The following is a 57,671-nucleotide window of genomic DNA, read 5'->3' as shown; positions in this document are numbered from 1 at the left end:
CTACGACGCAGCCAAGACTGCACAAGTCCTCGACCGCGACCAGCTCGAACAGATCCGCCCCTTCCTCGAGTCCATCGAGCCCATGCCCGCCGTCTTCGACCAGCACTACGTCAAGCGCCTCACCGGCAAAAAAATCAAAACCGGCAAGAACAAGTGCGACCTCGCCAACCAGATCCGCAACGACATCGCGGAGTTCAAAACCAAGACCGATCGCCAGATCATGATCTGGTGCGGATCCACCGAGATCTTCCTCGAGCAGACCGCCGTCCACCAGACCCTCGAAGCCTTCGAGAAGGGCCTCGTCGACAACGACCCCAACATCTCTCCGTCGATGCTCTACGCCTGGGCCGCGCTCAAAGAAGGCATCCCCTTCGCCAACGGCGCACCCAACCTCACCGTCGACATCCCCGCCCTCAACGAGCTCTCCCGCAAGATGAACGCACCCATCTGCGGCAAGGACTTCAAGACCGGACAGACCTTCATCAAGACCGTCCTCGCACCCGCCTTCAAGACCCGCATGCTCGGCGTCTCCGGCTGGTACTCCACCAATATCCTCGGCAACCGCGACGGCGAGGTCCTCGACGACCCCGAGTCCTTCAAGACCAAGGAAGAGTCCAAACTCGGCGTCCTCGACGTCATCTTCCAGCCCGAGCTCTATCCCGACCTTTACAAGGACCTCTACCACAAGGTCCGCATCAACTACTATCCGCCCCGCGGCGACAACAAAGAGGGCTGGGACAACATCGACATCTTCGGCTGGCTCGGCTATCCCATGCAGCTCAAGGTAGACTTCCTCTGCCGCGACTCCATCCTCGCCGCCCCACTCGCCCTCGACCTGATCCTCTTCATGGACCTCGCGGCCCGCACGCCATCACTCCGCGGCCTCGGTATCCAGGAGTGGCTCAGCTTCTACTTCAAAGCTCCCGACAGCGCCCCCGGCGTCTATCCCGAGCACGACCTCTTCATACAATCCATGAAGTTAAAAAACACCCTCCGCCACATCATGGGCGAAGACCTCATCACCCACCTCGGCCTCGACTACTACGGCGAATAGCCAAACCCGATCCAAAACCACCGAACAAAAAAAAGCAGCCGCGACGGACAAATCGTCACGGCTGCTTCTTCCGCTGCTGCTAGCTCTATCGTCTTTGACGTCGTTATTTTCCCTTCAAACAAAGTAGAACGGCGAAGCCCAGTATGTGGATGGCGAAGCCAGTATGTGGAACGCCGAAGCCACGTATGTGGAATGGGGAAGCCCAGTATTTGCCGTCATCCTGAGCGCAGCGAAGGATCCCGACGAATCCTGATCATCCCTAACCGTTCATCCCTCTTAACCCACCTTCTCCATGCTTTGCCGTTGCCGTGTTTTGGACACGCGGAAACCCACTCAATCCAAGCGTAGTCCATTTGTGTTCAGTAACACCGCTACTCCGCCACTTCCATCATCTTCGCCCAAAGCGCCTTCGTCCCCGCATCCGTCTTCGCGCTCACCGGCAAAATCTCCTCCACCTCATGCACTTTTTTCAGCGCTGCCACCGACTTCGCCAACTGGTTATTCGATAGCTTGTCCGCTTTCGTCCCCACCACCAGATAAGGCCGCTGCGTCTGCTTGAAATATGTAATCAACTGAGTATCATTCTCCTGCGGCGGAATATTCGTATCCACCAGGCAGATGCAAAGCGCCAGCGTCTCCCGCTCCGCAAGATAAGGCTCAATAAACGAGGGCCACTCCGCCGAGATCGACTTCGAGATCTTCGCATACCCATACCCGGGTAGGTCCGCAAAAATCAAAGTAGGCCGCACCTTCATCTTCTCTCCCGAACCCTCATGCAGCGCAAAGAAATTGATCGCCCGCGTCCGCCCCGGAGTCGACGACACCTTCGCCTCGCGCGAACCAAGCAGGGAATTGATGAGCGAAGACTTGCCCACATTCGAGCGCCCCAGGAACGCCACCTCCGGCGCGCCATAGGTCTTCGCTTCAGAAGGGAAGTGCGCGACATCGGTCGCAGATAACAGAAAGACAGGATTCAGCCGCATCTCTCAAGTCTACCGTCATCCGGCCGCGCTCTCTCCAAATCGCAACCGGACACAAAAAAGCACCTGCTCCAATCAATAGAGCAGGTGCTTTTTGGAATGAGAAAGCTTCAAACGTTATTCCCTGGGTTCTCTGGAACGAGCCGTGACCGTCACCGGAGCGGTCAAGTGAAAGCTCACCGTGGATTCGGAAGGAATTACAACGTCCTTGTTTCCCGTAAACGCCGCTCCGGCAGTTCCAGCGCCGGCGCCCAGCAGGCCGCCGATCAGAGCGCCTTTGCCGCCCCCGGCCAGCCCACCGATCAAAGCGCCACCGCCGGCACCGCCGCCAATGAAGCCCGCGGACCGCTTACCCTTGCCCGCTTGCTCCTTCTCATAGGTGCTCGTACTCACCGTAGTACCTCCGATCTCGGTCACGGCGATGCCAAGTGCACCTGACCCCTTGAACCGTCCGCGGCCCTTCGCAGCCACTACCGTACCCACCACATGCGCCCCACGCGGGAAGATCGTGCCTCCGCCCGAGCTCTTAACCGGCGCCGCCAACACCCCGGTAAATCCATCCCCAACATTGTTCTTGCTGGCACTAAGCTGTTCGGTCACTGTAACCGTCACGGTAGTGCCGGCCGGAGCGGTCAATCGGACGGGAGGTGGCGGAGGAGGTGGCGGCAGCGGAGCCGCCGCAACGGCTGGCTCCGAGGCTGGAGGTGGAGGTGGTGGCACCGCTGGCATCCCTGTCGTAGGCGATACCGCAGGCGTAACCGGCGCGGTTGCCGCGCTCGACGAAGTCGGAGTCGCAGGCGTCCCATCGGGGTTCTGGCTTTGCGTCGGCGCCGGCGTCGGAGCGGGCGCTGAGCTTTTGCATCCGCCCAAGAGTAGAGTCGCCGAAAGGGCTAAGCTTGCTGCAAGATACATCGATTTCACACGCATGGTCTTCTCCGGTCGCGAAGGATCTGATTGGCGAAGCAGTCTACTCGGATAGATTAGCTCTCTTTCACGAAAGTTGTCTGTAATTTACCCGAGCTGCAGAGAGTAAAACCGATCCTTTTTTGAAGATCTGACCGAGACTGACGACACCAATCAAAATCACGCTGATCGAAATCCACGGACAATTCGACAACAAGCCCTCTACAGTTTCCTTCAAATCTAATCTCGAACTTTATCAGGCCGAAGACTCTGCCCCCACAATCCTCAATCAACGGCCAGCGGACGAAACTGCAAAGAGTTGCATATTGCCGGGAGTCCTTCGTTTTTGCTATAGCTGTCCCGGTCACCGCTTTAACACACGCCACACGAATGACCCAAAAGTGTCACGAGTTATTTAGCAACAGAATGGCCAACCTCGGGTATGCTCCATCATGAGATGTTGAAAAGGTTTCAGTTGTCTTGTAACTGTCCTCCCCCTCAGGGGCCCTCCGACCCGAAGAGGCTCCGTTATCGAAGGAAGTTCCAGTTGCTTCATAGAACTCTTGCATTGACTAGCAATACGATATCTTTTTCCCCAGCCTGTTTCACTCTTGATTCGACGTCGTCCCGCTGGTCAGCACAACCATTACTTTGAACAGCAAACCGCACTACCACCTTTCGGAGGGAACACCCATGATTGGCAATTCTTTCGCCCGGCTGACGGGCTCAAAGCGAAATCTGCTCGCGCTTATGGCATCGAGCGCGGTCTTCACCGCAGGCTGCTCGAATATGGCCTCGACTGCGCCTTCCATCGTTAGCCCCGCCAGCTCCCCCGCTGCTCTCGGTGGGAAGATTCATGGAGGAAATCAGCCGGTCGTGGGGGCTACGGTCAAGCTGTATTACGCTGGTCAGAAATCGGGCTTCCCTCCCACCCTTGGCGCCACCACCACGACAGACGCCGCCGGGTCCTTCGGCTTCACGAAAGACACAACCAACGGCAATCCCGCGGATAACGGTTCCACCAGCACGTTCTCCTGCCCAACGAGCGTAGGAATCTCACCCCTCGTCTACGTCATCTCCACGGGCGGAAACACGCAAAACAACGGTGACTCCAGCCAGAACAATGCAGCAGCCGAATTTATCTCTGTCTTCGGTCCTTGCAATACGCTTACCGGATCCACCTTCATCGACATGACCGAAGTGACGACCGTAGCCACAATGGCCGCCTATCAGGGATTCTTCGATCCCACCACAGAGAGCATCGCCGCCGACGGTACAACCCAACAGACCGCCATCATCACGGCCATCCCCAATACGATCGCTCTTCTTGCCAATCTAGCCACAGGTGCCTCCGTGACTTCAACCACGCTGAGCGCATCCGCCACAGGCAACATCAATCCGGCTGTCACGGTCACCGCGACTCCGGAGCCTGGCAAAGTCAACCTGCTCGCAAATATTCTCTCCGCCTGCATCAACACCGCATCCGCCTCTTCGGCAGCCTGCACTTCGCTCTTTGGGGCTGCGACTCCACCGAACTCCGCCTACACCTCTAACTTCGCACATGGCACTCTCCCCACTGCGACTACCACTCTCCAGGCGATCTACTATCTTTTGTCCAACCCGACCAGTACCAGTGGCGGCACCTCCAACATCCCCACTCTCTTCGGTCTCGCGGGTGGAGTCAGCGGCCCCTATCAACCGGCGCTCGCTACCCAGCCCACGGACTGGACCATCGCTATCAGCTTCTCCAGCACCAGCACCTGCGGAACCGCTTCCACCCCGGGTGGCTTCATCAGCGGGCCGATCGACATCAACATCGACGCCGCTGACAACGTTTGGATCGCCAACTCACAAGCTGCATCCGGTAACCTCTCCCAGATCTCGAGCGCCGGCATCCCCACCACCTGCGTCTTCCTCGGCAGCGGCGGCTCTCTGGGCGGTGCAGTCCTCGATTCGGCAGGTAACACCTGGTTCGGCTCCGGCACCAGCCTCTACCGGTACAACAATGGCACCACTCTTGCCTTCCCGACCACGGTATCGCCCATCGGTGTAACTGCGGATGGCCTCGGAAACGTCTACTTCACCGCAGTCTCCGGCTCCGTCGGTTCTCTCTACAGAATCCCCGGCGCAGCAGCGGCCGCCTCTGCCGTTGCCCCGGTCCAGATCTCAAACGGTGTCGGTACCAACCCGGTTCGCCTCATGCCGGATTTGCAGCGGACAGCTGGCGTCACAGTACAGGGCAACATCTTCGTCTCGACGGGAACAACCTCTGTCGCTGAGGTCTCGCCAAGCGCTGCAGTCGGAAACCTGAATGGATTTGTCACCAGCCCCATCTCCACCTCCGGCAACTCCTACGGTCTCTCTCTCGGACCTCAAAACAACCTCTTCGTCTCGGCCATCGACAGTGGTGCCATCACCGGGCTAACCGCATCTAGCGGCTACACCGCGCCTATCAATGGTGGATTCCCCTTCAACACTCCGGGAACCATCGGCATCGCCACCCCGACCTCCATCGCAGTCGATGGTCGTCTCAACGTCTGGATCCCCAACAATGCAAACGGTACCGGCACCGGTAGCGTAAGCGAACTCGGAAGCCAGAACACCGCAACTGGGCTCTCACCCTCCACCGGCTACCAGAAGGCCTCGACCTTCCTGACCTCCGGCCGTGCCCTCGCGGTCGACCAGGCAGGCAACGTCTGGGTCGCAGGCGATGGTACGAACTTCATTACCGAGATCGTTGGTGGTGGCGTCCCCGTCTTCCAGCCCTACGCGCTCGGTTTGAAGAACGGCCGCTTCCAGGCTATCCCCTAACCTAACGCCGAACCAAACAGTAGAAGACCCCGGAGGCACTCTTCCGGGGTCTTCTCCATTCAGGACCGGCCTTCGTCTACGATCCTGCACCTCCCGCATTCATAGCTCCACTTCTTCCGGTAAAGTAGGTCTAGTTGCAACCAAACCACCACCAACATCCTCTCCGCAGAGTTCCTTTGACCAGTCTTTATGGGTAAGCAGAGCATCCCTCACCCTCTTCGCGCCGAACCCGTACCACTCAGGATCGCACTCGTTCTCCTGCTCTCCCTCCTGTCCCTTTCGAGCCTCCCAGCCCAGACCACCTCCGTCTCAGCGCTGACCATCCCCCTCGTCCTCCCTTCCGCCATCGTCTTCGATTCAGTCGGCAACCTCTACTTCGCCGAGACCGGAAACTACGTCATCCGCAAGGTCGACACGGTCGGCAACATCACGACCATCGCGGGCACCGGCACGCAAGGCTTCTCTGGCGATACGGGCCCCGCCACCACCGCAACCCTCGACTCTCCCCAAGGCCTCGCCCTCGACACCGCAAACGACCTCTACATAGCGGACACACACAACCACCGCATCCGCAAACTCAACCTCACCACCGGCATCATCACAACCATCGCCGGCACCACCTCTGGCTTCTCAGGAGACGGCGCCCCCGCACTCTCCTCCCAACTCAACCTCCCCACCGCTCTCGCGACCGACGCCTCCGGCAATCTCTACCTCGCCGACACCGGCAATCACCGCATCCGCAGGATCACCTCCGCCACCGGCCTCATCACCACCATCGCGGGCACTGGCACGCAAGGCTACTCCGGCGACGGCGTCCTCGCCATCTCAGCCGCCATCGACTCGCCCACAGGCATCGCCGTCGACACCTCCAACAACCTCTACCTCGCCGATACTCACAACCATCGCATCCGCAAGATCACCTCCAGCACCGGCATCATCACAACCATCGCCGGCACCGGACTGCCAGGCTTCTCCGGCGACACCACCCCCGCCACTGCCGCGACCCTCGCGCTCCCACACGGCCTCACCGCCGACGCCTCGGGCAACCTCTATCTCGCCGACACCGCGAACCACCGGATCCGTCGCATCGACGCCGTCACCGGCCTCATCACCACCGTCGTCGGCGACGGCACTCAGGCCTTCGCCGGCGACAACGGTCCCCCAACCGCCGCATCCCTGGACAGTCCCACCGCAACATCGCTCTCTCCCGCCAATAACCTCACCCTCTCCGACACCGGCAACCAGCGCATTCGTCAGGTCGAGACCCAACCCGCCTCAAGCAGCACCATCACCACCATCGCAGGCCTTGGTTCCACCGCCCCCGGAGCGCTCACCCTCACAGCTCCCTCCGTCATCCCCTACGGCACCGGCCAACTCACAGCCTCGCTCGCCACCAGCCCCGCCACCGGCAGCATCACCTTTCTCGAAACCACCAGCGCCACGACGAAGACCCTCGGTACCGCCGCTCTCGTCTCCAACACCGCAACTCTCCCAACCACAAGCTTGCCCGCCGGCGCCTACACTCTCACTGCAACCTACTCCGGCGACCATACCCATCCCTCCGCACAGAGCCCCGCATTCGCCCTCACCATCGCCCCGCAGCAACTCACCGCAATCATCACCCCCATCTCCCTCACCTACGGCCAACCGATCCCGAGCATCAGCGGCACTCTAACCGGAGTCCTTCCTCAAGACGCCGCAGCTCTCACCGTCACCTTCACCACCGCTTCCGCCGGATCGCCCGTCGGCACCTATCCCATCACGCCCGTTCTCACCGGCTCAGCAGCAGGGAACTACACCGTCGCCGCTCCCTCCGCATCCCTCACCATCACCCCCGCCCACACCCTCATCACGCTCAGCGACCTTGTAGCCACCGGCACCACCGGATCGACGGTCACCCTCACGGTGCACGTTGCCAGCAGCACCACCGGCACTCCACTCGGTTCGGTCACCCTGCTCGATGGCAACAGCCCCCTCTTCACCACGCCGCTCTCCTCTTCTGGAGACGCCGTCTTCCTCACCACCACCCTAGCCCAGGGCGCTCACACCTTTATCGCTGTCTATGACGGCAGCTCAAACTTCACCCCCAGCGAATCTGCACCCCAACTGATCACAGTAGGAACAGCTCCCCCATCTCCCGACTTCGCCCTCTCCGCCACCGGCAGCACCGCGCAAACCATCCTCTCCGGCGCCAGCGCCAGCTTTACCTTCGCCGTTCAGACCCAGAACAATCTATCCAGCCCCATCACACTCGCCGCCACCGGCCTGCCGAATCTCGCCACCGCCTCCTTCAACCCCGCCACCCTGCCTCCCGGCGCCACGCCCAACGCCTTCACCATGACGATCGCAACGCCGAAGACCTCCGCGACGAACGGCCCCTCACCCCGCCGCCTCTACCAACCATTCCTCGCAGGAGTATCTCTCCTCTGTCCCATCGCCGGCCTCGCCCTTCGCAGGCGCAAATACACCGCCGCCACAAAACTCGTCCTCTTCATCATCGCCAGCGTCACCCTGTCGCTCGCCACCGGCTGCGGAGACCGCATCAAAACCGACCCACTCCTGACCACTCCCGCCAAAAGCTACACCATCACGGTCACCGGCACAGCTACCTCCCCAACCGGGAGCTCCCTGCAACACTCCGCGACCGTAACCCTCGTTCTCGATCCCGCCAGCTAGAGCAAATCTCCCGTTGCTATAGAGGGTGTTCTGCTGCTCATTTGTTGTCATTCCGCAGCGAAGCGGAGGAATCTGCGGTTGTAGATGCCGTTGCCGTTGCAGTTGTCGTTGCTTGCCCTTTTGTTGTCATTCCGCAGCGAAGCGGAGGAATCTGCTTTTGCCCTTTTTTCGGCAGCTTTATACCAACCGAAATTCGCTCTAAAGCCAGCGCCTCAGCAACTATCCAGGCCCCAGCAGCCGCAGAATAAAAAACACCACCACCCCAACAAAGAAGACCAGCGCCATCCGCAAACCCGGCTCCCGGTTCACTTCCGGCACCAGATCGGTAGCCGCAACGTAGATCGTCACTCCGGCCGACAGCGGCAGCCCCACCCGCACCCAGTCAGGCTCGAGATTAATCACGAGCACGCCCAGCACAGTCATCGCCCCCAGAAATAGAGCCGAGTTCAACGCCGCCGCCGGCCCTCGACCACCGGCCAGCATCACGCTCGCCATCGTAAAACCCTCGGGAATCTTATGCAGGAACACCGCGAAGAACAGAATCCACCCCAGCCAATGCGACAGCACAAACCCCGACCCAATCGCCACTCCATCAAAAAAAGTGTGCGTCGCCAATCCCAGCAGAACCGAGTAGCTCGTCTTCGCAGAAAGAAACTCGTGGTGGTGCGTCTCCTCCCCAAAGTGAAAGTGAGGCACCAGCGAATGTTCCAGCAGATGCACCCCGCAGTACCCCGCCAGAATCAACAGCGGAGCGAACCGCGCATTCACCCGCAGCCCCTCCGGGATCATCTCCAGCACCGCCGCCGCCAGCATAAAACCCGCACCCAGCGCGACAAAGTAGCGCAAAGCCCGCGCCGAAGGCGACTGCCGAACCAACAAAAATCCACCCAGATAATCTGCCAGTCCCGCCACCAGCCCCAGTGTCAGGCTCAACCACAGCGCCGACACCGCTAACTCCTCCGGCCGACGCTCAGCGCATCGCCACCCATCCCAATAAATAACGCGCCCGCGTCAAGCCGCAGCAAACCAATCTCACAGATCTCCATGTTCTTACGATTCTACCGTCTCCTACTGCGACTCACGAGACAGCACAAACACCACACCCAACCCGCAAAAAAAGACGAACCCCTCCAGCCTCTCCGACAACACATGCAGCCGCTCAAAGTCCACGCGCCCCACGTTCCCCGCCGGAGCCGTCTCCACCGCCCCACCCGCCAGCGCCCTGTCCACCTCCATCGCCGGCAGTATCTTGAACTGCGAATAAAATGTTCCCGCCATCATCAGCCCGGTAAGAATCATCTCGATGGCAAACTCCATCCTCGCCGTCACCCCGGCCCGCAGCCACAAAAGCCCCGTCGCCACATAAAAGATCGCGCCGCCCACCAGCCCGATCCAGTGCAGCACCCGCAGCGTTCCGCCCACCACCATTCCCGCTTCGTGCGCACTCGGCAGACTATGAAAAGCCACCGGTGCCACCACAAACGCGAAAAATCCAAGCCCACCAACCCACGCCACCATCGCAAACAACCGCAGAGCCCGCAGCAAAATCTGCATCCTAAATGTGGTCCCTTCCAATCAGCCGTTGAATCCGTTCCTTCATAGGAGGATGCGTAGAGAAAAGATTTCCAATCCCGCCGCTCCCCAGCAGAGGAGCAACAATAAACAGATGCGCATTCGACGGCGAAGCCTGCATCGGAATCCTCTTCGAATAGTCCTCCAGCTTCTGCAGCGCCCGCGCCAGAGCATACGGATTCCCCGTCGTCGCCGCCCCCGTAGCATCAGCCTCAAACTCCCGCGTCCGCGAGATCCAGAGCTGAATCAGCGAAGCCGCAATCGGTGCAACGATAATCATCAACAAAGCCTGCAACCCGCCACCGCCGCGTCTGTCTCTCCCACCACCACCGCCAAACAACGAGGCGTAGTATCCCATCCGCGCGACCATCGTGATCGCTCCCGCCAGCGTCGCGGCAATCGAGCTGGTCAGAATATCCCGGTTCCTAACATGCCCCAGCTCATGCGCCAGTACACCTTCCAGCTCCTCGTCATCGAGCAGCTGCAAGATCCCATGCGTAACCGCCACCGAAGCATGTTGCGGATTCCGCCCCGTAGCAAAAGCATTTGGAGACTCCGTCGGCAGCACATAAATCTTCGGCATTGGCAGCCCCTGCTTCGCCGTCAGCCTCTCCACCGCCGCATACGCTCGCGGCAACTGCTCCCGCGTCACCGACTGCGCGTTGTACATCTTCAACGCTATCTTGTCCGAGAAGAAGTACGTCCCAAAGTTGAAGGCAACCGACAGGACGAACGCAAGCACCATTCCATTTCGCCCGCCAACGCGATCCCCAATCAAAATCAAAAACACCGTCAGCAATACCAGAAGCAACGTCGACTTGAACGTGTTCATCGCCAGCACCTCAAACCACGGGTCCCGCCACATTAGACGTATCTAAACCCCGATCGCCTCCCGGGCCGCCGCGAGCCAGTGCCCGTCGCAACACCACCTCAAGCGCAGCCTTCTGCTCAACATACTCGCTCTCAGTCAATCTGCCCTGCAGCCTATCAGTCTCAAGCGCAAACAGCTCTTCCTTCATCGCTGCCAGCAGGGAACCAGGAGCCGCTGGCCCCGCGCCGACCGGACTCGCCGCAGCCGCCGGCCCGTTCTTCAACATCACCCCCGCACCCACCGCCAGCACCAGCCCAAGCCCACCCAGAATCCACCACTTGTACTTCGCCCACGGATCGTTCGTTCCCTCAGGATCAAGCGGAGTCCCCAGCCCACCACCCGGCCTCGTATCGCTGGCCGCCGCACTTGTCGCACCGCCCGCACCAGGCTGCGCTGTAGCACCCGCCTCCGCGCCACCCTCTCCAGCCGTCGCAGCGGCGCTCGTATCTCGCGGCATCTGCCCGGTACCCGACACAGTAAAATCCAGCGTCTGTGAAGGAGCCACACTTCGCGCCACATAAGTCTGCGCCGTCGTCTCTTCGGTCACCGGCGTATACGGTGCAGAAGGCCCCGGCTTGAACGTCATGCTCTTCGGCATCATCACGGCGATCGTGTCCGTCGGCATCATCACCCGCGGAGAAAACTTCAGGCTCCCGCTGTACGGCAGCTTGTACGTGATCTGAAACCGCGTCTCTCCCGGACGAATCGGAAAGATGAACGCATAGTGATTCGGCTCGCCCAGCGGCACCGGCGAGGCCTGCACCGGCATCCCACCGGGAGACAGCGCCGCCGACCCCTCCACCACCGCACCCTCCGGCAGATAAAACTCAAACGGCCTGTCGCTGAACTGCGTCAACGGCGGACTCGACTCATTCTTCACAAAAAAATTCTCAACCACATGCAGCGACTTCCCGCTCTCATCCGTCTGCAGCCGCATCACGTCCGCCTCGCTGCTCACACCCTTCACCTTCGCCGCAGCGTTATAAACATCCACCTCAACCGACTGCGTCCCCGGCGGCGCCGGCCGAAAATAATTCGCCTTATCATGCGTCACCCGCACCAGGTGAATCGCCTGACCCTCGTTCGCCGGCACATCCAGCGTGAAGCGTCCCTTCGCGTCCGTCTTGGTCCGCGTCGCCTCCTGCATACCCTGCTGCAGACGAATCAACACCACGTCATCGCCAGCCGCAGGCTTGTTCGTCGTCTTATTTGTAACCGTGCCGGTGATCGAATCGGCAACTGCAACGCTGGAAAACGCCGCCACCATCACAGCAGCAGCCACAACAACACGTCGAAGGGAAGAAGAAAAAAATCTCACCATTCAAGTTTACGTCAAACCAACCCCATTCCTACGCAGTTGCAACCGTAGCTGCCACCATTGCAACCGTAGCTGCCACCATTGGAACCGTAGCCGCCGCCGCAATCGCCGTCGTTAGTCCTTGCCGTCATCCTGAGCGCAGCGAAGGATCCCGACAAACTCCACCTACCCATACCGCCCGAACCCACCCACCCAAATCACCACACCACACGAATCGCGCCCGTCAGGCCGTACCCGCCACCCTTGCCACCACCGTTCCTGGTTTTGCCGTCATCCTGAGCGCAGCGAAGGGTCCCGACAAACTCCGCCCACTCACACCGCTCGAACCTTTTCCACCCACACCGCACGAATCCCGTGCCCCAAACCATCGAAGCCGCCACCAACCAGCCTAAGCCCGACTCCGCCGCCCAAAATCCCCACGAGCCTCCAGCGCATCCATCTCCGCAATCACCCGCGCCGCCTCATCCTCAAGCCCCGCCCGCTGCTCCGCATAGTCCTGCTCCGGATACTTTCCAGCCAGATACTCGAAGTTCAGATCCCGCAGGTTCTCGTAAATAACATCCTTCCGCTCCCGCAGATAGTCCACCCGCGTCTTGTCCGCCTGCACAAAAGGATTCCGCTCCGGCCAGAAGATAAACCCAAACAACGCCAGCGTCAGCACCACACCCGCAATCATGCCCATCTCAGTACTCCGTCTCGCGCCGAATCCGCTCGCGCACAGCATCGCCACCCATCACAGTCCCCGCCGCACTCACAGCCCGACGCTGCGCCGACCGCGCCGACCGCGCCGACCACATCTTCACCAGAAATCCCGTCCCAATCGTCGCAAGCAGAAACACCGCCATCGGCGCAATCCAGGCGACGTTATCAAATCCCCCGCGAATCGGAGCCGCCAGCACTGTCGCCCCATACTTAGTCTCGAACCAGTTGAAGATCGAGGTATCGGTCCCCCCACCATCGATCCCCGAATGCAACTCGCTAATCATCACCGGAGAAACCGGGCAACCCACGTGATTGCACTCCAGCAGCACCTGCCCGCATCCGCAAGTGCAGATCATCTCGTGCCCCATCTTCTGGAACCGCGAATCAGGCGTAGCCCCCAGCATCACCACCGCCAGCAAACAAACCAGCCCAGCACCAGCAAAGCGTCGAAAGCGACCAACGGGAGCCGCACCCAAAGGGGTAAACAAGTCACGAAGTGGCCGCCCCACGCGCAGTGGGCCCGTCCGGCAGGACAGCCTTTGCCTCAATCCCTCAAACATGATGAACCTCAGCCTCAATAACCGGCGTCTCTGCCGCAACCCGCGCGGCAGTCCGAGCAAGGTTAGGCACCAGCGCCAAAAACGTCCCCCCCACCACAATCAAAACCCCAATCCATATCCAGTTCATCAGCGGATTCAAAAACACCTTGATGATCGGACGATCGGTATCAGGATTCTTCCCCTCATAGATCACATACAGATCGCTGGCCAGCGTAGAGTGCAGCGCCACCATCGTCGACGAAGTCTGACTCGCAATGTAGAACCGCTTCTCCGGAGCAAGCTGCGTAATCTTCTTACTCCCGCGGAAGACATCCATCAACGCATACTCCGTGTCGTAGTTGCGGTTGCTGTCCTGCGTATAGCTCTTACACACCAGCCGGTACGGTCCCAACTTCAACGTATCGCCAAAGCCCATCTCCTGCTCATGCGACTGGTTGAACGCTCCGCCGGCAATTCCGATGAACATCACCACGATGCCGAAGTGAACAACATACCCGCCATACCGCCGCGTATTCCTTCGCACCAGCAACACAGTAGAAGCCAGCAGATTCTTACCCGTCTGCGTCGCCACTACATTCGCTCCACGCAGAAACTCCGCCCCAATCGCCGTGATCACCCCAGCCGCCAGCGTAAACGTCACCAGCGAAAACAGCGTAGCCTGCCAATCATCGCCAGCCTGCCACGGCCTCACGCCCACGCCAAGCAAAACCACCAACGCCACACCCATCGCGATCGAAGGCAAAATAAAATTCCGTCGAATCGACCGCAGCGAAGTAGAACGCCACGCCAGCAGCGGCCCAATCCCCGTCAGAAACAGCAGAAACAATCCAATCGGCAGATTCACGCGGTTATAAAACGGCGCACCCATCGTGACCTTCGTGCCCTGCACATACTCGCTCAGCACAGGAAACAGCGTCCCCCACAGCACCGTAAAACAAGCCGCCAACAGAATCAGATTGTTGAACAGGAAACTCGACTCGCGGCTCACCAGCGACTCCAGCCTGTTCTCGCTCTTCAAATGATCCCGCTGCTTGAAGAACGTAAACAAACAAACCGCAAACACAATCAGGATGAACCCATAGAACCAATCCCCAATCGAACTCTGCGCAAACGCATGCACCGAGCTCACAATCCCCGACCGCGTCAGCAGCGTCCCCAGAATCGTCAGCATGAACGTCGAGAAGATCAGCCACACATTCCAGCTCTTCATCATCCCGCGCTTCTCCTGCATCATCACCGAGTGCAGAAACGCCGTCCCCGTCAGCCACGGCATCAGGCTCGCGTTCTCCACCGGATCCCAGCCCCAATACCCACCCCACCCCAGCACGCTATAGGCCCAGTGTGCGCCCAGAAAGATCCCGCACGTCAAAAACAACCACGTCACCATCGTCCAGCGCCGCGTAATGTGAATCCACTTCTCCCCCGGATACCGCATCATCAGCGCACCCAGCGCAAACGCAAACGGCACCGAGAACCCCACATACCCGAGGTAAAGCATCGGAGGATGAATCACCATCTCCGGATACTGCAGCAGCGGATTCAACCCAAACCCATCCGTAGCAACCGGCCCCGGCTGAATCGCAAACGGGGGAGCCGCAAAGTTCAGCAGCAGCAGAAAGAAGACCTGAATCCCAGCCAGAATCGTCGAAGCAAACGCCGACAGCCGCACATCCACCTTGTGCCGTATCCGCAGAACAAATCCATACGCACTCAGCAGCCACGCCCACAGCAGCAGCGACCCCTCCTGCCCCGACCACAGCGCAGAGAACTTATAAGCCGCATTCAAATCCCGATTGGTATGGTGCAGAATGTACGAAACCGAGTAGTCGTTCGTAAACGAAGCCCACACCAGCGCAAACGCCGCGCAACTCAGAGCCACAAAACTCGAGATCCCCGCCCGCCGCGCCGTCTCCCCCAGCCGCCCCGCACCGCCATCGACGCCCGCCGCCATCCCGCGCGTACGCCACAAAGCAATCCCACCCATCACCAGTGTGTAGGCGCTCAGTGCCAGAGCCAGCAGAAGCGTAAAACTACCAAACTCCGGCATAGGATGTAGTCGCATGGATTCCTCTGCCTTATTCTCTCAAGCGCAGAGCGTATCAGCAATAAAGCATCGTTTACCGGACAGAGCTATTGCGGCAGCAGGTCGGAGTCGCGCTTCCCATCCCGGACCAGGCCGTGAACTGTCGCCAACAGATGATCCGGCAGCAGCGGCTTCATCCGAAAGGTCACGTTCAAACCCTCATACTGCTCCTCCGCCTCTTCCAGCCCGCTGATCACCAGCACCGGCACCGAGGGGTTCGTCTGGCGCAGAGCCCGCACAAAATCCGCCCCGTTCATTCCCGGCATTACGTGGTCGGTAATCACCAACCGTATCTCTGCAGGGAACTCGCCACCCTGAATCTGCTCCAGTGCCCGTGAAGGGCTCAGCGCCGCAATCACAAAGTACCCGGCCCGTTTCAAAATCGTCTGTCGAGTTGCGGCCTGTACAGCATTGTCGTCAATAAGAAGAAGGGTGGCCGGCATTCGAGAGATCGCTTGTTCCAAAGGAGAATTCACCAATAAATCCAATTCAGAACCTCTTCCAGAAATCTGTGTTAGCGGTGCTGCGAGAGTGATCAGACCAATTCCACAAGCCGTGGGATGCACTATCTCGGTCAAACGTTGGTACTTGATCTCCATCTTTAGGAAAAAAATAGCGAACCGTGCGACATTTTGGCCCTGCACTACGACTTAATGTCCCAAAACCCTCAACATCCTACAAAATTTGGAAGACAACACCAAAACAATTTACAGTTGGCCCCAGTACCATAGAACTACCGAACCGAAAACTGCACCGAACGCCAGCCGCACCTCAAGGGTTACCGTGAATCTCTCTATCATCGACTGGCTCATCATGCTGGTCTACTTCGTCTTCGTTCTGGGCATCGGCTTCGCCCTCAAGCGATACATGCGCACCTCGAACGACTTCTTCCTCGCCGGCCGCTCCATCCCTGCCTGGGTCTGCGGCCTCGCCTTCATCTCCGCCAACCTCGGCGCCCAGGAGGTCATCGGCATGGGCGCCTCAGGCGCCAAGTACGGCATCATCACCAGCCACTTCTACTGGATCGGCGCCATCCCGGCCATGGTCTTCGTCGGCATCTTCATGATGCCCTTCTACTACGGGTCTAAAGCGAGATCGGTGCCCGAATACCTCCGCATGCGTTTCGACGAGAAGACCCGCGCCGTCAACGCTTTCTCCTTCGCCATCATGACCGTGCTCTCCTCCGGCATCTCCATGTACGCCATGGCGCTTTTGATCCAGACCCTCGGCCTCCTCCACGGCGTCATCCCCGACGCCTACGTCTTTCACGTCTCAGTCTTCCTATCGGCAATTATCGTGCTGGGCTATATCTTTCTTGGCGGACTCACCAGCGCCATCTACAACGAAGTTCTCCAGTTCTTCCTCATCGTCGCCGGCTTCGCCCCTCTGGTCTGGATCGGCCTCCGCAACGTAGGCGGCTGGCAGGGAATCAAGCACACCCTTCCTGCCACCATGACCCACTCCTGGCGCGGCATGGCCCACGCCTCCACCAACACCCTCGGCGTCGAGTGGGTCGGTCTCGCCATGGGACTCGGCTTCGTCCTCTCCTTCGGCTACTGGTGCACCGACTTCCTGGTCATCCAGCGCGCCATGGCAGCCGACTCCGAGGTCTCCGCCCGCCGCGTCCCCCTCATCGCCGCCATCCCCAAGATGTTCTTCCCTTTCCTGGTCATCCTCCCCGGCCTCATCGCCGTCACGGTCACCAGCCACATGGCTGGAGCTGGAACTCCGGCATCCATCCAACGCTTGGGTGCCCCATCCTTGGCAGCCCCGTCGCCAAGTGTGGGATCCACAAATATCCCCCTCGACGAAGCCCATCCCCACGGCATCATCCCCCAAAAGACCGACCCCGTCAGCGGCCAGCCCGTCCTCGACAGCCACGGCAACCCCGTCTATAACTACGACCTCGCCATCCCCGTCATGCTCCTCCACTTCTTCCCAACCGGAATCCTCGGGCTCGGCCTCACCGCCCTCCTCGCCAGCTTTATGTCCGGCATGGCCGGCAACGTCACCGCGTTCAATACCGTCTGGACCTACGACATCTACCAGGCCTACATCAACAAAAAGGGAACCGACGCCCACTACCTCTGGATGGGTCGCATGGCCACCATAGGAGGCGTCGCCCTCTCCGTCGGCGCGGCCTACCTCGTCACCAACTTCAACAACATCATGGACGCGCTCCAGCTCGTCTTCTCCATCGTCAACGCGCCCCTCTTCGCCACCTTCCTCCTCGGCATGTTCTGGAAGCGGACCACAGGCCACGGCGCATTTACAGGTTTGCTAGCCGGCACCGGCGCCGCCCTCGTCCACCACGGCCTCACCCTCCCCGCAGACGCGGCCCCCGGCATCCACGGCGGCTGGATCGCCATCCTCCACCACTACCCCAGCGACATGGCGCAGAACTTCTGGACCGCCATCTTCGCCTTCACCGTCAACCTGCTCGTCACCAGCGCCGTCTCACTCGCCACCGCCCCACGCCCCGAGTCCGAGCTCGTAGGCCTGGTCTACTCCCTCACCCCCAAGCCCATCGACACCCACCTCAGCTGGTACCAGAAGCCCGCTACCCTCGGCATCGTCGTCCTGGCCATGCTCATCGTCCTCAACCTCGTCTTCGCCTAACCCGGCATCTGCTGTTGCTTGTTCTTTTGTTTGTCATCCCGTAGGGATCTGCTGGTGTTTTTTCTGCTGTCTCTCGCCTCATTTCGGCCCTAAGCCGCGGAGGATTTTGTCTTAGCTTGCTTTTCTTGTTGTCATCCCCGCAGGGGATCTGCGTTTGCACTTCCCAACCATCCACACCTCAAAGGAGCAACATGGGACCAGACAACCGCGATCGCTCAGGCATCGTACTCACGAACAGTCGTCATCCTGACCCTGAGCGAAGTCGAACGGCGAACGATGCCTCGAAGGATACGTGTAAGATAGGCGCGCACCGAAAGTCGCTCGCTGGACTTGATGCTTCAACCGCAGGAGTCCTCACCATCAACCACTCGGGAGATGGGAGACGGTGACGGCTCCTTGCGGTTCAGGATGCTGATCTACCTCTGGACCGCGTGCTGATAGGAAGGTTTCTGAAAACGAAAGAAGCGACAATCGCAACGATCGCATCGGAACGGAAACAGAAAGATCAGGCTGAGGATTTTATCGAGTGGATGACGATGGGACCGTCTCACTTCACCTTGACTCACACATTCAGGACATTTCGGCATCATGTTTTTGCTCCGGGGAGGCGCAAAGAATAGTCCCACACCGCCGGTTGTAACGGAGCACCACCTTTGTGGGATTTACGCCAGAGCCGCGCCCTCCTCGATGCATAATGAAACCATCAACAAAAAGGACACATCTTGGGACTAGACATCCGCATCCCCCTCGGCCTCATCTTCCTCCTCATCGGAGGCCTCATGAGCGTCTACGGCCTCATCACCCGCCACAGCGCCGACATCTACGAAAAGTCCATGGGCATCAACCTCAACCTCACCTGGGGCATCCTTATGTTCCTCTTCGGCCTCATCATGTACCTCGTAGGCCGCCGCCAAAAATGGCAGGACGACCCCGTCAACCCCCGCCCCTGGGAAAAATCCGCCGGTCCCCGCCACTGATCCATGCACATCGAATAGGACATCACCGAGGCTGACTTCGTCGCCGCGAGATAATTCTCAACCCACTATCCGGCTTCATAGAAAAAATCTATACCCGTATGCCTGCCCGGACACGCTACCCTTGAATCCATGGGTCAGACCTCCACCATAGCCACCCCACTCTCCGCACCCTCCTCCTCGCAGACCCTGCTGCGCGTCCTCACCGCCGCCAGCTTCTGCCATCTCCTCAACGACATGGTGCAGTCCCTGCTGCCCTCCATCTACCCCATCCTCAAGAGCTCCTTCCATCTCAACTTCACCCAGATCGGCATCCTCACCCTCACCTTCCAGATCACCGCCTCCCTCCTTCAGCCCATCATCGGCCATCTGGGAGACCGCACTCCCCGCCCCTTCGCTCTGCCCATCGGCATGACCTTCACCCTCGCCGGCCTGCTCCTCCTCGCCGTGGCACCCACCTTCGGATGGCTCATCTTTGCGGCCTCCTTTGTCGGCATCGGCTCCGCCATCTTCCACCCCGAGTCCTCCCGCATCGCCCGCATGGCATCCGGCGGACGCCACGGCTTCGCGCAGTCCTTCTTCCAGGTCGGCGGAAACGCCGGCTCCGCCATCGGCCCACTCCTCGCAGCCTTCATCGTCCTGCCTCGCGGACAGATCGGCATGGCCTGGTTCGCCATCCCCGCCCTCCTCGCCATCTGCATCCTCATCTGGGTTGGCCGCTGGTATCGCACCACTCACACCAACGCCCCCGCCAACCAGCGCCAAGAAGCCACGCCCCACACCCATCTCTCCCGCGGCAAAGTCATCGGAGCCATCGCAGTCCTCATCGCACTCATCTTTTCGAAGTACTTCTACCTCGCCAGCCTCACCAGCTACTACACCTTCTACCTCATCAGCCGCTTCCAGGTCTCCGTCCGCACCTCGCAGGAGCTGCTCTTCCTCTTCCTCGCCGCAGTCGCCGCCGGAACCCTCATCGGCGGACCCGTAGGCGACCGCTACGGCCGCAAGTACGTCATCTGGGTCAGCATTCTCGGCGTCCTGCCCTTCACCCTCATCCTGCCCCACGCCAATCTGCTCTGGACCGCCATCCTTAGCGTCATCATCGGCTTCGTCCTTGCCTCTGCCTTCTCCGCCATCCTCGTCTACGCGCAGGAGCTCGTCCCCGGCCGTGTCGGCATGATCTCCGGCCTCTTCTTCGGCTTCGCCTTCGGCATGGGAGGCATCGGCGCCGCCGTCCTCGGCAAAGTAGCCGACGCCACCAGCATCATCCATGTCTACCAGCTCTGCGCCTACCTGCCCGCCATCGGCCTCCTCACGTGGCTCCTCCCCAATCTGGAGCCAGCCAGAAAGCGCTAAGAAAGGACACATCTCCCTCACAAATAACCCTCCCTAAACCATCCACACCTCGCCCCTTGCGATAATCAATCCATGAAGCGCCGCGAGATCAAGCAGTACGAGTTCGTTCGCAAGATCGGCACAGGCGGTAGCGGCGTCGTGTTTCTGGCCACGGACACGCTTCTCCAGCGCCCCGTCGTCCTCAAACTCCTCAAGCGCGGCAACCTCACCATCGAGCAGATGCGCGCCACCCAGCTCCGCGAAGCCCGCCTCGCCTCTGCGATCGACCACCCCAACGTCTGCGCCATCTACGACGTCGGCGAAGCCCCCGCCGAAGGCGGAGACGGCGAAGAAGCCTACATCGTCATGCAGTATATCCCCGGCAAGTCCCTCGACAAGCTCATCGCCGAAGGCCCCGCCAGCCTCCAGCTCGTCCTCTCCGCCGGCATCCAAATCTCCGACGGCCTCTCCGCCGCCCACAACCTCGGCATCTTCCATCGCGACCTCAAGCCCGCCAACGTCATGCTCACCGACGGCGGTCTCATCAAGATCCTCGACTTCGGCCTCGCCCGCCGCCTCCGCCCCGACCAGACCGAGTTCGACCCCGGCGGCCCCGTCAACAAGCGCACCCCGATCGCCGGAGCCACCTACACCGCCCGCGGCGGCACCATCGCCTACATGGCCCCCGAGCAGTTCGTCACCGGCCAGTCCAGCGTCCAGTCCGATATCTTCGCCCTCGGCCTCATCCTCTACGAGCTCGCCACCGGCCGCCACCCCTTCCACCGTCCCGACGCCGCAGAATTCCAGTCCATCCGCGCCATCCAGTTCGCCGATCCACCCTCCATCCGCGACATCGCCCCCGACCTCCCCATCGAACTCGAGTCCGTCATCCTACGCTGCCTCGAAAAACAGCCCTCCGCCCGCTTCGGCTCCGCAGCCGAGGTCCGCGACGCGCTCAAGACCATCATGCGCGCCATGCAGCTCGACTCCGTCCTCCTCCCCGGCGACAACATCCGCCCCTCCCACCAGACCCGTCTCCCCCTCGACACACCCGAAGAAGAAAAGCGCACCACCGGCATCCTCTCCATGCTCGCCGAGCGCTTCCGCGAGTCCGGCACCTCCTCCACCAGCAATCAAAACAGCATCGTCGTCCTCCCCTTCGTCAACTTCGGCGCCGCCGACGTCGCCCCCCTCTACGGCTATGCCCTCGCCGACGCAATAGCCACCCGTCTCACCCGCATGTCCACCCTCGTCGTTCGCCCGTCGAGCTCCTTCATGAACATTCCCACCCAACAGCTGGACCCTCTGAGCATCGGCAAAAAACTCCTCGTCAACTTCGTCCTCGCCGGCAACTTCCTCCGCTCCGACAAAGGCTTCGACCTCAACTGGCAGCTCCTCGACGTCCCCAACCAGAGCGTCCGCGCCGGCGGCTCCATCAACGTAGCCTCCTTCGATCTCGTCTCCGTCCAATCAGAGATATGCAACGAGGTCTTCGGCACCCTCCAGGGCTTCGGCGATCTCGCCCCACACGAAACCAGCCGCGTTGCCTCACTCTCCGCGCCCTCGCTCAACCAGGCCCTCTCCGAGCAGTACCTCCAGGCCCGCGCCGTCCTCTCCTCCTTCATGACCCGCACCGGCAGCCGCGACGACCTCAACCGCGCCTGCGAGCTCTTCACCGACGTCGTCAAGCAGGACGAAAAATACGCCCCCGGCTGGTCCGGCCTCGGCATCACGCATCTCCAGTACGCCCGTCACGGCCTCGGCGGCCAGATGCACGTCCTCGAAGCCCGCCGCGCCTTCGACAAAGCCCTTCAGCTCGACCCTGGCTCCGTCGAAGCCAACCTCTACCGCGTCTACATGCTCCTCTCTCGCGGAGAAAAAGAGTCTGCCCGCCACGGCATCGAAAACCTCCTCCAGACTGCAGGCAACGACTGGAACGTCCGCCTCGTCGCCGGCCAGACCCTCCGCATCGACGGCATGTACGACGAGGCCCTCGAGCAGTTCAACGCCTCTCTCCGCATGAACCCTTCAAACGCCGCCATGGTCTACAACCACCGCGCCCGCGTCTACCAATATCAAAACCAGATGGAGCTAGCCGCCGACGAGATCGAAAAGGGCCTCACCCTCGAACCCCGCCAGCCGCTCCTCAGAATCTCCCTCGGCTACCAGCAGATGCGCACCGGTGATCTCCCCAAAGCCATCGAAACCCTCGAGAACGTCATTCGCGACGAGTCCTCCCTCCGCATCGTCTTCCCAACCATCGCCCTCTGCTACGTCCAGCTCGGCGAACGCGAAAAAGCCGCTACCTTCATCGTCGACGAAACCCTCTCCGCCGCCGAAGCCGACAGCGAGATGGCCTACCGCCTCGCCACCTACTTCGCCCTCGAAGGCGACGAGTCCGAGGCCCTCCACTGGCTCCGCCGCGCCATCTACCTGGGCAACGAGAACTACCCCTGGTTCAGCATCAACCCAGCCTGGCGCAAACTAAAAGGCCACGCCGACTTCGAACGTATCCTAGAAGACTTAAAAAAATCCTACCGCCGCAACCAGAAAAACTGGAAGCGCCTTCTGGCCCAGGTCCGCAACTAGCAAACGTGCAGCAAGCGCGGATCAAAGGCGCCGAAGGCGCGTCAGCCTCGATGGCAGATCGCGCCGTGCGCGCAGCACGCCGTTGCATCTGCATCTTTCCGCCGCGAACGGAAAGATGCTCGAAGCGGGTCTCTGCAAAAAACAAACTCGTTACTCTTTTGTCGGTACTGGAGCGGCCGCCTTTGCACTTGGAGCCGCAGTGGCAACCGAAGCGGCTTTGGGTACGGTCACACCCAGATAGCCATCGACCGTCGCTACCGAGATCCCGAGGTTGGAAGCAATTTGAGAGAGCGCCTGTCCCTGCTGCTTCAGCTGGTGAACCTGTGCAGCCTGCGATAGTTTCACCGTGTCGCCGGTTGCCGAAACGGGTTTATGAACGACCTCAGTCGGAGTCGATTCAGCGGGGGAGGGAGGAGCAACGGTCGATTGAGATGACAACGAGCCGGAGATAGAAACAGCCATGGGAGATCCTTTCTTACACAAACGTAAGATCGGCAGGCCTACTGAAGAACATCTCCGTGTCGCAGAACGGCACAAAATCCCGGGATTCGGCGGCATCTGACACCCTTGCACACGCGCCGGTACCATCGCTACGAAGCGGCCTACTGCGAACTACTGCGTAGCTCCCACCCCACCAACCGCACTCGTGTTCAAGCTACTAAGCGGCGACCCACTCAGCGGAGTCAAAACCATCGGCGTAGTCAAGCTAAACACCAGCAGCTCATCCTTCGGCAGCGTAGCCTGACGATCCTGCTTCAACCACATCACCGTGCTGACCCCTGCGCCAATACCCGCACCCACCACAGCGCCCACGCCGCCGCCGATCATCGCTCCCGTCACCGCACCCGCGCCAGTCACGCCGCCCACGATCGCCAATGTCTCCTTGGGATGGTCCTTCCGCTTCAACGTGCCTTCGTTGTTCACATTGAACTCGCCCTTCCCCGTATCGATCAACTGAGCATGAACAATATAGTGCGTTCCATCCGGCAGCGTAACGTCATTGGTCTCCAGGTGCATCAGAGCTGCACCTGAAATCCGCCGTCCGCCGCGAACCTCCGTCACTCGCCCCTCAAGAATCGAACCAACGGGAATGATCACTCGCCCATTCCTCTCGATTGCCTCCGTGACTGTCGCAGAAAATCTCGTCCCCGCGACCGTCTTGTCTGTAGCCAGCGTCTCGCCAATCCGTACTTTCAGCAAAGTCCCTTCGCGCAACGTGCCTTCACGCTCCGGCACACTCGTCACAATCATCGCATCAGGATCGTCCGCCGCAGTCTCATTCACCACAGCACTCGAACCGCCAACCGTTGCGCCCTTGTAAGGAACATACGGCCCATACTCCACCGCCGGCGACGAAGGAGCAACCTCCGGCACATCTGCACTCGGCTTCGCAATCGGCGTCTGCGGAGTCGTCTCCTCTGTGCTCGTGATCACAGCGGAGTCAGGATGAGAGACTCCCGTCATCGCACTCTGAGAAAACGCGGGAGCAGCAGCAAGAACGAGAGCGGCGGTAGTGATGTGCATCTTCATAGCGATACCTCGGTGAAAATTTCGGTGAAACCTCTTGGCCCACTCAGAGCACTGAATTCTTCCAGTACTCTTATCACTCCAAAGAATAAAACTCTCCTCGCCCCAATGGAACAAATTCCTTACCCCGGAACCGACCCTGCTAATAAGCCCTTCAACGCCTTTTTTCACAGACACAAAATCGCGTCATCCCGACCGAAGGCGACGCACTTGTCGCCGCAGTGGAGGGACCCCCGCATTTCGCCTCTGCTGTTGCCTTTGCGGTTGCTTCTACTTGCAATCACACATTGTCCGCCAATTCATCCCCGTTCCAACAACCCTCCCATCCCTTTGCTAGAATCCGACAGGTGAGCCCATCGGACGCAAAGCTGGTCGAATCCATCACCCTTGCCGGCGGCAACACCCTCCCGGTCGACCGCCGCCCAAAGCTCAACGAACGCTTGAACCATCGCATCGTAGCCCAACATTCCGCAGCACCAAGCCAATCAAATTTCAGGAGCAACATGACCGAGATCGTCTCTATCCACGCACGCGAAATTCTGGACTCCCGCGGTAATCCCACCGTCGAGGCCGACGTCCTCCTCGATAGCGGAGCCAAAGGCCGCGCCGCCGTTCCCAGCGGAGCCTCCACCGGCGAGCACGAAGCCGTAGAACTTCGCGACGGAGACAAAGAGCACTATCTCGGCAAAGGCGTTCTTCAGGCCGTAGAAAACGTCGAGACCATCCTCGGGCCCGAGCTCACCGGCATGGACGCCAGCAACCAACGCCTCATCGACGCGACCATGATCAACATCGACGGCACCGAGAACAAATCCAAACTCGGAGCCAACGCCATCCTCGCAGTCTCCATGGCGGTCGCCCGCGCAAGCGCCGAAGCCCTCAAGCTCCCCCTCTACCGCTACCTCGGCGGCGTCAACGCCTGCCTCCTCCCCACGCCCATGATGAACATCCTCAACGGCGGCTCGCACGCCGACTCCAACGTCGACTTCCAGGAGTTCATGGTCATGCCCGTCGGCGCAGAAACTTTCTCCGACGCCCTCCGCTGGGGCACCGAAGTCTTCCATACCCTCAAAGGCGTTCTCAAGAAAAAGGGCTACAACACTGCAGTAGGCGACGAAGGCGGCTTCGCTCCGTCACTCAAATCCAACGACGAAGCCCTCGACCTCATCCTCGAAGCCATCCAACTCGCCGGCTACACCGCAGGCGAAGACATCTCCATCGCGCTCGACCCCGCCTCCAGCGAGTTCTACGACAAAGCATCCGGCAAATACATCTTCAAAAAATCCGACAAGCGCGAGCTCTCCTCCGAAGAGATGACCGCCTTCTGGGAAAACTGGGTCAACAAATATCCGATTATCTCCATCGAAGACGGCCTCGCCGAAGACGACTGGGCAGGCTGGGCTCACCTCACCAAAGTCCTCGGCGACAAAGTCCAACTCGTAGGCGACGACCTCTTCGTCACCAACACCCAGCGCCTCCAGCAGGGAATCGAGCAAAAAGTAGCCAACTCCATCCTCATCAAGGTCAACCAGATCGGCACCGTCTCCGAAACCCTCGAAGCCATCGAGCTGGCCCGTCGCTTCGGTTACACCAGCATCATCTCCCACCGCAGCGGCGAAACCGAAGACACCTTCATCGCCGACCTCGCCGTAGGCACCGGTGCCGGCCAGATCAAAACCGGCTCTGCCTCCCGCACCGACCGCATTGCCAAGTACAATCAGCTCCTCCGCATCGAAGAAGAGCTAGGCCAATCCGCCGAATTCCTCGGCATCGAATCCGTCAACTTCGGCGAATAGGTACTCCGAGGGTTCCTCTAGTGCTTCAGGTATGAGGTTTGCCTCAGCACTTAAGGATGTTCTTTTCTCATCACCCCAAAACCACGTCATCCCGACCGAAGCCGCTCACAGTTTCATCGTGAGCGGCGCAGCGGAGGGACCCCCGCATTTTGCCCGCAGCGCCAACACCCTTCCCACACCTTTACCATCAAACCGCAACCGTCTCACTCTGCGCCAACTCAAACGTAATGTTCACTGACCTCCCACCAACCGGCCGCGTCCGATGACGAACCCCGCGAGGAATCGTCACTAACTGTCCCGGACCAAGCTCGACCGATCCGCTCTCAAATTCAATGGCAAGTCGTCCTTCAACCACCAGAAACGTCTCATCCGAGTTCGGATGGAAATGCCAGTAGTAAGGTTCAACCATCGTGGCAATCCGAACGACATGGTCATTGATCTTAGCAATCGGATGATTGTCGTATCCGACCTGCAACGAAGACTCCGCCGTCAGCGTGATGACCTCTGGAAGCTGCCCATTCATCGTCAACCCTCGCGTTTCAATTGATCCCGCAACTCTCAGCATGCAACTCTTTATAGAGATCATCTCAAAGCGATCCGCACAAGCGAGAGCTCCATCCTAGGCGAAGAACGCGAAGCCCATCATCTCTAGTTTGCAAACCGTTGAACACCCATTCATAATGGCCAGCGATAGAAAAGCCAGCCTAACCGGGATGGAGAACGAATGTCAGGGACCCGCACGCGCAACATCATCTTAGCGACCTCAGCAATCATCCTTTTAGCCCCTCATCTCCCAGCCCAGACCGACGCCTTCGTCCAACGCACCGGAACCAAACTCACTCTTTCCGGCGCACCCTTCCGCTACTCCGGCCCAAACATCGAGTGGCTAGGCCTCGAAGGCTACGGCCCCCACGATCCCATGGGTCCCCGCCTCCCCAGCCACTTCGAGATCGACGACGCCTTTGATACCGCCGCCGAGATGGGCGCCAAAGTCGTCCGAGCCCAAACCATGGGCGACACCGTCGGCTGCCCCCTCTGCATCGAGCCCACCGAAGGCAACATCAACGAAGCCGCCTTCGCATCCTCCGACTACGCCGTCGCCACCGCCCGCAAACACGGCATGAAGCTCATCATCCCCCTCGTCGGCGACTGCGCCACCTGCGCCGGCGGAGGCATCGGCCAATACCTCGCCTGGCACCGCAAGCCAAACCCACAAGACTTCTTCACCGACCCCGCCCTCATCGCCGCCTACGAAAAACACATCGACGCCGTCCTCAATCACCTCAACCCCATCACCGGCCTCCGCTACAAAGACGACCCCACCATCATGGCCTGGGAGAACTGCAACATGTGCGGCATCCTCACCATGCTCTCCCATCCCACACCCGAATCCCTCGCCCAAATCTCCACCTGGTCCGAGACCATCGGCGCCCACATCAAGCAGACCGACCCCCACCACCTCTACCTCGACACCACCGGCCTCTTCCGCTACTACGCCAAAATCATCGACAACCCCAGCACCGACCTCGTCACCTTCGAGTTCTACCCCCACTGGGACGCCCTCCTCGGCCCAGGCGCACCCGCTACCACCGCCGCCACCTTCAGCCACGACGCCGCCACCGTCACCAGCCACGGCAAGGCCTTCATCGTCAATGAATTCGGTTGGGACCGCACCGACTGGAAGACCCCCGCCGACCTCGAACAAGTCCTCCACACCCTCGCCACCGATCCCAACATCTCCGGCGACGGCTTCTGGGCGCTCCAGGCCCATCTCGACAACTTCGGCTTCCAACCCATCCCCGCCGACAGCACCAACCCCATCTTCGCCGAGCACGGAGAATCCGGCCAATGGTGGGCGCTTTACTACCCCGGCGTCAAAACCCTCGTCAACACCGCAGATGACATGGCCGCCCGAGCCCAGCAACTCCGCGCCCACGCCTACGCCATGTCCGGCACCGCTGTCCCCAAGCACGCGATCCCACCGCGCCCCGTCATCACCTCCACTGTCATCGTCGGCCTCATCGCTTGGCGCGGCTCTGCAGGTGCCGTGCGCTACTCCGTCGAACGCAACGACGCAGGCTCAAAAGAATGGAAGTCCATCTGCGACCGCTGCGCCACCGACGCCGATGACCCCTGGGTTGACCCCCACGGCACCCTTGGCGGCATTCAATATCGCGTCATAGCCTGGAACGCAGACGGCATCCCCAGCGAACCCTCCGACCCAAGATAAGTGGAAATAAAGCCGAGCAACGCGAGGCCCGACGCCTTTCACCAGGCAACACAAGGTACACAAGTCACGAAGTGACCGCCCCGCGCGCAGCGGGCCCGTCCGGCAGGACACAAGCAGCAGGACACCTGCATCCAACCACCATGCGCTTAACCCGACAGGATCGTCTCTTCGTCCTAACCGGAGCCGGCATCTCCGCCGAGAGTGGCCTCGCCACCTTCCGCGGCTCCGGCGGCCTTTGGAACGGTTACCGCGTCGAACAAGTCGCCACCCCCGAAGCCTGGGCCGCCGACCCAGCACTCGTCTGGCACTTCTACTCCCAGCGCCGCCGCAACGCCTCCTCCGCCCAACCCAACGCCGGGCATCTCGCACTCGCTCAAATCGAACAACAACTAGGCGACCGCTTCTACCTCTGCACCCAAAACGTCGACGAGCTCCACGAGCGGGCCGGCTCCCAGCGCATCCACCACATGCATGGCAACCTCTTCCAATCCCGCTGCACCCAATGCAATCAACCCTTCCCGGACACCGGCCTCTACGAAACCGCCGAAACTCTCCCCATGTGCACGAACTGCAACGCCCCAGTCCGCCCTCACATCGTCTGGTTCGGAGAGATCCCACTCGACATGGACACCATCTACGACAAACTCAACCAAGCCACCGTCTTTCTAGTCGTCGGCACCTCCGGCTCCGTCTATCCCGCCGCCGGCCTGGTCAATATCGCCAACCAGCAGCGTACCCGCACCATCTACATCGGCCCCGAAGAGCCGCTCAACCACGAAGCCTTCAACGAGATCCTCCTGGGCACCGCCACCCAACTCCTCCCCACATTAGTGCCTTAGAAAAAAAGGCGCCGCAGGCGCGTCAGCCTCGATGGCAGATCGCGCCGTGCGCGCAGCACGCCGTTGCTTGTTCTCCTCCCCGTCCCTCCCCACAAGCTGTCATCCTGAGCAATCTCCAAAAACCTGTCAAGCCCCCAAGCGCACAAAACCCTCGTCAACAGCGAAGATTCGCGTGGCGTATCCACCCCACCCAATCCGCTAAAATAGAAGAAGCAACAAAAAAGAACCCGGCGCAAGCCGGGTCTTCCAATTTAAACCCGAATTAACCAGACCCATAGGTTCGGACCAGTGCAGGTCCAGACCTATGCCGTTTCATTCGAAGACTTTGCACACATTTCACCCAGTGGGGGAGGGAACACAATGCAGCAAACAGTCACCAGCACCAACAACGTCAAACCGAAGCGCTACCAATGCCGTCACATCTTCACCGACGGCCATCGCTGCGGCAGCCCATGCCTTCGCGGCGAAGAGCTCTGCTACTACCACCACACCACCCGCATACCCACCACCGGAGCCCGCCGTCGCCGCTCCCGCCGCACCGCCTTCGATCTGCCCCTGCCAGAGGATCGCTCCGCCATCCAATCCTCCATCGGCCAGGTCCTCCAGCGCATCGCCTCCAACGACATCGACTCACGCCGCGCCGGACTCCTCCTCTACGGCCTCCAGATCGCAAGCCTCAATCTGCCCCGCGATCCCGCCCGCCAAACCACGCCCCCGGCAGACACCGTCGAAGAGATCCTCCACGACCCGGCCTTAGGTCTCCTCGCTCCACGCTCCGAGGTCGGACAGGCCAACTCTCGCCCCAGCCCCGTCGCCGAGCTCCTCGATCGACTCGGCCTCCTCGAAGACGAAGAAGCCATAGAAGAAACCACCACAGACACCTCAGAGCAGCACCACAACGACGCAACACCCGCTCAGCACTCTATTCTCCCGGCAGTCCACGCCGCCGTCGGCCCTCCTGCGTGCTCGTCGCAATCGGTTCCATCGAACCCCTGCAATCTAACCAGCCCTGCCATGCCTCACCAGAGCAAGCGCGGTCAGATCCTCGTCCTCCGTCGCATGTCCAAATGGAAGATTCAGCCTGCGATACCAGGGAACTTGCTTGAACTCCTCAGCTGCCTTCAAGGCAGCCCGGCAAAGCTCCGTCGCCGAATGCGTCGCCGTCTCCTCCAGAAGAGGAATCAAACGCTCCACGCCGAAGTGTGTCCGCCCATGCCGCGTCTCCATCACGCCCTTGGTCACCAGCAGCAGCTTCGCCCGCGGCTCAAACGCCTGCATCGAAGGCTCATGGGTCAGGTGCGTAAACAAACCCAGCGGCGCAGCTTCGCTAGGCAGAATCCGCGCACCCTCCGAGTCGTGAAACACAGCCGTCATACCTCCCGCATTAATGTAAGCGAGAACTCCCAGCGAAACGTCATAGCAACCCAGAAAGGTCGGCGAAAAGCGAACCCCCTTCGCAGCCCGGATCAACTCGTGATTCACCGCCTGCGCCAGCCGCGCCGTGGCGTCCATCACATTCGTGCCCGCCGGCCCCAGCAACTCCGTAGCACTCCCGCGGAAGATATCCTGAACCGCGGCCGCAATCGGCTGCGTCGCCTTCTTGGTCCCGGCAATATCCGTCATCAGGAAGATCACGTGCGAGCCGAGGTCGACCGCATCGAAGAAGTCCCCACCCGTTCGGACGGAGTGATACTCAGCATGCAGATCGACACCCTGCATCTGCCGCAGGTCCATCGGTCGAGGACTTCGGCCCATCGCAGGCGAATCCGTGTGAGACGACATCATGGCATGACCCACCTGATTGGAATCTTTTCGCGATTGTAACCCCGCTCGTTACCCACTGGCCCATCGAATGACAGTCCTTTTTATCAGCCGAAAGTTTCACTCAAAATCTCGCTCCACTCCAAAGCCGCCCAGAAATTCACCGCTCCCCCGTTGTTGATATCCTCACCATAAGCCTGCACCACAACCAGACAGCAGCGAGAAACGAAGCCATCATGCCCAAAGCACCAGTAGTCCTCACCATCCTCGACGGATGGGGTTCCCGCGCCGAAACCCACGGCAACGCCATCGCCCAGGCCCGCAAACCCACCTACGACGCGCTCCTCCGCGACTTCCCCAACACCCTCCTCCGCGCCAGCGAACACTTCGTCGGACTCCCCGACGGCCAGATGGGCAACAGCGAAGTAGGCCACCTCAACCTCGGCGCCGGCCGCATCGTCCGCATGGACATGACCCGCATCGACACCGCCATCCTCGACGGCTCCCTCTACACCGACCCCACGCTGGTCCGCGCCTACGAACTAGCCGGGCAGAAGGGAAGAGCACTCCACCTCATCGGCCTACTCTCCGACGGCGGCGTCCACTCTCACCAGCGCCACCTCGACGCCCTTATCCGCATGGCCGCCCAACACAAGCTCACCCGCGTCTACATCCACGCCTTCATGGACGGCCGCGACACCATGCCCACCAGCGGCCTCGGCTACCTCGAGGAGCTTCTCCGCAAGTTCAACGAGTACAACGTCGGCCTCCTGGCCTCGGTGAGCGGCCGCTACTACGCCATGGACCGCGACCTCCGCTGGGAGAAAGAAAAACAAGCTTTCGACGCCCTGGTCACCGGCCATCCCGAAGGCGGCCGCTACAACGGCCCCACCGCACGTATCCGCGAACTCTACAACAACGGCATCACCGACGAGTTCATTCCACCCTTTACCTGCATGAACCCGACCGACGACACCCCCGTCGGCCTCATTCGCGACGAAGACGTCATCGTCAACTTCAACTATCGCGCCGACCGCGTCCGCCAGATCACCCGCGTCCTCACCAGAAAGTCCGGTCTAACGGCAGACCCCATCGGAAGCCAGGGTCACCAACTCCCCAAAGCCGCCGAACTCGACGCCGAGATCCCCCTCGACCTCATCCCCTCCAACCTTCACTACGTCTGCATGACTCAGTACGACAAAAACTTCAAACTCCCCATCATCATCCCCGCCGAGTCGATGGACAACCTCCTCGCCAACCTTATGTCCCAGGCCAACCTCCGCAACCTCCGCGTCGCCGAGACGGAAAAGTACGCCCACGTCACCTACTTCTTCAACGGCGGCATCGAAAAACCCTTCCCCGGCGAAGACCGCGCACTGGTCCCCTCACAAAAAGTAGCCACCTACGACCTCGCCCCCGAGATGTCCGCCGCGGGCATCGCCGACGCCGTCATCAAAGCCGTCAACGACACTGCCTTCGACGTCATCATCGTCAACTTCGCCAACGCCGACATGGTCGGCCACTCCGGCATGATGGAACCCACCATCCGCGCCGTCGAGACCGTAGACACTCAACTAGGCCGTATCTATAGCGCAGTAAAGCAGAGAGGTGGCGCGTTACTCGTCACCGCCGACCACGGCAACGCCGAGATGCTCATCGACCCCGCCACCGGAGGCCCCCACACCGCACACACCACCAACCCCGTACCCTTCCTCTACATCACCGACGCCGGCAACACCCCCATCCTCCGCGAAGGCGGCAGCCTCCGCGACATCTCCCCCACCATCCTGTCCTTGCTAAACGTAGACCAACCCAACCAAATGACCGGCGGCAACCTCCGCGCGCAACCCAAAGCCGAATAAGAATTTTTCATCCGACCAAAGGAAGGACCCACACACACCTGACCCATCAAGACCGGTACACACGTCACGAAGTGACCGCCTCCCGCGCAGGGAGCCCGTCCGGCAGGACACATCTTTCGCCACAATGACAGACACGCGAAGCGCCGAGCAGTACTTAAGCGATATTCGTAACCGTCCCATCCACCTTCTTCGTAAACGAATGAATCACCCGCCCCTTCTCATCGAGATGCCGTAGCGTAAGCGTCTCCGGCGTCACCTCCAGATCGCTGAACCCATAAACCCGCTGCGCATAGGGCCCACGCTGAGCCTCATCAATAACGAGCGGATAAAGATCCGCCCCACCGCCACCCGACAAGACAAACGAAGTAGGATGTCCCTCAAACTCCAGGTGCTGCATATCGTGGTCATGCCCCGCCAGGTACATATGAGCCTTATGCTTCCGCAGCAGAGGCTCCCAGTCCCGCACCAGCACCTTATGATCCCCATGCGGCCCATTCGAAAAGATCGGATGATGCCCCATTACGACCAGAAACGGAGTACTCCGAGGCTTCTCCAACTCCGCCTCCAGCCAAACCAACTGCTCCGCCTGCTGCTCCGGAGTCAGCGTGAAGTCCGCACCCTTCTTCGGCCTTCCATCTGCGTGAGGCATATTGCTATCGAGTGCAATCACCGTCATCAACGGCTTCTTCACCGGGAACTCGAAGCTATACCAGAGCGAAGGCATCGTCCACCGCGTCCCGCCCGCCTTCGCGTACTCTAGCTCCGCCACAACCTTGCTCATCGGCATCGTCTGGTAGTCATGGTTGCCAGGAATCGCATAGGCCGGACAATCGAACACGCTCGACGGATACATCTCTTCGAACTGTGTCTTCCACCGCACATCTTTCGCCCCGCCCGGCAGCGGCCCATACCAGTTATCACCCAGCATCAGGAGCCCCTCGGTCTTGAACCTCTGCTCGCGCACATACGCCTGCATCGACTTCGCCACACGGCTCTGCGCCTCAAAGTCCTCATACCCCCAATCCCCCACCATCAACAACCGTGACCCACCACCCGGCCCACCATGCTTCGCAGCACCCAGCGCCGGCAAACCACCAAGTCCGGCCAACGCACTGAACGCAAAACTCTGCCGCAGAAACCGCCTACGCGAATACGTCTCATCAAACCCCATACGTCTCCTCGAAATTGCAACTCTTGCAACGATAAGACGAATCAGCGGCAAGGAAAGCTGCTACACCCGGGTTAAAACTCGCGCCGCCCTTCCATCGCCCGTGTCATCGTCACCTCATCGGCATATTCGATATCGCTTCCCGCTGGCACTCCCGTCGCAATCCTCGTCACCTTCACATCACCCTTCGTTTTCCTAAGTTCAAGCGCCAAATACCCTGCCGTCGCCTCTCCCTCCGTCGTCGGCGAAGTCGCCAGAATCACCTCATCAATATCCGACAAACGAGTCAGCAGATTCGTAATCCGCAACTGCTCCGGACCCACTCCACCGATCGGAGAGAGCGTCCCGTGCAGCACGTGATATACGCCGTTATAACTCCGCGTCTTCTCAATCGTCGCAATATTGGTCGGCTCTTCCACCACGCAAACCAACCGCTGATTTCGCACTGGGCTCATGCAATACCCACAAGGATCGATGTCCGTAATGTTGTTGCAGGTCGAGCAGAGCCGCAGGTGCAGCTTCAACTCTCGTATTGCTACTGACAACGCCTCGGCATCGTCGGCCGACGACCGCAGCACATGAAACGCCAGCCGCTGCGCACTCTTGGAACCAATCCCTGGCAGCTTTCTTAGCTCTTCAATCAGCCGCGACATCGGCTCCGCAAAACGACTCGGTGTGGCATGGAAAGAACCAGTCACTTAGCCCAACCCCGGCAGATCCGGCAAGCCCAACCCACCCATCATTCCGGCCACGCTCGACTTCATCGCTTCATCTGCCCTCCGCCCTGCTTCGTTCACTGCTGCTGCAATCAAATCTTCAAGCAACTCAAGATCGCTCGCCGAACTGCCCATCGCCGTTGGCTCAATCTTTACCCGCAGAATCTCTTTTTTACCGTTCATCCGCACCGTCACCACCCCGCCGCCGCTCGAAGCCTCCACCACCGTTGCAGCGAGCTTCTTCTCCATCTGCTCCTGCATCAGCTTCGCCTGCCCCATCATCTCTTTCATCTTCCCCAGATCAGAAAAGTCCATCTTCACCCCCTTTGGTGCTGTAATGACTGGCTAGTCGTTATCGCGCAGATCGATCACATTCCGAACTTCGGCATTGAACAACGTCTGCGCCCTTTGCACAATTGGATGCTCCAACGCCTTCGCCTGGACGCTTCCGCTCTTCGCTGCTCTCGGCTTTTTTGCGTTAGCGGCATTCTTGACGCCCGGCAGAAACATCAGTTTCAACGCCCCAACCCCCGCATCCCGCAACGCAGCTCTTATCAGTTTCTCCGCCTCCGCATTAATCACCATCGAAAGCATCGTCTTCGAGAGCTCCGTCTGCACCCGGATCTCGCCCTCTGTCACTGTCCACTCTGCATCCGCCAGAGCATCAGCCGGCGTCGCCAGATTCTTCGCCGCTAACAAAGCATCTACGGCCACCCTCTGCAGTTCCTCCGCGGAATGTAACGAAGTCAGTTGCATACCAGTGCTGCTCGCACTCTCAACGGGATCTGCCCTCTCAACCGACATTTCAGTCGGCTTCTCCATCAACGGCGAAGGCACGTCTGCTGTCTCCGCACGATCCTCAGTCTCCACGAGTGCGGCTCCTATCGCATCGCCGTCAGTCAGCACCGTCTCCGCAGGTGTCGTTACCTGAGCCAGCGTGGGCACCGGCACAGGCGTAGGCGCCGCCATCGGCACAACAGGAGCAGTAACAGGTACAACAGCGACCGGCGAGGCCACTACGGCCCGCTCGTCAAACCGGTTCCTGTTCTGGTCCCTTTCAAAGGGAGAAAAAGCTGGTCTCGCGCTCGCCACCGTTGCGCTCGTCTCTAACACACGCGCCGTCGCCGCTCCGCTTACCGGATTCCTTGGGGGCGTCCCAGCGGGTGTGCTCACTGGCCTCGCCGTCGCTACTCCAGGCCCTGGCCGTGAACCGCCGCCAACAGGGAACTGGCTCAACACCTCTTCAATCGGCAGCAACCGCCGCAGATGCACAAGCTTCAGCAATCCCAGCTCGAAGTGGAACCGCTGCTCCTGCCGATATCCCAGCTCATCAAACGTCCTCAGCATCACCTGCAGAAAGCGCGTCAACTCCTCTTCGCTGAACAACGCCGCCGACCGCCCCGCGCGCCGCTGTTCATCGGCCGAGATCTGCAGCAACTCCCCTGCCACCCCATCCGCCCCAGCCCCATCTACACCGATGCCCGCAATCTTCGCAATTACCGTATTCCGCAGATACCTTACAAACTGACGCGCCAGCTGCGCCGGGGAGTTTCCCGCATCCAGCAGTTGATTCGCAACCGTAATCACCTCGGCGCTGCGATTCCCATCCACCGCCTCAAGGATCCGCTCAAACACTGCATTCGGAACCGTCCCCATCAGCTCCCGAATCTGCCCTGCATCCAACCGCGCTCGACCATCCTCCACCGGAGCGCTCGCAATCGCCTGGTCCATAATCGACAGCGCATCGCGCATCGACCCATCGCCCGCCTCGGCAAGCAGACTCAGCGCAGCCTCATCCGCATCCACGCCCTCCCGCTCCGCAATACCGCGCAGCTCGCCCAGAATGTCCACCAGCTTCACCGCATGAAAGCTGAAGTGTTGACAACGCGATCGCACCGTCTGCGGAATATCCTCCGGCTGCGTCGTCGCCATCATGAAGACAATATGATCCGGCGGTTCCTCCAACGTCTTCAACAATGCATTGAAGGCAGCATCGGTAATCTGGTGAGCCTCATCCAGGATGTAGATCTTGTACTTATCTCGCGCCGGACGATACCGCGCCGCATCCCGCAGCTCGCGAATCTCATCGATCCCGCGATTGGTCGCCGCATCGATCTCGATCACATCAACCGCATTCCCCGCCTTAATCTCCGTGCAGCTGTCGCAAACCTCGCAAGGCTCTGCCGTGGGCCGCATCGGCGACCCAATCGCATTCCGGCAGTTCAGCGCCATGGCCAGAATGCGCGCAATCGTCGTCTTTCCAATGCCGCGATGCCCACTGAAAATATATCCATGCGCGATACGGCCTTGCGTCAGCGCATTCATCAGCGTCACGGTCACGTGGTCCTGCCCTGCAACATCTGCGAAACGCTGGGGCCGGTATTTCCTAGCAAGTACCTGATATGCCATATAGAAAAGGTAGGGAAGTCACAATCGTCGCGACAGGTCCGCAGACTCTATTGTATCGCCCATCGCCAAGCCAGTTATCCTCGGAGACGAATGGCGCCGAAGGCGCGTCAGCCTCGATGGCAGATCGCGCCGTGCGCGCAGCACGCTTTAGCTTTTGCAGTTCAAAACTAGCGCCCAGCCTTAGCCAAAGCCCGAGCCTTCCGCGCCCGCCGCTTTACCTCAGCCTCGCTGAACATCGTACCCCGGCACTTCTTCGCGCCACAGTAGCAGTTCTGCTCATCATCGTCGCTGTCATACAGGTTGTACTCATAAGTCAGCTCCTCCCCAGCGGCGATATCCCGAATCGCAACAACAAACACTCGGCCATCGACATTCTCCGACTCGCAGTTTGGATCGCAGGAGTGGTTGATAAACATGGCAGTTCCAAACCCGTCGATTACCAACCCATTCTCCCCACAACTGAAAAGGTAAGTAATATCGCGGTCCTGGTACCTATCGTCCGCCTCATCCTTGGTAAACCGCGGCCCGTCATACTCGCAGACTCTCTTACCTTTTTTTATCGCCCGAGTGGTATAGCAGCCCGCCGCATGAATCGACGAAGAACGGATAATCAGCCCATCAACCATAGTCAAAGAAGTTCCATCAAATAAAATAGTGGCAGGGAAACAGCCAAGGTGAGCTGACTATAACAAACCGCCTCGCAACACCGTCAAAGTATCGAACGAGAACTCTGAACCCTTATGGCAGTCGGCTCTAAAATTCGCGCATTGCTAGCTGCGTTCCTGGTCTCCGCAGCCTGCCACGCACAGACCGCACCTGCGCAAAATCCACCCGCGCCATGCCCGGCTCCCGGCCAGAACACATCTCAGCCGGCCGCGCCATGCCCCCCGCCTCCACAGACAAAGAAGCCTTCAGCCGCTGAGCAGTTTCCGTTCCCCGGCACTCCGGCAAAGCCCGCAACTCCTCCGCCCGACGCCCCCAGCTCCACCACGGCACCCTCCTCCGCTGCAGAGGAGCATCCATTTCCCACAACCCCAGCTTCCAGGCTCCCAGGCGACGACTCCAGCAGCAGTTCCAGCTCCGGCAGCGCAGACTCCGACGCTGTTCCAGACACAGACATGCCCAAGCCGGGCACCGAAGGCAGTTCCGTGCATCGCAAGCTCCCCAAGGTCAAGCGCGTTCAGACCGATGACGAACGAGTGGATGAAGATCTGAAGGTCGCGAAGTTCTACATGCGCGACGATAATCTTCCGGGCGCCTATCTTCGCGCCCAGGATGCCGTCAAAACTCAGCCCGATTATTCCGCCGCTCACTACGCCCTCGCTGAGATCGCACAAAAGATGAAAAAGAAAGACGAGGCGATCGCCGAGTTCCAGACATACCTAAAATTGGACCCCGATGGCGAAAAAGCTAAAGAGGCTCACAAGGCGTTGGATCAACTAAAGTAGTCTTCCATCCGTAGAGCCTTGCCCGTTCGCACCCGGCAGAGAACACTAGCCGCCGCGCCTGCAACCGGTGTAACGTGATCCTGCCTTATGAACTCCACCCTCCACCGCCTTCAGCGCGAGATCGCCTTCTCCCTCAACGGACTCGACGCCGCCCAGACACAGCTCCGACCACCCTCGCGCCCACAGAAGTGGACCATCCAGCAAATTATGGAGCATCTCCTGCTCAGCTACTCCGGCACCGAGCTGGCTCTGAATGCCCGACTCACCAAGCGAGCTCCCACCCGCGCAAAACCCAGCATCCCGCAGCACCTGGGCCAGTACACCCTCATCCGTCTCGGCTACTTCCCACACGGACGCAAATCCCCGCCTATGGTTACGCCGGCTCCAACCGAGCACCCACTCTGTGGCGAAGAGCTCACCACCGCCGCAGCCGAACACCTGGCTCACCTCGATCTGCTCTGCGCCGAAGCGGAAGAACTGTTCGGGACCAAATGCAAATTCGCGAGCCACGCGATCCTCGGCCCGCTCGACGTAAATCAGTGGCGAAAATTCCAGCTCATTCACGGCGAGCATCACCTCAAGCAGATTCTCGCCATCCGTAAAGCCCACAGCCTGATGCCCGTCGAGCGAGCGGCCAACTGAGCGCCTGAAACGCTCCTTTGGAAGACCCCGATCGAACCGGCGGCCTACTCTTCGAACCCGCCTACCGCAGCCTCAGCCGTCTCTTCCTCCAGATCGTCCTCGACACGCAGATACCGCCGCATATACCGAAGCGGCTCCTCGGCCGCAGCCATCTCCTTCAGGTGATACAGCCAGGCATCTTCACGCGCGCTCCGTCGGGTATATCCTTTGCGCTGCACAGTCCCGATCGACCCATCCTTCATCTTGCGGGTAAACGACTGCATCGGAACCTGAAAGGTCATCAACTCCCCGGGCTTCCAAAAAGTCGACGCGAACTCATGCGAGAACAGTAGCGCATAGTAACGACGTTCGGCCGCCAGCATCTCCACCGCATGACGGGCGCTCTGCCACGGCAGCCCAAGCTTCCCCACATACCATCTACGAAACTCGAACCCGTTGGTTCGCGCCTGCCCGATCAGTAACTGAAGCAACTCAACCCGTGTCATAAAGTCCGTTTCACTTTTAAAGAAAGATACCGCAGCATCCGGTCAGTTCCGTGCCCAAAGGGTACAGTCTGCAGTGACGTGCGTCCAATTCCGTGTACGCTACCAGAGAAGTATTTTCTACATCTCATTCTGTACAGGAAGTATCGACTCCCATCAGCGCTTCGAACCCCCAGGCCCGGAGAAGAGCCATAAAACTCAGCGTAAAAATACTCAGCCTCGTTCTTGCCCTTACGTTGGCAGTTCCGGCCTACTCGCAGTCCTATAACGCCGCTTTACACACTGACCCCGTCAACCTCACCCCCGAGGTCCGCGACGCCTTCGAACACTTCTACGACCTCGACTATGAGGGCGCTCTCACCCGCTTCGAGGCCGTCCAACGAACCAACCCGCAAAGTGTCATCGCCATAGGCAACGTTCTCCTCACCATCGTCTTCCGCGAACTCTACCGCCAGGACCTTCTCGATACCACCTACTACGCCCACGACTCCTTTCTTACCTCCAAACGCAACGTCCCCGTCCCACAACCCATTCGCGACCGCATCGAGTCCCTCACCAACTCCGCCGTCGCCCTCGCCGACCGTCAGATCAAAGCCAATCCCAACGACGCAAACGCCTATTTCGCCCGAGGCTACGCCCGAGGCATGCACGCCGCCTTCATCACCCTCTGCGATCACAGCTACGTGGCCGCAGCCCGCCAGGGGCTAGCCTCACGCAACGACAGCGAAGCCACTCTCAAGATCGACCCCAACTACGCCGACGCCAAGATGGCCATGGGCATCCAGCAGTTCGCCGTCGCCAGCCTCCCGCGCCTCGTACGCATGCTCGTAGGAATCGCCGGTGTTGGCGGCAACAAAGAAAAAGGCCTCGAACTTCTCCGCGAGTCTGCCGCACACGGCATCGTTACGCCTATCGAGTCCCGCACCGCCCTCTCTCTCTTCCTCCGCCACGACGCCCGCTACGCCGAAGCTATCGTCGTTCAGAAAGGCCTCGCCGACCAGTATCCCCGCGACTTTCTCTTCCGCCTCGAGGTCGCCAACCTCACCAAAGACTCCGGCAACGGCCCCGGAGCCATCGCCCTCTACAACTCCATCCTCACCGATGCCAAAAAGCCCGGCTACTTCATCGGGCCACGCCTCCATATGACCTACTTCGGCCTCGCCGACACCCAGCGCGGCCAGATCCAGATCGCCCTGGCCGCCCAAAACTACATCCTGGCAGCTGCACAACCCACCTGCAGCGACTGGATCCGCCACCGCGCCCAACTTAACGCCGGCGAGATGTTCGATCTCCTCCACAAACGCGACGAAGCCACCAAACAGTACGAACTAGCCTCAGCCGGAGGTGGCGACCAATCCCAGTCCGACGCAGCCCACCGCTACCTCAAGACCCCATACACCGGCAAATAATGGGGTGTGTACCAGACATAAACGGGTAGGTAGCACGCACCAACGGATGGCGTAGCAGCACGCTCGCCAGGAGGTGTCCTTCCCAAAACCGGTCCCTTCGCCGTCATCCTGAGCGCAGCGAAGGATCCCGAAGAACCCTGACCTGCCACGACCTGTCCTCCCTTTTCAACCCATCTTCTCCAAGCCTTTGCCGTTGTCATTTCTTCATTCCCTCTTAGGACCGACACACGTGTAGTGGGCCGTCCGTCAGCGCATGCGCGGCGAAAACAACCGTCAAGCGCAAGCAAAGTTCGATCGGATAACCGGCGTAAGTTGTCGCACGCCGAACCTAACGCTCCTCCCCTCAAATCCTGCTAGCCTGAATCAAACTTATGCGCTCTCAATTCCTTCTCGCAGTCCTCCTCGCGCTCGCCAGCACTCTATCCGCCCAGCAGCCCCCCCAAACCAACTCCAGCGTCCTCGACGCCAACGGCACCGCCCACATCACCCGCGTCATCCCGGTCCCCACCACCATCAGCTCCGAGGCCCAAACTTCCCTCCGCCGCCCCGCCGACGCCGAACACCAGACCCTGGCCGAGCGCCGCACCACCACCGACGCCTGGCAGACACGCGCCGGCGAAGCCTCCCGCAAAGCCTACCCCGTCAACATCGAATCCCTCACCATCGCCAACGTCCCCGTCCGCAACATCCTTCCCCTCGAAGACAAACACCCCGACCACGTCCTCATCAACGTCCACGGCGGCGGCTTCAACTCCGACTCCGGCTCCTTCACCGAGTCCATCCCCATCGCCAACCTCACCCACACCCGCGTCGTCTCTGTCCTATACCGCCTCGCGCCCGAGCACCCCTTTCCCGCCGCCGTCGATGACACCATCGCCGTCTACCGCGAGCTCCTCAAGACATACAAACCTGCCCACATCGCCCTCTACGGAACCTCTGCCGGAGCCATCCTCACCGCCGAAGTAGCCGTTCGCCTTAAGCAGCTCAACCTGCCTCTCCCCGCCGCGCTCGGCATCTTCTCTGGCATGGGCGACTTCAGCCAGAACGGCGACTCCTGGTCCATGTACGCCCTCCGCGGTCTAACCGGCAGTCTCCCCGTTGCCGGCACCCAGCCACGCAGCACCGAGTACACTGGCACCACCGATCCCAAAGACCCCGTCCTCTCGCCCCTCTACGCCGACCTCCACGGCATGCCTCCAACACTCTTCATCACCAGCGGCCGCGACATCCTACTTAGTGGCACCGGCATCCTCCACCGCGCCTTCCTTCGCAGTGGAGACGACGCCCGCCTCATCGTCTTCGAGGCCCTCCCCCACGCCTTCTGGAACGACATCAGCCTTCCCGAGACCAAAGAAGCTTACGGCTACATGGCCGACTTCTTCTCCCAGCGACTCAACCGTTAGCCCATCGCCACCCGCAAACCAAGCCGCCGCCGGACAACACTGAACCCGCAGCTCTATCTCTGCGTACTCAATCTCGAGAGCGTATGGCAAAATAGAAGCTCTCGGAGACACTTATGTTCTGCAGTCATTGTGGCAATCAAGTCGATCCTTCCTCCCGCTTCTGTCCAGCCTGCGGAGCTCCAGCCGCCTCTATCGCTCCTCCCCCGACGGGTCACTACCCGTCCGGCACGCAACTCACGCGCCCGCGCCACAACCGCATGATCGCTGGCGTCTGCGCCGGCTTCGCCCTCCACTACGGCTGGGACCTCAACCTCGTCCGCGTCCTCACCGCGCTCATGATCGTCCTCACCGGCGTCGGCGCCATCGCCTACATCGCAGCCTGGGTCATCATCCCCGAAGCCCCGTACGCGCTTCCCGCAAAGAGCACCTAAGCTTTGTCAAAAAAGATCGCCGTAACCCCACCTCAATCCGAGGTCAGTCCACGCCCCTTTGCCTACCGCAATCGCCTCCTCCAGTGCGACGGAGCGGGCCTCACAGCCCTCGCCGCCGAACACGGCACACCGCTCTACGTCTACTCGGCGCAACAAATCTCTCACCGCCTCAAACTCTTCAAAGACGCCTTCGCCGCTCGCCCCCACACCATCTGCTACGCCGTCAAAGCCAACTCCTCCCTCGCAATCCTCCGTCTCCTCGCCCAGCAAGGAGCAGGCTTCGACATCGTCTCCGGCGGCGAGCTCGAACGAGTCCGCAAAGCTCACAAGTCCGCGTTGAAAAAAGTAGTCTTCTCCGGTGTAGGCAAACAGATATGGGAGATCGACGCCGCACTCAAAGCCGACATCCTCCTCTTCAACGTAGAGTCCGAAGCCGAACTCCATCTCCTCGCTGTGCGCGCCGAAGCCTGCAACAAAATCGCCCGCTTCGCCCTCCGCGTCAACCCCGACGTCTTCGCCGAGACCCACCCCTACATCTCCACCGGCCTCAGCGAGCACAAGTTCGGCATCGACATCAAAGCCGCCCGCTCCATCTATCGCAGCGCAAAAAGATCAAAGTGGCTCGACCCCGCCGGTGTCTCCGTTCACATCGGCTCGCAGATCCGCAAAGTCGATCCCTTCGCCGCAGCCCTCACCCGTGTCACCAGCCTCATCGCCGACCTCCGCCGCGACGGCCACAACATTCGCTACGTCGACGCAGGCGGAGGCCTCGGCATAGACTACGGTGCCACAGCATCTGACCCAGCAAAACAAGTAGCGAAGTACGCCGCCGCTCTCACCAAGGGGCTAGGCACAGAGTCCGCCCATCTCCTCCTCGAGCCCGGCCGCTTCATCATCGCGCAGGCAGGCGCGCTCCTAACCCGCGTCCTCTATATCAAAAAGAACGGCACCAAAACCTTCGTCATCACCGACGCCGGCATGAACGACCTCATCCGTCCCGCGCTCTACCACGCCCATCACGAAATCATCCCCGTCAAACAACCAGCAGGGAAGTCAACCCTCACCGCCGACGTCGTAGGCCCAGTCTGCGAGTCAGGCGACTTCTTCGCCCGCGATCGCATCCTGCCTCCAGTCAAACCGAACGACCTCATCCTTCTCCTCGACGCCGGAGCCTACGGCATGTCCCAAACCTCCAACTACAACTCCCGTCCCCGCCCCGCCGAGGTCCTCATCGACGGCGCCGCGACCCGTCTCATCCGCCGCCGCGAGACCATGCGCGACCTCCTAGCCCCCGAACTCCTCTAACCCACCCCAAACAGATCGCTGTTGCCTTGTTCTTGTCGTTGCTTGTCCCTTTGCTTGTCATCCCGTAGGGATCTGCATTTGCTTTTCCATCCCCTCTCTAAAACTCATCTCGACCGAAGCTACTCACAGCCTCATCATGAGTAGCGCAGTGGAGAGACCCCCGCATTTCGCCCCCTCTTCCGGAACATTACAGCAGTCTTGTCGTTGTTTTTGTTGGTGATCAAACCAAGCGTCAAAAATCGTACGCCAAGCTCTTCTGCATCCGGTTCATCAACGTCCAGAGTTTGAACTTGCCGAAAATCTGACTTCACGGGAACGACCGTCCGTGACATTTAGAGGAACAAAACGTCTTTAGCTTATTCCTACCGGAGAACCACAATTGTTACGGACTCAACTTTGCTTGGCTACCCTCATCTCTCTCTGTTCCGCTGTGGCCGCTCAGAGTCCTGTACCGCCGGACCTCACGCCGCATAAGACAATGCAGATCGCAGTAGATGGCAACGTGAAACTCGAAGTGCTGGATTTTGGCGGTTCGGGACGTACCCTAATCTTCCTGTCGGGAATGGGCCTGGATGGTCACGAGTTCGACGACTTCGCACCAATGTTTCTACCTAACCATCGAGTGCTCGCTATCTCGCGGCGCGGTTTCGGAAAGTCAAGCGCTCCTACACCAGACGAAGAAAATTACTCGGCAGACCGTCTTGGAAAAGATGTCCTCGCGGTGATCACAGCACTGAAAATCAACAGACCCGTTCTGGTCGGTCACTCTCTGGCCGGCGAAGAACTTAGTTCGATCGCGACCAGTCATCCCGAAGAAATCAGTGGCCTTATCTATTTAGAGGCGGGATACCCATACGCGCTGTACTCGCCAACCCTTGGCGATCCGATCATTGATGCGAAAGACCTTCAGCAGCACTTGAACCTGCTGTTTTCTGCTACGCTCCAGACCCGTTCCGACTTTGCTGGCCTAGAAGCATCCGTAGCAAGGTTTGATAAAGATTTGAAAGCGGTGGATCAGAAGCTTGCTTCTCAGCCTGTTCTTCCGCCTCGCCCGAAAGATGCGCCTCCTCCTCCGTCCATTCTTTTAGCGCTGGTCAATGGAGCGCAGAAGTTCACTGGGATCCCTGTTCCGACCCTAGCCATCTTCGCCATTCCTCGCTCGCCTGGCGAAACAACGAGCGCCCAAGCCGACGCGTTCCAGGCAGCAGTTCCGAAAGCTCGCGTAGTGCGTATCGCGGAGGCCGATCATTTCATCTTCCACTCCAACACAAAAGAGGTCATGAAGGAGATGACTGCATTTCTCAGTGGTCTCCCGAACTAACAAGAGGGCTGCTGTCCCTGCAAAACGTCGTTATCGGAAACTTGAAAATATTGGCTCGTGATCCCGTAGGGGATGCTTTTGCTCTCACCATTCCCTCCAAAATTTGTCACCTCGACGCACTAATTGACTCTCGCACTGCGGCCAGAGGAGCCTTCGCATCCAACACAACTCCATGATTCGGACCCGCACTCACACCCAACTCCTTCCATAACTCCGGCAGATCCACATCCACCGGCTTCTCGCTCCACTTCGCGTACATATCGGTCAATACTGTCGTCCCGGTTGCGCGATCCCCGATCTGCAATACTCGCGACAGCGGCCAGTCCTTATCAATTCCACCCCCGCTGTCCACAACTGCGCGCAGAGCATCTCTAAGCCCCTTCCTGTCGTTCGTCTGACGTCGGATCGAAACATCCGCCATCAAACAAAACATCGCTCCACCCCAGTACGTCCGCCCCCAGGTCTGTGTCTCATTCAGGCCGCGATCACTCTGCTCCGGTTCGCCATTGTGCATCTCGTGCAAAAACTCCGCCCACACCCTGGCCTCGGTCAGCCTGCCCGTCCCCGCGCGCGCAATCGGTTCGATGTACGTCGCCAGCCCCTCTTCCATCCAATGCTGATCATCCGGAAGATCCGGCAACGCCGTATGCACAAACTCATGCGTCATCACCCAGTCATCCCTCAGCTCGTCTCTGGTCACATGTTGTCCCAGCCGAACTCGCGTCACGGCAGGGAAGCCACCCATGTCACCCCACGTCGTACCGTGGATCGAATCGGAGTCGCCGGCGATCGGCTCAATCACCACCCGCGCCCGCACCACCGGAAACCTGCCGTAGTACACCGCCACCGAATGCGCCGACTCGTGAACCCACGAGACAACCTCTGCTTGCGAAAGATCAAGATCGCCCGCCGCGAAGTCCACCTGAATCGTCGCCCCTCCCTCGCCAAAGCTCTGCGATGCGACGATCCGCTCCCCCCGCCATCCCCGGTGGCCACCCGCAGTGTTCTCACTCTGCGCGCATCCCACGCAAGCCGGCCAGAGCAACGCCAGGCAAGCGCACATCGCTACGGTTCTCAGCCCCACAAACACCTCATCCCAACCTCGAACCGGAGTCTGCCCGATCGCTCGATCTTCTAATAGGACTCGTCCGCCGACGAAACAGTTACACAGCCCGCGGCACGCGCTTGCTCTCATCAACTTGCCAAAACCTCAAAGACGGCGGGTGCCCCATATCTCGATTTTGAGATGTGGGCATTCGCGCGACAGCGGGAACACCCTTTCCTAACAGGATGCATGATCCCCTCCTCAACATGCTAAAATCACAAGGTCGCGCAAGCCCGCAACCGATCGTAGGCACACGCAAAATCAACACCGAGGTAGTCCATGTCCGGCCACTCAAAATGGGCGACAATTAAGCACAAAAAGGGCGCCACAGACGCCAAACGCGGCAAGATCTTCACCCGCCTCATCAAGGAAATCACCATCGCCGCCAAGACCGGCGGAGGCGATCCCGACGGCAACCCCCGCCTCCGCGGCGCCATCGCAGCCGCCAAGGCCGAGAACATGCCCGCCGACAACATCAAGCGCGCCATCCAACGCGGCACCGGCGAACTCGAAGGCGTCAGCTACGAAGAGATCACCTACGAGGGCTACGGCCCCGGCGGCGTCGCTCTCATTGTTGACGTCCTCACCGACAACAAAAACCGCGCCGTAAGCGAGATCCGCCACGCATTTTCGAAGAACGGTGGAAACCTCGGAGAGTCCAACTCCGTCTCCTGGATGTTCACCAAGAAGGGCGTCATCACCATCGCAAAATCAGCTGCATCTGAAGACAAGCTCACCGAGATCGTCCTCGATGCAGGTGCCGAAGATCTCTCCGACGAAGGCGAAAACTGGGAGGTCCTCACCGATCCCAAAGACTTTGAAGCCGTCACCGAAGCCCTGAAGGCCGCAAAGATAACCCCCGAACACGCTGAGGTTACAAAGATCGCCTCGACCTACACCAAACTCGAAGGCACTCAAGCCAACGCCATGATCCGCCTCCTCGAGACCATCGAAGATCTGGACGACACGCAAAACGTTTATTCCAACTTCGACTTCGACGAAGCTGCAGTCGCCAACGCCAGCCATTGATGCAAAACGGTAGCTAAACCCCCAACGGCCGCCGTTCACAGGCGGCCTTCTTCTGTTGTGCTCAACACCGGAGACCTAAGTGATTAAGCAACTCGCACGCCTCGGAGCGACCGCCCTCTGGACCCTCGCCCTCCTGCTAGCCGCCACCCGACCCTCCTGCGGTCAGGCAATCGTCAGTAACGAGAACAATCCCTTCCTCGATCCCAAAGGCCACCAGCCCTTCGAGATCGGAGCTCTCGTCCAGGGCGGCATCGGCGTCACTGAAAATCGCAACGACTTCAAGTTCCTCATGGCTGGAGTCCACGCCGGCAAGGTCCTCACCCCCAACTTGGGCCACGGCCCCCTGCGCGGCAACTTCGAGTACGCCGTCGAAGTCTTCCCCTTCTGGCAGTCCTACACACCAAAGTTCCAGCGCCCCTTCTGCACCAACCCGCCCGGCACCCCGGAGCAGTGCACCCCCTTCTACACCGTAGGCGGTACCTTCACCGGAGCCTCCGTCACCCCGATCATCCTCCGCTGGAACGTCGTCGGCACAAAGAAATTCTCCTTCTGGGGACAAGCCGCTGGCGGTCTCCTCTGGACAAACCATAAGTACCCAGCCTTCGGCGGACCACCCTACAACTCGCAAAACGACGGCAAATACGCCGACGCCAGTGTCTTCAACTTCACCCCCCAGGGTGGCGTTGGCCTCCACTACTTCCTCCGCCCGCGTCGCTCCATCGACTTCAGCGCCAACGCCGTCCACATCTCCAGCGCCTCCCTCGGAGACCGCAACCCCGGCGTCAACGCCAGTGTTCAGTTCTCCCTCGGCTACACCTGGTGGAAATAACCATGTATCTTTCGCTAACTAAGCTGACTCGCTACCCATGAACCCAGAAGCCATCATCGAGTGCGTCCCCAACTTCTCTGAAGGCACCGACGCCGCCAAGGTCGAGCAGATCGTCGCCGCCACCCAGGTCGAAGGCGTGCGCCTGCTCGACTGGTCCCTCGACACGGCTCACAATCGCTCCGTCGTCACCCTCGCCGGGTCCCCCACCGGCATCGTAGAAGCCGCCGTCCGCGCCGCTGGCAAAGCCGCCGAACTCATCAATCTCACCACCCAGAACGGCGTCCACCCCCGCATCGGTGCCGCTGACGTGATCCCCTTCATCCCCGTCAGCGGAGCCTCCCTCGCCGACTGCGCCGTCCTCGCCCGCCAGGCCGGCCTCCTCATCTGGCGTCGCTACGGCGTCCCCGTCTACTTCTATGGAGCCGCTGCCGCCCGCCCCGACCGCGTCCTTCTCGAAGATGTCCGCCGCGGCCAGTTCGAAGGCCTCCGCGACGCCGCCCTCCGTGACGCCACCCGCCGCCCCGACATCGGCGGCCCCGAACTCCACGAGACCGCCGGAGCCTCCGCCGTCGGGGCCCGCAGCTTCCTCATCGCCTACAACATCCACCTCCACCAGCCCGACATCGCCGCCGCCCGCGCCATCGCCCGCGACATCCGCGCCGCCAACGGCGGCCTCCATGGCGTCAAAGCCATCGGCGTCCTCGCCAACGGCCGCGCCCAGGTCAGCATGAACGTCACCGACTTCCGCATCACCCCCATGCATCACGTCCACGCCACTGTCCAGCACCTCGCCCAACGCCACGGCGTCCTCATCGAAGACGCCGAGCTCATCGGCCTCATCCCCGAAGCCGCCTATGAGCCCGATTCCAACTGGGTTCGTCAAATCACCGGCTTCGATCCCGACGGCAAGGTCCTCGAGCGCAGACTCCACTCCCCCATCGCGTGGCCTCAGCACTAGTTATTCCAAAGCCACCCCTTCTACCACGAAAGTAGCAAGCTTGCTAACAGAAACCTCACCCATCCAGTCTTGCAACTAGCGCGTATTCACGGAACAATGGTGGTATTGCGGCTACACTGCCAGTAGCTCAAGGAGTAAAGGAAACAATGAACACAATCAAGCGCAACCTCTTCACCACCGCCGTCGTCATGGCGACCATGATGGCCCCCAACTTCGCCTCCGCCGCTCAGCTCTCCAGCGACGCCAAGTCGGCCACCCCCAAGGAAGTTCAGCAGCTCATCGTCGTCGACTATCGCGCCATGCAGAACTCCCCCGCCGCCATGGACCTCAAAGACCGCGTCCTCCCGCCCGAACTGAAGCGCCTCGAGACCGCGCTCAAGGGCTCCGGCCTAAAAGTCGACCAGGATGCCGACGTCCTCGCCTTCGCCGCCTTCCGCGACCAGAAAGGCGACGGAACCCGCATCGTAGGCATCGCCCAGGGTCAGTTCCACACCCGCGAGGTCATGGCCAACTTCACCAAGAACAAGGTCAAGCCCACCATGATCCGCAACAACAGCGTCTACCCCATGGGCTCCAACGGCATGAGCGTCGTCTTCCTCAACCAGACCACCATGGTCTTCGGCGACAAGGACGCCGTCAGGGAAGCGATGGACGCCCGTGACGGTATCACTCCCAACTTCCTCTCTAACGGCGACATGGTCAACGAGATGAACGTCGTCGATACCAAGGCCGTCTGGAGCCTCCTCGACGCCAAGGGCACGCAGACCATGATGAAGAGCGTCCTCGGTGACGCCGCACAACTCGCCGACTACGACACCGTCAAGAACCGCATGAAGAGCAGCCGCTACACCATGGACTTCCAGAACGGCGTCAAGTTCGACATGGCCGTCGTCATGTCCGACACCATCACCGCCGCAACCGCCGCCACGCTCATGAAGGGTGTTTCCATCCTGAAGAAGAACTCCGGCACCCCGCTCGAGAAATCCGCCCTCGATCAGACCACCATCGACTCCAACGCCGGCACTCTAACCGTCGACTACTCCTCCTCCGACAGCCAGTTCGCCAGCCTGCTCACCTCACCGCTCTTCCAGTCAGTCGTCAAGTAGCCGCTCACGAACTGCCAAAGAAGCAACTCGCAAAAAAGCCCGGCGTCCGCACTTTACGGACCGGGCTTTTCATCGCAGGTTAGGTCTTTGCCGTCATCCTGACCCTGAGCTTGTCGAAGGGAAAGGACCCCGACGAACTCCCGCCTGCCCAAACCGCCCGTCCCTTTCCACCCACATCTGAAGTCGTCATCCTGAACGGAGTGAAGGATCCCGGCACATTCCACCCACCCATACCGTTCTAGCCGTTCCCGTTCTGCCTCCACCCAAAGTCATCCCACCAGACAATTGCCTGTGTTCTTCCCGTTACCGTCGCACGGCTGTGCTGTCATACCGCCCTGAGCTTGTCGAAAGCGAAGATCCCTATATTTGTAACCATATCTGCTACGTTTTCCTTTCCTCAACGCCCCACAAGCGGTCGATTCAACTCCGTTCGCCAGTTAGCTGGGTCCGGACCAGCTTCCATGCCTGTAAGATATCGCTCCCACAGGTCCTCTGCCGTCTTATACCCATTCTTTGCGATCCAGGCTTCAAACTCGCCCCACCCAGCGCCGAGTCCCGAGTAATCTCCGTGGTAGACCGTCCTCACCACCTTCATCGCAGGCCATACCCCAGCCTGCACCCTGCCCGCAGCCACAATCGGCGCAGCCACCGGCACGCAGATCTCGAAATCAAAGGTCCCCTTTGGCTTGACCAGGTGGTGGGTGAACCAGGGTCCAGCCTCGGCAACCCCTTGCGCGGACGCCGCGGCCTTCACCTCGTTCAATCCAGGAATCATGACCTTTTGAATCTCCGAGGTCGGCACCGTGAGATGAAGGAAGGCCATTGGCAGTGCAACCGTCTCAACGATCTTTGGTGTCTCTATCATCTCGTCTCCTCTGGTTCTTTGTGCTAATTACGACGCAATCGGCAGACTCTTTCAAGTCGTCATCCAGACCCTGAGCGAAGTCGAATGGGGAAGGATCCCGACGCCTTCCACCTGCCCATACCGTTCGAACCTTTCAGCCGAAACACTCCAGCCTTTGCCGTTCTGGATCCGGCGCGGCGCAACCGTCTCCACAGCCTGTGGCGTCTCGATTGTCACATCTATCCCTCGTTCTGTGTGCCAATTTCCAAATCGAATTGAGAAATGGTCGGGTACACCCGTCTTTAGGCAGATCAAGGTTTCAAAACTAGCTAAGGCTGCAAATCAAACGCCGGCCGCAAACTGCCATCCATGTAAAACGGCACCGACGTATGCGCATGTGTGATCCTCCACTGACCAGCCTCCCGCTTCAGATGAAGAGTGGAACGCATCCAGAAGCTGACCAGCCGCGCCCCCGCCTTTGCGGTCGCTTTCATGTGCATAAAACCATGACAGAACGCAACATCGCCGCTGACTGTCACCTCAAAATCATGCGCTTCCACTTCCACCGGCCCATCCCAGGAATCGAACCACGCCTGTTTCTCCCGGCGATCGATTCCAAGATGAGATAGCGGCGGAGCCAGATTGTAGTCGGCCGCATCCGCCGCGAACAACGCCGCAAATCCAGCGGCATCTTTGTCATGATTCGTCTTGCGGAGTTGATCGATCACTGCCAGAACTTCGGCCTGATCCTTCGAAACATCGGTCTGCATCGTTGCTGTCGCCATCGTGGTTCTCCTCTCTAATTAGCTGCCCATACCAAGCCTTTGCTGTCATCCTTGAGGCGCATTAGCCCTGTGTCATCCTGAACGCTCAAGCCTTTGCTGTCATCCTGAGCGTAGCGAAGGATCCCGACGAACTCCATCCTGCCCAAACCGCTCGTCCTTTTCCGCCCCCTCTTCAGGCCGTTGTCCAATCTTCATCGCCCTTTCAAGATGCTGCTGCCTCTGGACGTAGTTTGTGTGCTGTCGAGCTTTAGGTTCAGAGCACTACCGAATCGGCACCCAGACCTCGACGTCGCCCGCGCCGATCTTCGCGTCGAAGCTCTCGCCATAGCGTTCGAAGAAACCCGGCGACCCCGGAGTCCCCAGCGCAAACGAGTATCGAGACTTTGGCAGCCACTCGTGCTCAATCGCACGGCAGGTCTCCGGAAGCTTTGAGACGTGGCCGCTGTGCGTGAACACCGCATATCGTTCGACAGGCATCGTCACCACGCTGAACTCTCCAGGCAATCCCTCTGCACTCCGTACTTCCACTGCCGCCATGTAGCCAAAACCATCCGACGAAGGAAAACAAACCCCATACGCTACCTTGGTAACCGGACCTGGGACTTTATCTAAATAAGTAGTAAAACGCTGCCACAGCGCCGGAATCTCTTTCATCGTTGCCATCGTGTACTCCCCGCGCAGTCCAGCCAGCAGCATAGGCTTTCCGTCTTCAAACCGTGGCGTCTCCAACTCCTCAGAAGGTGTCTTGTCTCCTTGCTGTGGAACTTCTGTCATGAAGAACTCTCCTCGAATCAGATTGAGTGAACAACATCTCAATATAACGGTGAAGGTGATCAATACAAGCAACTGCGATCTCAGGGCCGCCCTTGGCCTTCGCGAGAATGAACGCTCCCTGTAGCGTCGCCTGCGTGTAGAGCGCAAGACTCTGGGCGGTCCACTCAGCATCAACCCCATACTTCTGCATAGCCTCCGCTATGTCCGCCTCCACGGTCGCCGCATGAGTGCTGATGCTCTTATTGCATGCCTCTCGTATCAGAGGATTCGTGTCATAAACCTCCTGCACCATCGTTCCGACAAGACAGGTAAAGTCACACAACGTTCTTCCTTGGAGAATCGCCTTACGAAAGTCCACATAAGCTAGAACGCGATCCAGCGGGTCGGGCAACTCGCGATAGGGTGCGGACGCGAACACGCCACCAGTAACCTCGCTCCAGTGGTCGGCCGCAGCCAGAGCTAGCTCCTCCTTGCTCCTGAAGTGATGGAAGAAGCTTCCCTTGGTCAGCCCCGCCTCTTCGCAGACATCCTCAATGCGTGTCGCACTATATCCTTTGACGCGGATGACGTGCATCGCTGCATCCAGAAACTTCGTCTTCGATTCGTGCCGACTGTCGATCATGAGAGGCCTTCTGTTTGTTGTGAAATAAAATACCAACTAGTGGGTATGCTGTCAATCCATATTTCGCCTCACATTAGGCCTTTCGCAAACCCTCAGTTGTTGCCTTGTCGCTGCCTGTCCCTTTGTTGTCATCCCCGAAGGGGATCTGCGGTTGCCCTTGCCCTTGTCGTTGCCTGTCTTTTGTTGTCATCCCGTAGGGATCTGCTTTTGTTATTGCCGTTGCCCGTTCTTCGTTGCGGATCCCCGCAGTATCCCGTAGGGATCTGCTGCTTCGATTGTCTGCCCGATACGCGGCTGCCTCTTTCCATCTGCGCCTACCCGTGTCAATTGTGCGCGAAGCGAGTAGTCACCGTCGGGGCAAAAATCTGTCAAGCCCTATATTCAACTAAGCCCCATTCCATCAGTAAGATACACGTGGCGTATTAGTTGTATCCCGCAAGCTATACTTAGTACAGAGAGTGCAGAAAATTGACTTCAGCGATCTTCCGAAGAGGAAGTTGACGTAAGTCCTTTGACTGGACGAATTTGCGCGCAACCCTTTTGAAATGACTATTTTGCAGAGAGCTAATTTTGGCAAATCGTTCAATCAAAATGATTTACGGTCAAATACCCCCGGGGAGGTACTTCCCTAGAACGCGAGTACAACGCCGAACACGTTACCCTGGAACGAATATTTCCGGCTGAATTTGGTCCCAAACTTAGCCTGATATCCCTCGAGCCCATCCCGAGTAACGGCAGGGGTCGAGATCGAGCAGTTGGAGTCCGGCGAGGCGAGCTTGCTCTTCCAGCCGCCGGCTATCATATTGCAAAGCTCCCCGATTGCATCGTCCACCATCGGATCGTGCGGCTCGGACGGCGTTCCCAGCAACGCCTCCGCAGTCACCGACGCAGTAGCCTGACTCGCATACAACAGGCACTCGCCGTCCACGGCCCCGGTAAATTGAATCCTTGCCACGATCCGCCCCTCCACCGTGTCGACCTCGCCCTCCAAAGGGTCGCAGCTTCTCTCCAGCATCGTCTCAAAAACTTCCGCGACAGCCGAATCCAGCCGAGTCACTGCCTCATCCTGCGTATTTGACACAATCGTCCTCTTCCCGCTCCAGGTTTATGTTCCGGAATAAATCAAACAGCTCTCAACTAAAGGTCCAACAGAAAGCTTCAACAACGACGAGCAACACCAGAACCGCTTACGCTGCCCGCAACAGAGGAAGCACCCGCGCCTTCACCTGCTCGGCCGTGAACGGCTTGCAAATATAGCCTTGTGCACCCGCAGCGATCGCCCGCAGCACGAAGCTCTCATTGCCTTCCGTCGTAATCATCACGACCGGAACGCCCTGCGCCAGATTCTCCTGCTTCCGGGCCTCCAGAAACTGCAGTCCATCCATCACCGGCATATTGATATCACTCAGAATCAACGCAAGTGCGTCCGAACCTTGATTGTCTCGAAGAGTCTGCAACGCCTCCTCACCATTCGAAGCCTGCAACACCTCGCTGAGTTCGAGGCCTGCCTGTCGCAACGCCCGTTCGATTACCTTTCTCATTACCGCCGAATCATCAATAATTAGCGCTCGCACCGACCCTCCCAACATATCTTCTGGTCTGATTGCTGTATCGGCAGATCAACTGCAACCTTGAACGATCTTGCCCTTAGCGCTTTCTAACGATCGCCTCTCCAACTTCGGCCACCGAACTGCATAGGCTTGTGGCATGGACAGCGGACTCTACGCAGCATACACAGGACTCTTGGCACGCACGCAAGCGCTCGACACTGCAGCCAACAACCTGGCCAACGCAGGAACCTCTGGCTTTCGTGCTCAGCGCGACTACTTCAGCGGGGTTCTTGCGGGAGGCATCGATCAGGACCCCGCGACGGCATCCCAGGTCGGCCAATCCGTAAACGGCTTCGGGGTTCTAGGCGGAAATCGGCTGGATCTCGGACAGGGAGAGCTGAAAGCCACCGGCAATCCGCTGGACCTCGCCCTGGAAGGTCAAGGATTCTTCGCCATCCAGACCTCCAACGGCATCCGGTACACAAGAGACGGAGCCTTCTCCCGCTCCCCCAAGGGAGTGCTGCAAACAAGTCGGGGAGAGGCAGTGCTCGACGCCAACCTCAAGCCCATCACCATCCCAACAGGCAACATCTACGTGTCACCCGATGGGAACATCTCGGTCTCTACAACAGACGGCAGCGTAATTGTAGGCAAGGTTGGAGCCTTCGATTTTTCAGATAAATCAGTTCTCTCCGCTGAAGGTTCTAATCGCTTTTCTGCAAATGAAACAAAACCCATTGCAGCGAATGTTTCGGTAGAACAGGGCTCGGTAGAAGGAGCTAATGAAGATGCCGTTCACGGCACGATGCAACTGGTGCTGGTGCAACGACAGGCGGAGATGATGCAAAAAGCGTTGAGCGTCTTCAACAATGATTTCGATAAAACGGCGTCAGAAGATCTTCCTCGAGTTTGACCAAAAGTCCATATTTTATAGAGTTCTATACAAGACAAGGAGCTTGAAATGATTCGTGCACTTTATACAGCCGCAAGTGGAATGAGCGCCCAGCAGACAAATTTAGATACCATCGCAAACAATCTGGCGAACTCGGGGACTGCGGGTTTCAGACAGCGTCAAGTGCAATTTGAAGACATGATCTATCAAAATCTGGTCACTCCCGGATCCGCCGAGACACAGCAGACTCTTTCGGCTGGCTTGCAGGTTGGTCTTGGTACCAAGACAGCAGCCAGCGAAGTAATTATGACGCAGGGCGATCCTAACAACACCGGCAACCCATATGACCTTGAGATTCAAGGCGCGGGATTTTTCCAGGTTTCTCTTCCCGACGGAACCATTGCTTACACGCGCGCTGGGAACTTTCACTTGAACAGTCAGGGCACGATTGTAACCTCTTCTGGGGATACGATCTTGCCTGCGATCACGATCCCGTCTAATGCTACTAATGTCGTGATCTCTCAATACGGCGTTGTAACTGCAACGCTTCCTGGACAGACAAACGCCGCGCAGCTTGGCACCATTCAGCTTGCAACTTTCCCTAATACGGGTGGCCTGAGTTCCATCGGCAGTAATTTGTTGCAACAGACAGCATCCTCCGGCAATCCCATCACGGACACTCCTGGGGGGACCAGCGGAATAGGAACACTGCAGCAAGGGTATCTAGAAAATTCGAACGTTGATGTTGTCGCAGAGTTCGTGCAAATGATTCTGGCGCAACGTGCCTACGAGAGTAACTCTAAAGTAATACATGTCGCCGATGACATGTACTCACAGATTAATGGTCTCGTTCGGTAGACCGCCATGTCCGATACCTTCTCAGTATTCAAAACGATTGGCAGAAGTTCTTTTCTCTTACTGCACGGAACATGGCTTACCAGTACAGCTCTCGCAGTCTGTTACAAAACGCCAACTGATGCGATAGCCGTGGACGTCACGAGCTCATCGTATTCGATATTGGAGAGCGGTGGTTATCGTGTGGCGAGGATTCAGTCCGACCCGGTTTTGAGGCAGAGTTGGGCGACGATTATTCATTGCGGTCATCCAGGATGGCCCGCGGTCGCTCTTCCATTGCCCGATTCAATTCCGCCGATACGACTCAGAGAGCAGGGAAGTGTAAACAATATTCCTTCTTCTGTCCTAATTCGTGCCGGCGAAATTGTTCGGCTTTGGAGGCAAGAAAGCTTCTTACGGATTGAAGTCGCCGGGATCTCAGAAGGGAATGGCGGATTGGGCGATCTCATAAAAGTGCGACTCTTGCGCAGAGGTACAGACGACCAGACGATAGCGGAACAATTCTCCGGCATCGTTCGAGGGCCGT

At 59.5% G+C, this 57,671-nt stretch carries 53 protein-coding genes (1 of these 53 only partly in view); 24 read left to right on the top strand and 29 right to left on the bottom strand.

The window, feature by feature from the left end; genetic code table 11:
• Positions 1-1,054, top strand: partial view of an inositol-3-phosphate synthase gene (locus RBB81_RS16900; protein WP_179583989.1) — the 3' portion only. 302 nt of this gene lie to the left of the window's left edge; 1,054 of the gene's 1,356 nt are visible here — the last part of the coding sequence; its start codon lies beyond the left edge, outside the window; the stop codon is at positions 1,052-1,054.
• A 371-nt stretch (positions 1,055-1,425) separates the two neighbouring features.
• Here RBB81_RS16900 and yihA read toward each other — a convergent pair whose 3' ends face one another.
• From yihA to RBB81_RS16885, 3 genes are all read right to left on the bottom strand, one after another.
• Positions 1,426-2,037: a ribosome biogenesis GTP-binding protein YihA/YsxC gene (gene yihA / locus RBB81_RS16895; RefSeq protein ID WP_183788063.1), complete on the bottom strand. Its 612-nt coding sequence runs from the start codon at positions 2,035-2,037 to the stop codon at positions 1,426-1,428.
• A gap of 114 nt (positions 2,038-2,151) precedes the next feature.
• Positions 2,152-2,634 carry a hypothetical protein gene (locus RBB81_RS16890; RefSeq protein ID WP_246373422.1) on the bottom strand — a complete coding sequence of 161 codons (483 nt, stop codon included), beginning with the start codon at positions 2,632-2,634 and terminating at the stop codon, positions 2,152-2,154.
• On the bottom strand, positions 2,618-2,896 hold the full coding sequence (locus tag RBB81_RS16885; protein ID WP_353071446.1) for a hypothetical protein: 279 nt from the start codon (positions 2,894-2,896) through the stop codon (positions 2,618-2,620). The genes RBB81_RS16890 and RBB81_RS16885 overlap by 17 nt, the downstream gene beginning before the upstream one ends.
• Before the next feature lie 734 nt (positions 2,897-3,630).
• On the opposite strand from RBB81_RS16885, the gene RBB81_RS16880 reads away from it, so the two are divergent.
• Both RBB81_RS16880 and RBB81_RS16875 read left to right on the top strand, forming a co-directional pair.
• Positions 3,631-5,748 (top strand): hypothetical protein, encoded by a 2,118-nt coding sequence (locus RBB81_RS16880; RefSeq protein ID WP_179583987.1) that lies wholly within the window; start codon positions 3,631-3,633, stop codon positions 5,746-5,748.
• Positions 5,749-5,937: 189 nt separating this feature from the next.
• The gene (locus RBB81_RS16875; RefSeq protein ID WP_353071445.1) at positions 5,938-8,424 is read left to right on the top strand and encodes an Ig-like domain repeat protein; all 2,487 of its coding nucleotides are present in this window, start codon (positions 5,938-5,940) and stop codon (positions 8,422-8,424) included.
• 219 nt (positions 8,425-8,643) lie between these two features.
• Here the strand turns inward: RBB81_RS16875 and RBB81_RS16870 are convergent, their stop codons facing one another.
• The 8 genes from RBB81_RS16870 to RBB81_RS16835 all read right to left on the bottom strand — a co-directional run bounded on the left by RBB81_RS16870 (position 8,644) and on the right by RBB81_RS16835 (position 15,973).
• A complete protein-coding gene (locus RBB81_RS16870; protein ID WP_183788065.1) occupies positions 8,644-9,372 on the bottom strand; it encodes a ZIP family metal transporter in 729 nt (242 codons plus the stop codon).
• 120 nt (positions 9,373-9,492) lie between these two features.
• The gene (locus tag RBB81_RS16865; protein WP_183788066.1) at positions 9,493-9,978 is read right to left on the bottom strand and encodes a DUF4149 domain-containing protein; all 486 of its coding nucleotides are present in this window, start codon (positions 9,976-9,978) and stop codon (positions 9,493-9,495) included.
• 1 nt (position 9,979) lies between these two features.
• Complete coding sequence (locus RBB81_RS16860) at positions 9,980-10,828, bottom strand: zinc metalloprotease HtpX (RefSeq protein WP_179583983.1); 849 nt, start codon at positions 10,826-10,828, stop codon at positions 9,980-9,982.
• 10 nt (positions 10,829-10,838) lie between these two features.
• Entirely contained in the window at positions 10,839-12,188 is a 1,350-nt protein-coding gene (locus RBB81_RS16855) for a carboxypeptidase regulatory-like domain-containing protein (RefSeq protein ID WP_353071444.1), read from the bottom strand.
• Between the two features lie 385 nt (positions 12,189-12,573).
• Complete coding sequence (locus RBB81_RS16850) at positions 12,574-12,867, bottom strand: hypothetical protein (RefSeq protein WP_179583981.1); 294 nt, start codon at positions 12,865-12,867, stop codon at positions 12,574-12,576.
• Position 12,868: 1 nt separating this feature from the next.
• Positions 12,869-13,447, bottom strand: coding sequence for a cytochrome c-type biogenesis protein CcmH (locus RBB81_RS16845; RefSeq protein ID WP_353071443.1), 579 nt, complete (start codon positions 13,445-13,447; stop codon positions 12,869-12,871).
• Positions 13,440-15,509 carry a heme lyase CcmF/NrfE family subunit gene (locus tag RBB81_RS16840; protein WP_353071442.1) on the bottom strand — a complete coding sequence of 690 codons (2,070 nt, stop codon included), beginning with the start codon at positions 15,507-15,509 and terminating at the stop codon, positions 13,440-13,442. The genes RBB81_RS16845 and RBB81_RS16840 overlap by 8 nt, the downstream gene beginning before the upstream one ends.
• A 68-nt stretch (positions 15,510-15,577) precedes the next feature.
• Positions 15,578-15,973 carry a response regulator gene (locus RBB81_RS16835; protein WP_179583977.1) on the bottom strand — a complete coding sequence of 132 codons (396 nt, stop codon included), beginning with the start codon at positions 15,971-15,973 and terminating at the stop codon, positions 15,578-15,580.
• Positions 15,974-16,313: 340 nt separating this feature from the next.
• On the opposite strand from RBB81_RS16835, the gene RBB81_RS16830 reads away from it, so the two are divergent.
• From RBB81_RS16830 to RBB81_RS16815, 4 genes are all read left to right on the top strand, one after another.
• Positions 16,314-18,149: a sodium:solute symporter family protein gene (locus tag RBB81_RS16830; protein WP_353071441.1), complete on the top strand. Its 1,836-nt coding sequence runs from the start codon at positions 16,314-16,316 to the stop codon at positions 18,147-18,149.
• Between the two features lie 722 nt (positions 18,150-18,871).
• A complete protein-coding gene (locus RBB81_RS16825) occupies positions 18,872-19,126 on the top strand; it encodes a hypothetical protein (protein ID WP_183788070.1) in 255 nt (84 codons plus the stop codon).
• Between the two features lie 129 nt (positions 19,127-19,255).
• A complete protein-coding gene (locus RBB81_RS16820; protein WP_353071440.1) occupies positions 19,256-20,479 on the top strand; it encodes an MFS transporter in 1,224 nt (407 codons plus the stop codon).
• 72 nt (positions 20,480-20,551) lie between these two features.
• Positions 20,552-23,047: a protein kinase domain-containing protein gene (locus RBB81_RS16815; RefSeq protein WP_353071439.1), complete on the top strand. Its 2,496-nt coding sequence runs from the start codon at positions 20,552-20,554 to the stop codon at positions 23,045-23,047.
• A gap of 150 nt (positions 23,048-23,197) precedes the next feature.
• Here the strand turns inward: RBB81_RS16815 and RBB81_RS16810 are convergent, their stop codons facing one another.
• Together RBB81_RS16810 and RBB81_RS16805 are read right to left on the bottom strand one after the other, a co-directional pair.
• The gene (locus RBB81_RS16810; protein WP_179583967.1) at positions 23,198-23,509 is read right to left on the bottom strand and encodes a helix-turn-helix transcriptional regulator; all 312 of its coding nucleotides are present in this window, start codon (positions 23,507-23,509) and stop codon (positions 23,198-23,200) included.
• 150 nt (positions 23,510-23,659) lie between these two features.
• Positions 23,660-24,577, bottom strand: coding sequence for a hypothetical protein (locus RBB81_RS16805; RefSeq protein ID WP_179583965.1), 918 nt, complete (start codon positions 24,575-24,577; stop codon positions 23,660-23,662).
• Positions 24,578-25,077: 500 nt separating this feature from the next.
• On the opposite strand from RBB81_RS16805, the gene eno reads away from it, so the two are divergent.
• The gene (gene eno / locus RBB81_RS16800; RefSeq protein ID WP_353073948.1) at positions 25,078-26,370 is read left to right on the top strand and encodes a phosphopyruvate hydratase; all 1,293 of its coding nucleotides are present in this window, start codon (positions 25,078-25,080) and stop codon (positions 26,368-26,370) included.
• Between the two features lie 187 nt (positions 26,371-26,557).
• On the opposite strand, the gene RBB81_RS16795 is transcribed toward eno, so the two are convergent.
• Entirely contained in the window at positions 26,558-26,893 is a 336-nt protein-coding gene (locus RBB81_RS16795; RefSeq protein WP_179586841.1) for a cupin domain-containing protein, read from the bottom strand.
• 201 nt (positions 26,894-27,094) lie between these two features.
• Here RBB81_RS16795 and RBB81_RS16790 point away from each other — a divergent pair, with 201 nt between their 5' ends.
• Both RBB81_RS16790 and RBB81_RS16785 read left to right on the top strand, forming a co-directional pair.
• Positions 27,095-28,600 (top strand): hypothetical protein, encoded by a 1,506-nt coding sequence (locus tag RBB81_RS16790; RefSeq protein ID WP_353071438.1) that lies wholly within the window; start codon positions 27,095-27,097, stop codon positions 28,598-28,600.
• A gap of 140 nt (positions 28,601-28,740) precedes the next feature.
• Positions 28,741-29,439: an SIR2 family NAD-dependent protein deacylase gene (locus RBB81_RS16785; RefSeq protein WP_183788075.1), complete on the top strand. Its 699-nt coding sequence runs from the start codon at positions 28,741-28,743 to the stop codon at positions 29,437-29,439.
• A gap of 336 nt (positions 29,440-29,775) precedes the next feature.
• Here RBB81_RS16785 and RBB81_RS16780 read toward each other — a convergent pair whose 3' ends face one another.
• Both RBB81_RS16780 and RBB81_RS16775 read right to left on the bottom strand, forming a co-directional pair.
• A complete protein-coding gene (locus RBB81_RS16780; RefSeq protein WP_353071437.1) occupies positions 29,776-30,021 on the bottom strand; it encodes a hypothetical protein in 246 nt (81 codons plus the stop codon).
• A gap of 417 nt (positions 30,022-30,438) precedes the next feature.
• The gene (locus tag RBB81_RS16775) at positions 30,439-31,224 is read right to left on the bottom strand and encodes a PP2C family protein-serine/threonine phosphatase (protein WP_218892455.1); all 786 of its coding nucleotides are present in this window, start codon (positions 31,222-31,224) and stop codon (positions 30,439-30,441) included.
• Between the two features lie 212 nt (positions 31,225-31,436).
• Here RBB81_RS16775 and gpmI point away from each other — a divergent pair, with 212 nt between their 5' ends.
• On the top strand, positions 31,437-33,062 hold the full coding sequence (gene gpmI / locus RBB81_RS16770) for a 2,3-bisphosphoglycerate-independent phosphoglycerate mutase (protein ID WP_353071436.1): 1,626 nt from the start codon (positions 31,437-31,439) through the stop codon (positions 33,060-33,062).
• Positions 33,063-33,216: 154 nt separating this feature from the next.
• Here the strand turns inward: gpmI and RBB81_RS16765 are convergent, their stop codons facing one another.
• The 5 genes from RBB81_RS16765 to RBB81_RS16745 all read right to left on the bottom strand — a co-directional run bounded on the left by RBB81_RS16765 (position 33,217) and on the right by RBB81_RS16745 (position 37,981).
• A complete protein-coding gene (locus RBB81_RS16765) occupies positions 33,217-34,233 on the bottom strand; it encodes a metallophosphoesterase (RefSeq protein ID WP_179583952.1) in 1,017 nt (338 codons plus the stop codon).
• A gap of 71 nt (positions 34,234-34,304) precedes the next feature.
• Positions 34,305-34,883 (bottom strand): recombination mediator RecR, encoded by a 579-nt coding sequence (gene recR, locus RBB81_RS16760; RefSeq protein WP_353071435.1) that lies wholly within the window; start codon positions 34,881-34,883, stop codon positions 34,305-34,307.
• A gap of 45 nt (positions 34,884-34,928) precedes the next feature.
• Positions 34,929-35,261 (bottom strand): YbaB/EbfC family nucleoid-associated protein, encoded by a 333-nt coding sequence (locus tag RBB81_RS16755; protein ID WP_179583948.1) that lies wholly within the window; start codon positions 35,259-35,261, stop codon positions 34,929-34,931.
• 30 nt (positions 35,262-35,291) lie between these two features.
• Positions 35,292-37,355: a DNA polymerase III subunit gamma/tau gene (dnaX, locus tag RBB81_RS16750; protein ID WP_353071434.1), complete on the bottom strand. Its 2,064-nt coding sequence runs from the start codon at positions 37,353-37,355 to the stop codon at positions 35,292-35,294.
• 167 nt (positions 37,356-37,522) lie between these two features.
• Positions 37,523-37,981, bottom strand: a complete 459-nt coding sequence (locus RBB81_RS16745) for an SET domain-containing protein (protein WP_179586839.1) — start codon at positions 37,979-37,981, stop codon at positions 37,523-37,525.
• Between the two features lie 114 nt (positions 37,982-38,095).
• Here RBB81_RS16745 and RBB81_RS16740 point away from each other — a divergent pair, with 114 nt between their 5' ends.
• Together RBB81_RS16740 and RBB81_RS16735 are read left to right on the top strand one after the other, a co-directional pair.
• The gene (locus RBB81_RS16740) at positions 38,096-38,803 is read left to right on the top strand and encodes a hypothetical protein (RefSeq protein ID WP_353071433.1); all 708 of its coding nucleotides are present in this window, start codon (positions 38,096-38,098) and stop codon (positions 38,801-38,803) included.
• Positions 38,804-38,890: 87 nt separating this feature from the next.
• Positions 38,891-39,445: a DinB family protein gene (locus RBB81_RS16735; protein ID WP_179583943.1), complete on the top strand. Its 555-nt coding sequence runs from the start codon at positions 38,891-38,893 to the stop codon at positions 39,443-39,445.
• A gap of 44 nt (positions 39,446-39,489) precedes the next feature.
• On the opposite strand, the gene RBB81_RS16730 is transcribed toward RBB81_RS16735, so the two are convergent.
• Complete coding sequence (locus RBB81_RS16730; RefSeq protein ID WP_179583941.1) at positions 39,490-39,930, bottom strand: hypothetical protein; 441 nt, start codon at positions 39,928-39,930, stop codon at positions 39,490-39,492.
• 233 nt (positions 39,931-40,163) lie between these two features.
• Here RBB81_RS16730 and RBB81_RS16725 point away from each other — a divergent pair, with 233 nt between their 5' ends.
• The 5 genes from RBB81_RS16725 to RBB81_RS16705 all read left to right on the top strand — a co-directional run bounded on the left by RBB81_RS16725 (position 40,164) and on the right by RBB81_RS16705 (position 45,796).
• A complete protein-coding gene (locus tag RBB81_RS16725) occupies positions 40,164-41,336 on the top strand; it encodes a hypothetical protein (protein ID WP_353071432.1) in 1,173 nt (390 codons plus the stop codon).
• 371 nt (positions 41,337-41,707) lie between these two features.
• Positions 41,708-42,739, top strand: a complete 1,032-nt coding sequence (locus RBB81_RS16720) for an alpha/beta hydrolase (RefSeq protein WP_353071431.1) — start codon at positions 41,708-41,710, stop codon at positions 42,737-42,739.
• A 113-nt stretch (positions 42,740-42,852) separates the two neighbouring features.
• Positions 42,853-43,170 carry a PspC domain-containing protein gene (locus tag RBB81_RS16715; protein WP_179583937.1) on the top strand — a complete coding sequence of 106 codons (318 nt, stop codon included), beginning with the start codon at positions 42,853-42,855 and terminating at the stop codon, positions 43,168-43,170.
• Between the two features lie 3 nt (positions 43,171-43,173).
• Positions 43,174-44,475 (top strand): diaminopimelate decarboxylase, encoded by a 1,302-nt coding sequence (gene lysA / locus RBB81_RS16710; protein ID WP_353071430.1) that lies wholly within the window; start codon positions 43,174-43,176, stop codon positions 44,473-44,475.
• A gap of 478 nt (positions 44,476-44,953) precedes the next feature.
• A complete protein-coding gene (locus RBB81_RS16705) occupies positions 44,954-45,796 on the top strand; it encodes an alpha/beta fold hydrolase (RefSeq protein WP_353071429.1) in 843 nt (280 codons plus the stop codon).
• Between the two features lie 106 nt (positions 45,797-45,902).
• On the opposite strand, the gene RBB81_RS16700 is transcribed toward RBB81_RS16705, so the two are convergent.
• A complete protein-coding gene (locus RBB81_RS16700; protein WP_353071428.1) occupies positions 45,903-46,880 on the bottom strand; it encodes a hypothetical protein in 978 nt (325 codons plus the stop codon).
• Between the two features lie 300 nt (positions 46,881-47,180).
• Between RBB81_RS16700 and RBB81_RS16695 the strand changes: the two genes are divergently transcribed.
• The 4 genes from RBB81_RS16695 (at position 47,181) to RBB81_RS16680 (ending at position 50,823) form a co-directional block, all read left to right on the top strand.
• Positions 47,181-47,930: a YebC/PmpR family DNA-binding transcriptional regulator gene (locus tag RBB81_RS16695; protein ID WP_179583931.1), complete on the top strand. Its 750-nt coding sequence runs from the start codon at positions 47,181-47,183 to the stop codon at positions 47,928-47,930.
• A gap of 79 nt (positions 47,931-48,009) precedes the next feature.
• Positions 48,010-48,759: an acyloxyacyl hydrolase gene (locus RBB81_RS16690; protein ID WP_348641528.1), complete on the top strand. Its 750-nt coding sequence runs from the start codon at positions 48,010-48,012 to the stop codon at positions 48,757-48,759.
• Between the two features lie 37 nt (positions 48,760-48,796).
• Positions 48,797-49,717 (top strand): glutamate formimidoyltransferase, encoded by a 921-nt coding sequence (gene ftcD / locus RBB81_RS16685; protein ID WP_353071427.1) that lies wholly within the window; start codon positions 48,797-48,799, stop codon positions 49,715-49,717.
• Between the two features lie 146 nt (positions 49,718-49,863).
• Entirely contained in the window at positions 49,864-50,823 is a 960-nt protein-coding gene (locus tag RBB81_RS16680) for a hypothetical protein (RefSeq protein ID WP_353071426.1), read from the top strand.
• A gap of 397 nt (positions 50,824-51,220) precedes the next feature.
• Here RBB81_RS16680 and RBB81_RS16675 read toward each other — a convergent pair whose 3' ends face one another.
• The 6 genes from RBB81_RS16675 to RBB81_RS16650 form a co-directional block, all read right to left on the bottom strand.
• Positions 51,221-51,688, bottom strand: coding sequence for a GyrI-like domain-containing protein (locus RBB81_RS16675; protein WP_353071425.1), 468 nt, complete (start codon positions 51,686-51,688; stop codon positions 51,221-51,223).
• 308 nt (positions 51,689-51,996) lie between these two features.
• On the bottom strand, positions 51,997-52,452 hold the full coding sequence (locus RBB81_RS16670) for a YybH family protein (protein WP_353071424.1): 456 nt from the start codon (positions 52,450-52,452) through the stop codon (positions 51,997-51,999).
• A 261-nt stretch (positions 52,453-52,713) separates the two neighbouring features.
• A complete protein-coding gene (locus RBB81_RS16665) occupies positions 52,714-53,226 on the bottom strand; it encodes a GyrI-like domain-containing protein (protein WP_179583923.1) in 513 nt (170 codons plus the stop codon).
• Complete coding sequence (locus tag RBB81_RS16660) at positions 53,186-53,848, bottom strand: TetR/AcrR family transcriptional regulator (protein ID WP_353071423.1); 663 nt, start codon at positions 53,846-53,848, stop codon at positions 53,186-53,188. The genes RBB81_RS16665 and RBB81_RS16660 overlap by 41 nt, the downstream gene beginning before the upstream one ends.
• A gap of 628 nt (positions 53,849-54,476) precedes the next feature.
• On the bottom strand, positions 54,477-54,929 hold the full coding sequence (locus tag RBB81_RS16655; RefSeq protein ID WP_179583921.1) for a chemotaxis protein CheX: 453 nt from the start codon (positions 54,927-54,929) through the stop codon (positions 54,477-54,479).
• Positions 54,930-55,035: 106 nt separating this feature from the next.
• Positions 55,036-55,389, bottom strand: a complete 354-nt coding sequence (locus RBB81_RS16650) for a response regulator (protein ID WP_246373429.1) — start codon at positions 55,387-55,389, stop codon at positions 55,036-55,038.
• A 202-nt stretch (positions 55,390-55,591) separates the two neighbouring features.
• Between RBB81_RS16650 and RBB81_RS16645 the strand changes: the two genes are divergently transcribed.
• Both RBB81_RS16645 and flgG read left to right on the top strand, forming a co-directional pair.
• Positions 55,592-56,311: a flagellar hook-basal body protein gene (locus RBB81_RS16645; RefSeq protein ID WP_423248026.1), complete on the top strand. Its 720-nt coding sequence runs from the start codon at positions 55,592-55,594 to the stop codon at positions 56,309-56,311.
• Positions 56,312-56,359: 48 nt separating this feature from the next.
• Positions 56,360-57,148, top strand: coding sequence for a flagellar basal-body rod protein FlgG (gene flgG, locus RBB81_RS16640; RefSeq protein WP_179583918.1), 789 nt, complete (start codon positions 56,360-56,362; stop codon positions 57,146-57,148).
• Positions 57,149-57,671: the final 523 nt, after the last annotated feature.

It is taken from the genome of Tunturibacter gelidoferens, assembly GCF_040358255.1.
Taxonomy (GTDB): domain Bacteria; phylum Acidobacteriota; class Terriglobia; order Terriglobales; family Acidobacteriaceae; genus Edaphobacter; species Edaphobacter gelidiferens.
Note: the sequence above shows the minus strand (reverse complement) of the source record. Positions and strands in the feature narration are given on the sequence as shown.

Coding starts and splice junctions, on each gene's coding strand:
- RBB81_RS16865 (WP_183788066.1), bottom strand. CDS start 9,978: ATGCAGATTTTGCTGCGGGCTCTGCGGTTGTTTGCGATGGTGGCGTGG.
- dnaX (WP_353071434.1), bottom strand. CDS start 37,355: ATGGCATATCAGGTACTTGCTAGGAAATACCGGCCCCAGCGTTTCGCA.
- RBB81_RS16735 (WP_179583943.1), top strand. CDS start 38,891: ATGAACTCCACCCTCCACCGCCTTCAGCGCGAGATCGCCTTCTCCCTC.
- RBB81_RS16820 (WP_353071440.1), top strand. CDS start 19,256: ATGGGTCAGACCTCCACCATAGCCACCCCACTCTCCGCACCCTCCTCC.
- RBB81_RS16840 (WP_353071442.1), bottom strand. CDS start 15,509: ATGCGACTACATCCTATGCCGGAGTTTGGTAGTTTTACGCTTCTGCTG.
- RBB81_RS16660 (WP_353071423.1), bottom strand. CDS start 53,848: ATGATCGACAGTCGGCACGAATCGAAGACGAAGTTTCTGGATGCAGCG.
- RBB81_RS16815 (WP_353071439.1), top strand. CDS start 20,552: ATGAAGCGCCGCGAGATCAAGCAGTACGAGTTCGTTCGCAAGATCGGC.
- eno (WP_353073948.1), top strand. CDS start 25,078: ATGACCGAGATCGTCTCTATCCACGCACGCGAAATTCTGGACTCCCGC.
- RBB81_RS16665 (WP_179583923.1), bottom strand. CDS start 53,226: ATGACAGAAGTTCCACAGCAAGGAGACAAGACACCTTCTGAGGAGTTG.
- RBB81_RS16680 (WP_353071426.1), top strand. CDS start 49,864: ATGAACACAATCAAGCGCAACCTCTTCACCACCGCCGTCGTCATGGCG.
- ftcD (WP_353071427.1), top strand. CDS start 48,797: ATGAACCCAGAAGCCATCATCGAGTGCGTCCCCAACTTCTCTGAAGGC.
- RBB81_RS16730 (WP_179583941.1), bottom strand. CDS start 39,930: ATGACACGGGTTGAGTTGCTTCAGTTACTGATCGGGCAGGCGCGAACC.
- RBB81_RS16695 (WP_179583931.1), top strand. CDS start 47,181: ATGTCCGGCCACTCAAAATGGGCGACAATTAAGCACAAAAAGGGCGCC.
- RBB81_RS16650 (WP_246373429.1), bottom strand. CDS start 55,389: ATGAGAAAGGTAATCGAACGGGCGTTGCGACAGGCAGGCCTCGAACTC.
- RBB81_RS16715 (WP_179583937.1), top strand. CDS start 42,853: ATGTTCTGCAGTCATTGTGGCAATCAAGTCGATCCTTCCTCCCGCTTC.
- recR (WP_353071435.1), bottom strand. CDS start 34,883: ATGTCGCGGCTGATTGAAGAGCTAAGAAAGCTGCCAGGGATTGGTTCC.
- RBB81_RS16775 (WP_218892455.1), bottom strand. CDS start 31,224: ATGATGTCGTCTCACACGGATTCGCCTGCGATGGGCCGAAGTCCTCGA.
- RBB81_RS16745 (WP_179586839.1), bottom strand. CDS start 37,981: ATGGTTGATGGGCTGATTATCCGTTCTTCGTCGATTCATGCGGCGGGC.
- yihA (WP_183788063.1), bottom strand. CDS start 2,037: ATGCGGCTGAATCCTGTCTTTCTGTTATCTGCGACCGATGTCGCGCAC.
- RBB81_RS16790 (WP_353071438.1), top strand. CDS start 27,095: ATGTCAGGGACCCGCACGCGCAACATCATCTTAGCGACCTCAGCAATC.
- RBB81_RS16795 (WP_179586841.1), bottom strand. CDS start 26,893: ATGAATGGGCAGCTTCCAGAGGTCATCACGCTGACGGCGGAGTCTTCG.
- RBB81_RS16785 (WP_183788075.1), top strand. CDS start 28,741: ATGCGCTTAACCCGACAGGATCGTCTCTTCGTCCTAACCGGAGCCGGC.
- RBB81_RS16850 (WP_179583981.1), bottom strand. CDS start 12,867: ATGGGCATGATTGCGGGTGTGGTGCTGACGCTGGCGTTGTTTGGGTTT.
- RBB81_RS16810 (WP_179583967.1), bottom strand. CDS start 23,509: ATGGCTGTTTCTATCTCCGGCTCGTTGTCATCTCAATCGACCGTTGCT.
- RBB81_RS16885 (WP_353071446.1), bottom strand. CDS start 2,896: ATGCAAAAGCTCAGCGCCCGCTCCGACGCCGGCGCCGACGCAAAGCCA.
- RBB81_RS16860 (WP_179583983.1), bottom strand. CDS start 10,828: ATGAACACGTTCAAGTCGACGTTGCTTCTGGTATTGCTGACGGTGTTT.
- RBB81_RS16705 (WP_353071429.1), top strand. CDS start 44,954: ATGCAGATCGCAGTAGATGGCAACGTGAAACTCGAAGTGCTGGATTTT.
- RBB81_RS16835 (WP_179583977.1), bottom strand. CDS start 15,973: ATGCCGGCCACCCTTCTTCTTATTGACGACAATGCTGTACAGGCCGCA.
- RBB81_RS16740 (WP_353071433.1), top strand. CDS start 38,096: ATGGCAGTCGGCTCTAAAATTCGCGCATTGCTAGCTGCGTTCCTGGTC.
- RBB81_RS16670 (WP_353071424.1), bottom strand. CDS start 52,452: ATGGCGACAGCAACGATGCAGACCGATGTTTCGAAGGATCAGGCCGAA.
- RBB81_RS16805 (WP_179583965.1), bottom strand. CDS start 24,577: ATGAAGATGCACATCACTACCGCCGCTCTCGTTCTTGCTGCTGCTCCC.
- RBB81_RS16875 (WP_353071445.1), top strand. CDS start 5,938: ATGGGTAAGCAGAGCATCCCTCACCCTCTTCGCGCCGAACCCGTACCA.
- RBB81_RS16675 (WP_353071425.1), bottom strand. CDS start 51,688: ATGATAGAGACACCAAAGATCGTTGAGACGGTTGCACTGCCAATGGCC.
- flgG (WP_179583918.1), top strand. CDS start 56,360: ATGATTCGTGCACTTTATACAGCCGCAAGTGGAATGAGCGCCCAGCAG.
- RBB81_RS16720 (WP_353071431.1), top strand. CDS start 41,708: ATGCGCTCTCAATTCCTTCTCGCAGTCCTCCTCGCGCTCGCCAGCACT.
- RBB81_RS16755 (WP_179583948.1), bottom strand. CDS start 35,261: ATGGACTTTTCTGATCTGGGGAAGATGAAAGAGATGATGGGGCAGGCG.
- gpmI (WP_353071436.1), top strand. CDS start 31,437: ATGCCCAAAGCACCAGTAGTCCTCACCATCCTCGACGGATGGGGTTCC.
- RBB81_RS16855 (WP_353071444.1), bottom strand. CDS start 12,188: ATGGTGAGATTTTTTTCTTCTTCCCTTCGACGTGTTGTTGTGGCTGCT.
- RBB81_RS16845 (WP_353071443.1), bottom strand. CDS start 13,447: ATGTTTGAGGGATTGAGGCAAAGGCTGTCCTGCCGGACGGGCCCACTG.
- RBB81_RS16765 (WP_179583952.1), bottom strand. CDS start 34,233: ATGGGGTTTGATGAGACGTATTCGCGTAGGCGGTTTCTGCGGCAGAGT.
- RBB81_RS16880 (WP_179583987.1), top strand. CDS start 3,631: ATGATTGGCAATTCTTTCGCCCGGCTGACGGGCTCAAAGCGAAATCTG.